Consider the following 57671-nt stretch of genomic DNA (forward strand, 5'->3'; position numbering starts at 1 on the left):
AAATCAGAGTTTCTGAAAAAAGCCTAATCACGCAACAGGCTGCAGCGAGCAGCCTATTGTTTTGCCCTTCAAAATAAAGTGCGGTCAGATTTTTCGTTATTTTTACAAAAATGTGATCTACCTCACAAAAATTCTCAAAGCCCTGCAAAACTAGGAAATTTTCCTAAATCCTTTAAGCACTCATCTCAAGGCAGAAGAGCAAAATCTCATTAAAATTTGACCGCACTTTCATTTTTTAATTGAGGAAATTATGTTCAAATTTTTACAACAGGTGCGTAAACCTGTGCTAAATCTTCCTGTGGAAGAAAGACGCAAAATGTGGTTTAAGCCCTTTATGCAATCTTATTTAGTGGTGTTTATCGGTTATATGGCGATGTATTTAATTCGTAAGAATTTTAACGTTGCGCAAAATGATATGATCGAAACCTATGGGCTCACCAAAACTCAGCTGGGAATGATTGGGCTTGGCTTTTCTGTGGCTTATGGGATTGGGAAAACCCTTGTTTCCTACTATGCCGATGGGAAAAACACCAAACAATTCGTGCCGTTTATGCTGATCCTTTCCGCCCTTTGTATGCTTGGTTTTAGTGCAAGTATGGGCGGTGGCAGCGTGGCATTATTCTTGATGATCGCGTTCTACTCGTTAAGTGGTTTCTTCCAAAGTACGGGCGGTTCATCAAGCTATTCCACCATTACTAAATGGACGCCTCGCAAAAAACGCGGTTCATTCCTTGGTTTCTGGAATTTATCCCACAATGTGGGCGGTGCAGCGGCAGCGGGCGTGGCGTTATTCGGTGCGAACGTGTTATTTGACGGACACGTTATCGGAATGTTCATCTTCCCTTCTATCATTGCGTTAATTGTGGGCTTTGTGGGCTTACGCTATGGTTCAGATTCCCCTGAGGCTTATGGGCTTGGCACAGCGGAAGAATTATTTGGTGAAGAAATCAGTGAAGAAGATCGTGATGCAGAAGAAAATCAGCTTACAAAATGGCAAATTTTCGTGCGTTATATTTTGAAAAATAAAGTGATTTGGTTACTTTGCTTTGCCAATATTTTCCTTTATATCGTACGAATTGGGATCGATCAGTGGTCGCCAGTTTATGCTTACCAAGAACTTGGCTTCTCAAAAGATGCCGCAATTTCTGGCTTTGCTCTATTTGAAGTAGGTGCATTAGTTGGTACATTCTTGTGGGGATTCTTATCCGATTTAGCCAACGGAAGACGTGGTTTAACCGCTTGTGTTGCGTTGGTTTTAATCGTATTCACCCTTGAGTTTTATCAATTTGCGACCAACGAATATATGTATTTAATTTCATTATTCGTGCTAGGTTTCTTGGTATTCGGGCCACAATTATTAATCGGTGTTGCGGCAGTTGGTTTCGTACCGAAAAAAGCCATTGCCGTTGCTGACGGTGTGAAAGGCACATTCGCTTACTTAATCGGTGATAGCTTTGCAAAATTAGGCTTAGGAATGATTGCAGATGGTACGCCAATTTTCGGCTTAACAGGCTGGGCGGGAACATTCGCAGCATTAAATACTTCTGCGATTGTGTGTATGGTGTTGCTTGCTTTCGTGGCGATTGCGGAAGAGAAGAAAATTCGCCGCCTAAAAAAAGCACAATAATTGCAAAAACGCAATAATTTTGCACCGCACTTAATTTTTTAATGTTCTTTACAATTATGCAGTGAGATTTTCACTGCATAATTTTTTTATTGGAGTACAATGCTCTCCCACTTTGCTTAACACCTTATGGCGAGGATAAAAATGATTAATATCGTGTTAGTTGATGATCATCTTGTGGTGCGTTCGGGCTTCTCTCAACTGCTGTCTTTAGAGCCAGATATGCGTATCGTAGGCGAATTTGGTTCGGCCAAAGAAACTCGTCAAAATTTACCGCGCCTAAAACCTGATGTTTGCATTATGGATATTTCTATGCCCGATGAAGGTGGTTTGGAATTATTACCAGATATTCCGCAAGGGATTCATTGCATAATGTTAAGCGTAAACGATTCTGAATTTATGGTGAAAAAAGCCCTTGAATTGGGCGCAAAAGGCTATTTAAGCAAACGTTGTAGCCCTGATGAATTAATTCAAGCAGTTAGAACGGTTTATGCTGGTGGTGTTTATCTTATGCCAGAACTCACCTTAAAACTCGTCAATACGCCGATTAAAAATACCCTCGCTCAACTCACAAAACGTGAACAAGAAGTCTGTGAATTACTCTCCAAAGGGCTAACAGTGAAAGAAATTGCGGCAGAATTATCATTGAGCATAAAAACTGTTCACGTTCACCGCGCCAATGCAATGAGTAAGTTAAATGTGAAGAATAACGTTGAACTGGCGAATTTATTCCATAGTAAAGGATAGAATGAACGCAATTTTCTTTTTTATTTATAGCTGGTTTTTTGTTGCGCCAGCCTATTTTTGTTTATGGATTATTTCTAATTATTTATTAGAAGATCCGCTACTTTCTTTTTTATTTTTTCCTTTTGCATTACGTATTGGCATTCTCATTCATACAAAAATAAAATATTGGTTTTCCATTTATCTTGCTGAGTATAGCATTTTACTATTACTCTATATCGCATTTCCTGAAAATAATACACTTTCTATCATTTTTCTTGGATTGCTAAATATTCCACTATTACTTATCTTTAAAAAATACTATTTTGGCAGTCAATTACGCTGCTTATTGTTACAAGGTCTATTAATTACATTACTCAGCTTAATTAATGCACTCTACTTTATTGGCGCTGAAAATTTTTATTTCACCTTTTTGGTTAGTTTCTCAAGTGCGGTGCTAACTATTCCAATTTGTTATTTAATTTATTATTTCCTTTTTGAAATAAAATGGCTGCCACTAACTTCTAGCCTGATTAGAAAACCTATTAGCTTAAGATCTAAGCCTATCATCATTTATCTTTTACTCTTTATCTTAAACATTTATATTCAGACAGATTTGCCCGAATCTTTTAATCGTTTTTCGTTGTTTTTCTTATCCATTCCCATTATCTTACTTGCTTTCCGTTATGGCTGGCAAGGCGCATTACTAGGGATTTTATTAAACAGTTTGGCATTGATTAGTACAACTCACCATTTTTCTAACATAGAATTAACGGATTTATTACTCACCCTTTCCGCACAGACCATTACGGGAATTTTCCTTGGTTTAGGCATTCAGCATCAACGAGATTTAAATCAGCATTTAAGCCAAGAATTAGCAAGAAACCAATATTTAACCCAACAATTAATTTATCGTGAAGAAGAAATTAGAAAAGAAATTTCAAGAGAATTACACGATGAAATTGGACAAAACATTACCGCAATTAGAACGCAAGCGAGCATTTTAAAACGGATTGGAAAAACACCAGAATATGAAAAGCTCTCACAAATTATTGAGCAATTATCTCTGAATATTTATGATAGTATTAAAGGCTTAATTAATAAAATCCGTCCGCGTATTTTAGATGATCTTAATTTGCAAGAAGCCCTACAAAATCTGTTTATTGAATTAGATTTTGCCAGCCAAAATACACAAATTTATTTACATTGTAATAACCCTAAAAATAGGACACTTTCCCATTTACTGGAAATCACCTTATATCGCTTATGCCAAGAGGCATTAAATAATATAAAGAAATATTCTGGAGCAACAGAAGTTAATATTTATTTGAATATTGATGAAAAAATCACATTGCATATTCAGGATAATGGCATTGGTTTTGATCTATCTAAAATCAATCATACTGGCTTAGGCATAAAAGGAATGAAAGAACGTGTTGTAATGTTAGGCGGAAAATTTGATATTCATTCTGTAAAATGGACAAAACAGCAACAAAGTGGCACAAGTATTTTTGTGGAATTACCTTGGATTAATTAATGAATACAGAAACTCAACAGCAAATCAATCAACGTTATCAATATTGGCGCATTCATTTAATGTTTGCGATGTATATTGGTTATGCAGGCTTTTATTTTACACGAAAAAGTTTTAACTATGCTGTCCCTACATTAATTACTGATTTAGGTATTGATAAAAATGATATTGGAATGATGACTACTGCCTTTTATATTACTTACGGCATTTCTAAATTTTTATCAGGGATATTTTCTGACCGTAGTAATCCACGCTATTTTATGGCGATTGGCTTATTTTTTAGTGGCGTAATTAATATTTTCTTTGGGTTATCAAGTTCATTATTGGTTTTTATGAGTTTGTGGATTCTCAATGCGTGGTTTCAAGGTTGGGGCTGGCCAGCTTGTTCTAAATTGCTCACCACTTGGTATTCACGCACAGAGCGGGGTGCTTGGTGGTCGGTGTGGAATACGGCTCACAATGTGGGCGGTGCATTAATTCCGTTAATTATCGGCTATGTAACTTTGCATTACAGTTGGCGTTATGGTTTTATTATTGCAGGAATTATCACTATTTTTATCGCCTTATTCCTTGCTCTACGTTTACGAGGCACGCCAGAATCTCTTGGTTTACCCAGCATTGGTCAATGGCGTAAAGATAAATTAGAGTTAATTCAAGAGCAAGAGGGAAAAGATCTTTCTTGGCAACAAATATTATATCGCTATGTTTTCCTAAATAAATATATTTGGCTTTTAGCACTAAGTTATACCCTTGTTTATATTGTAAGAACCGCAATTAATGACTGGGGAAATATTTATTTAACCGAAAAATATCATTACGATTTGGTATCTGCTAATAGTGCAATTTCTTTATTTGAAATTGGTGGTATTTTAGGCTCATTAGTTGCCGGTTGGGGATCAGATAAATTATTTTCCAGTAACCGTGGTCCAATGGCATTATTATTTGCCATTGGTATTTTCTTTTCCATTTTGGCGCTATGGTTAATGGTGCAAGAAATCTTTATTTTGCAAAGTGCGGTGTTTTTTTCTATTGGATTTTTTGTATTTGGCCCGCAAATGCTTATCGGAATGGCAGCAGCTGAATGTTCACATAAAAAATCTCCCGGTGCAGCCACAGGATTTATCGGTCTATTTGCTTATTTAGGTGCTGCACTATCAGGTTATCCGCTCGCGGTAGTAATGCAATATTTCCATTGGAATGGTTTTTTTGTGGTGATTTCTTGCTGCGCCTTTCTTATCGCATTATTACTATTGCCATTTTTGAAAGCACAAAATTAAAAAAGCCTTAGCATATAAAAATACTAAGGCTTCTTACTATAACTTCTTTCGGTTACTGCTTAAATTATAACAACTCATCAATCATCGCCAAGACCATTGCGGAGGATTGTTTGGCGGCGAGGGGGAGAAATTCTTCAAAGGACATACTGGCTTCACCATCTCCGCTATCAGAAATTGCGCGTACCACAACAAAAGGCACGTTGAAAGCGTGGCACACTTGGGCAATGGCGGCGGCTTCCATTTCGACTGCCAACACATCAGCAAAATCTTGTTTAATTTGTGCTAAGGGTTCGCCGCCGTGGATAAAGCTGTCGCCTGAGCAGATTAAGCCTTTATGCACTTTTTGCCCTTGGGCAGTCGCCACGTTTTGCGCAAGTGCGGTGAGATTTTCGTCAGAATTAAAACGCGCTGGGCAATTTGGTAGCTGACCTTTTTCATAGCCAAATGCAGTAACATCGGCATCGTGGTGAGCGGTTTGAGTTGAAATCACCACATCGCCCACTTTTAGCCCTTGCGCCACGCCACCAGCCGAGCCGGTGTTAATAATCACATCAGGTTTTGCGAGTTGTAATAGCGCCGTTGTCCCCATTGCGGCGGCTACTTTGCCAATGCCCGATTGCAATAAGGCAATGTCTTTGCCGTTAATCGAGCCTTGGTAAATGGTCGCGCTGCCAATTTGCGTGGTGGTTTTATTTTCCATTAGCTCAGATAAATAAGCCACTTCTTGTGCCATTGCACCTACAATTCCGATTTTCATTGTTTTTTCTCTTGTAATATTTTGTTAATTAAAAAATCTAGCACCGCAAAACTGTAATCATCGTTGTAAAGCGTGCTTGCAGTCAGCACATATTTTCCTTCCACAATTAAATAAGGATAGGTAAACACGCCATAATCTTCGGTCAGTTGAATGGCATCGCGCACCTGCAAACGCACGCCTGCTGAATGATATAATTTGCGAAATTGTTCTGTATCAATGTGTTGTTCTTGCAGCCATTTTAGCAAGTTAGAAAAGCGAGATAATTCGGTATAACGATGTTTTTCTGAGCTTTCAAATAACAATAAATCTGACACATTTTCCGCATTCATTGCTTGTAGGGCATAGAAAATATTTGCCGTTAAATTCGCTTTTGCCGTTGCCACGGGCGTTTCAATAAGCACAACGTTATCACGGTTAATTTGGCTATATAAATTAAGAATATCCTGCGCCACGGAACAAACTCGGCAATCGTAATCAAAGAAAAATTGCAACAGAATTTTATGATCTGCGCGCGTGGGAATGGCTAGCGGTTCTTCGTAGGAAAAATAATCCCGTCCATCTTCAAATTGATTAATTTGTAAGGTGGGCGGCGTTTCGCTTTCTGCTCTTGCGCTTTGCGCGAGCAAAAAACTAAGCCCAGTGATAAAGAAAATTAATCGCCACATCGGGTTGCACTACTCTGCCAAAGGTTCAATATAATCCACCAACAATTGAATATTGCGTTGTCCACGATATTCATTAACGTCCAATTTATACGCTAATTTCACCTTTTTTAACGAAAGATCAGGATAATAACGAGTATCCACGTTAAATGCGATGGCATCGAGTAATGGCCCGCCATTTTGCGGTTCAACCATCATTTTAAGATGACGCTCCCCCACTAAACGTTGTTGTAAGAGCTTAAACTCACCGTCAAACACGGGCTCAGGAAAGGCTTGTCCCCAAGGGCCTGCTTGTTTGAGCAATTCTGCGGTATCTAAATTCATAAATTGTGTATTCAGCTCACCGTCTGTCCAAACTACGCCTTGCAGATCTTTTTCATCTAAACATTCCGTCACCACTTCATTAAAGAGCCGTTGGAAATCGCTAAATTTTTCTTCTTGAATGCTCAGCCCTGCCGCCATTGCGTGGCCGCCAAATTTTAGAATCATTTCTGGGTGGCGAGAATGTAAGCGTTCCAACACATCACGAATATGCAAGCCTTCAATAGAACGCGCTGAACCTTTCAGGACGCCAGCTTGATCTTGCGCAAAAGCAATCACAGGGCGATGAAATTGATCTTTCAATCTTGACGCTAAAATTCCCAATACGCCTTGGTGCCAATCCGCTTGATAAAGCACAATACCTGTGGGTAATGGTGGGGTAAGTGCGGTCAATTTTCGGCAAATTTCTAGCGCTTCTAATTTCATTCCTTGCTCTATTTCTTTGCGTGTTTGGTTTAAGCCGTCTAGCTCTAAGGCCAAAGCGCGCGCGGTAGGCATATCTTCAGCCAATAACAATTCCACGCCCACCGACATATTATCCAAACGTCCTGCAGCATTTAAACGTGGCGCAATGGCAAAGCCTAAATCTGACGCACTGAAATGGCTCATATCGCGATTTGCCACTTCCGCCAAGGCCTGAATTCCATAGCGGCAATGCCCTGCACGGATACGCTGTAAACCTTGATAGGCTAAAATGCGGTTATTTTGATCAAGCGGAACCACATCAGCAATTGTGCCAAGCGCCACTAAATCAAGCAATTCGGTGAAATTAGGCTGAGTTTTGCTATCAAATAAGCCTTTTTCGCGTAATTTAGCACGCAACGCCAACATCACATAAAACGCCACGCCCACGCCAGCTAAGGATTTAGACGGGAAATCGCATTGTGCTAAATTTGGGTTCACAATAGCATCGGCTTCAGGCAGCATTTCGCCAGGTAAATGGTGATCCGTCACCACCACTTGCACGCCCTGTTGTTTCAAAAATGCCACGCCTTCAAAAGAAGAAATGCCGTTATCCACTGTGATTAGCACTTCCACATTTTTTTCTAGCGCCTGCTTTGCCACCTCAACACTTAAGCCATAACCTTGTTCAAAACGGTTTGGAACAAGATAATCCACCTGCTGGAAACCAAGCTGACGCAACGCCACTACGGTTAATGCCGTACTGGTTGCGCCATCGGCATCAAAATCCCCCACGATCACGATATTTTTTTGCGCTATACGCGCCTGCGCCAACAATTCCGCCGCCTTATCCATACCAAATAACGCGTGTGGCGAAAGCATCGCTTTCAAAGTGCGGTCTAATTGTTGCGGATTTTCGATTTGGCGCGCACGATAAAGGCGATCAAGCAAAGGGTGATCGCTAATCGGCTGTGCTGTGCTAATGGGGCGGCGTTGGATTGTTTTGATCACGAAATAAAATCCTTAAACACATTTTAGGTTTCGCCCTAAAAGGGCGACCTACTTTTCTTTGCTTGTGCAAAGCAAAGTAGGCAAAAGAAAGCACACCCTACAGTCTCGCTTTTCCTCATTCCAGTTAGATTTTCCAAGCGGCGAAAAAAGAGATTTTGTTTCGCTCCGCTACACAAAATTACAATTTTTTTCGCCTAAAAATCTAACTTCCATTCGGGCAAGACTGAAGGGAACCCACAAAAGATCATCTAGATTAAATGGGTATATAAGAAATTTTTCATAATTTGTATTATACCTATTCTTCTTGCAAGGCTTTGAGCAATTCTTTTGGCGGTAAATAGCCACCGATAAGCTCACCTTTCGGCGTAACAATGCTTGGCGTGCCGCGCACACCAAATTGCACACCAAGTTCATAGTGTTTCTTCACGATATCAGCATTTTTCAAAGTTTTCGGCAAGTTGCCTTTTTCCGCTTCATTTAAAGCTTGTGCAGGATCTTTCGCTTGCCAAATGGCTTCCATTTGTTTTGCTGTATTGTTATTTAAGCCACCGCGCGGAAATGCAAGGTAACGAACGGTGATACCTAAATCATTATATTGACTAAGTTGTTGATGTAATAAGTGGCAATAATGGCAGGTAATATCCATAAATACGGTTACCACATATTTTTCATTTTTTGCTGGATAAACAATCATTTCATTTTTATAACTATTTAATTTATCTAGCAAAAATTTTCCTGTTAAATCCACCGCACCTTTGTCAGTTAACTCATATAGCTGACCTTGCAGCACATATTTGCCGTCTTCGGAAGCGTAAAAAATGCCTTCGTTGCTGATAACTGTTTTTAAGCCATTGATCGGCGATGACTTAATTTCCATTTGTGATACGCCAAGTTTTTTTAATTGTGCTTCAATTTGTGCATCGCTCGCCACGGCATAGACCGATAACGCGGCTAACGAAAGTGCGGTAATGATTTTCTTCATTTTTCTTTCCTGATGTCTGTTCCTTGTGAAAGGCGGATTTTATCACAAGCCCAATCAACAAGCTAATAGGAAAAGGCTTTCAACATAATTGACCTACCAAATTGGGCTAAAATAGCATATAATTCGGCTCTTATATGCAAAATTAGATAGAACTGAATTTATGTTTGAAATTAATCCAATCAAAAATAAAATTGCCGATCTCGCTGAACGCACGGCAACCCTTAGGGGGTATCTTTGACTTTGATAGCAAAGTCGAACGGTTAGAAGAAGTCAACGCTGAGCTTGAACAGCCTGACGTATGGAATGAGCCAGAAAAAGCACAAGCGCTCGGCAAAGAGCGTGCCAGCCTAGAAGCGGTGGTGGATACCATTAAAAATTTAGAGCAAGGCTTGGACGATGTTGATGGCTTGTTAGAACTTGCCATTGACGCAGAAGATGAAGACACCTTCAACGAAGCCGTTGCAGAATTAGACGAATTAGAACAAAAATTAGCCGCACTTGAGTTTCGCCGTATGTTTAGCGGTGCAAATGATGCGGCGGATTGCTATGTGGATCTGCAAGCAGGCTCAGGCGGTACGGAAGCGCAAGACTGGACAGAAATGCTGTTACGAATGTACTTGCGTTGGGCAGAAAGCAAAGGCTTTAAAACGGAATTAATGGAAGTTTCAGACGGCGATGTAGCAGGCATAAAATCGGCCACTATTCGCATTTCTGGCGAATACGCATTTGGTTGGCTACGCACCGAAACAGGGATTCACCGCTTAGTGCGTAAAAGCCCTTTTGATTCTAACAATCGCCGTCACACCTCTTTCAGCGCTGCCTTTGTTTATCCTGAAATTGATGACAATATCGATATTGAAATCAATCCAGCAGATTTGCGTATTGACGTTTATCGTGCATCTGGCGCGGGCGGTCAGCACGTGAATAAAACCGAAAGTGCGGTGCGAATTACCCATATTCCAAGCGGTATTGTGGTGCAATGTCAAAACGATCGTTCACAGCATAAAAATAAAGATCAGGCGATGAAACAGCTCAAGGCCAAACTTTACGAATTAGAATTGCAAAAGCAAAATGCCGAGAAGCAAGCAATGGAAGACAACAAATCCGACATTGGCTGGGGCAGTCAAATTCGTTCTTATGTACTTGATGATTCACGCATTAAAGATCTACGTACTGGCGTAGAAAACCGCAACACCCAAGCCGTGCTAGACGGCGATTTGGACAGATTTATTGAGGCGAGTTTAAAGGCTGGGCTATAAACTCAAGGTAACAAAATGACAATAAATGACATCAACAAAATTCTCAAGGCTCTGCCCTTTATTAATGATGATTTGATTTATTTCTATAATTATCATTCGAATAAAATTGAGAATAATAGTCTGACTTTAGGGGAAACGGTTACCGTTTTAAAAGACGGTTTTGGCGTATCAAAACCCCTTAAAGATATTCGCGATGTGGAAAATCATCATCGTGCATTGCATTTTGTCTTTGAATTAGCAAAATCCCAAGAACCTTTATCTTTGCGTACCATTCGTGAAATTCAGGCATTGGTTGAACCAGAAAGAACAGGATTTAGAACGCAGCTTGTTGAAATTCTAAATACTGATGTGAAAACCGCTGAGCCTTTTGAAATCAGTTTACGTTTGGAACAAATTTTAGAAAATTATCACAGCAAAGATAAAGACGAACAAGATTTTTTCTATAAATTAGCAGAGTTTCACATCGCTTTTGAGCGTATCCATCCTTTTATTGATGGAAATGGGCGTACTGGGCGGCTTTTACTGAATTTAGAATTACTCAAAGCAGGTTATCCGCTGACTACAATAAAGTTTGAAGATCGCCCAATGTATTACGATGCTTTTTCTGATGTGGAAAAAATGAAAATATTGCTGGAAAAAAGCGTCCAAGATACTATTGAGATGATTGTGGAAAAAGCAAAATAAACATTAAGATCACAATTTGTGATCTCAAAATCAAACAAATTTTATTTTTTAATAAAGGTAAAACAAAATGACAGAACAAACCCAAGAATTAGATTTAAACGGTGAAATGCTGGTTCGCCGTGAAAAATTGGCGGCATTGCGTAAAAAAGGCAATGCGTTTCCAAATACCTTCCGCCGTGATGCCCTTGCGCAGGATTTACATCAACAATATGATGAGGTTGATGGCGAAGCTTTGAAAGAACAAGGTGTGGAAGTGAAAGTGGCAGGACGTATTATGACACGCCGTATTATGGGTAAAGCGACTTTCGTTACCTTGCAAGATATGAGCGGACGCATTCAGCTTTATATCGCCCGCGATAACCTGCCTGAGGGCATTTATGCTGATGATGTGGGCAACTGGGATTTAGGCGATATTGTGGGCGTGAAAGGCACATTGTTCAAAACCAAAACCAATGAACTCACCATACGTGCCAGTGAAGTTCAGCTTTTAACCAAAGCCTTACGCCCATTGCCAGACAAATTCCACGGTCTTGCGGATCAAGAAATGCGTTATCGCCAGCGTTATTTAGATCTCATTTCTAACGAAGAATCTCGCCGCACTTTTATTATCCGTTCAAAAGTGATTGCCGGAATGCGTGAATATTTCATCAGCAAAGGCTTTATCGAAGTGGAAACCCCAATGTTGCAAGTGATCCCCGGCGGTGCAGCAGCACGTCCGTTTGTTACTCATCACAATGCTTTAGATATTGATATGTATCTGCGTATTGCCCCTGAGCTTTACCTCAAACGTCTTGTGGTGGGAGGCTTTGAACGCGTGTTTGAACTCAACCGCAACTTCCGTAATGAAGGGGTTTCTGTACGTCATAACCCTGAATTTACGATGATCGAATATTATCAAGCCTATGCGGATTATCACGATTTAATGGATAACACCGAAGAGTTGTTACGCAAGTTGGCCTTGGATATTTTAGGCACCACTATCGTCCCTTATGGCGAATATGAATTTGATTTTGGCAAGCCATTTGAGCGTATCACAATGCACGATGCGATTTTGAAATACGGCGCAGATAAAGGCATTGTGAAAGAAGATCTGTATGATTTAGATCGCGCCAAAGCATTAGCTACCAAACTAGGCATTGAAGTACAAAAATCTTGGGGCTTAGGCTCGATCGTCAATGCAATTTTTGAAGAAGTGGCTGAACATCACTTAATCCAGCCGACATTCTTAATGGCTCACCCTGCGGAAATTTCACCATTAGCACGCCGTAATGATGAAAACCCAGAGGTTACCGACCGTTTTGAATTATTTATCGGTGGCCGCGAAATTGGTAACGGCTTCTCAGAGCTTAACGATGCAGAAGATCAGGCTGAACGCTTTGATGCACAAGTTGCAGCAAAAGAAGCTGGCGATGATGAAGCGATGTTCAAAGATGAGGATTTTGTTACCGCACTTGAACACGGCTTGCCACCAACGGCTGGCGAGGGATTAGGTATTGATCGCTTAGCAATGCTCTTTGCCAACGCCCCATCAATCCGTGATGTGATTTTATTCCCAGCGATGAAGCATAAAGGATAATTTTTAATCAAATAGGGAAAGGTTAGCGATGATCTTTCCCTTTATTATGAAATGGCAACAAAATGAATAATTTAGCCCTAGAACAACTTCTTAACGAAAAACTTAACGCAGCGGAGATTTCTGACTATGCTCCCAATGGTTTGCAAGTGGAAGGCAGAGAGCTGGTGAAAAAAATCATTACTGGTGTAACCGCAAGCCAAGCCTTGATTGATTATGCCATTGCGCAAAATGCAGATGCCATTTTGGTACACCATGGTTATTTTTGGAAAAGTGAAAATCCCTGTATTCGTGGAATGAAAGGCAAGCGCATCAAGGCATTATTGCAAAATAATATTAATCTTTATGCCTACCATTTACCCCTTGATGTTCACCCTGAACTAGGTAATAACGCACAGCTTGCAGCGTTGCTTGGTATTGAAGATCTGCAACCGTTGGAACAAGGAAAATTCAGCATTCCCGTTTATGGCAAGTTAAAAACACCGATCAGCGGTGAAGCATTGGCGCAACGCATTGAACAGCAATTACAGCGCAAACCACTATTTTGTGGCGAAAATGCACCACACTTAATCCATAGCGTGGGAATTTGCACTGGTGGCGGACAAGGATATATTGATCTTGCCGCGCAACAAGGACTTGATGCCTATATTACGGGCGAAGTTTCCGAGCAAACCATTCATTCTGCGCGTGAACAAGGCATTAATTTCTTCGCCGCAGGCCACCATTGCACCGAGCGTTACGGCGTGAAAGCCTTAGGCGAATGGCTCGCGGAAAATCACGGTTTTGACGTGGAATTTAAAGATATTTACAATCCTGCGTAAAAAAATAGGAAAGCAAAGTGCGGTGTAAATTTTGCGAATTTTCAGGTCAGCTTTGTATAAGCGCTACTTTTCCCTTATACTATGCACAATTTTTTCATCACAAATAGGAATAAAAAATGGGTTTCTTAACTGGTAAACGTATTTTAATCACAGGTTTAGCAAGCAATCGTTCTATTGCTTATGGGATTGCGGCTGCAATGAAACGTGAGGGCGCAGAATTAGCTTTCACTTATTTAAATGATAAATTAAAACCACGTGTAGAAGAATTTGCCAAAGAATTTGGTTCAGACATCATTCTTCCCCTTGATGTGGCGAGCGATGAAAATATCACTCACTGTTTTGCGGAATTAAGCAAACATTGGGAAAAATTTGATGGCTTCGTACACGCCATCGCGTTCGCACCAGGTGATCAGTTAGATGGCGATTATGTAAACGCCGCAACACGCGAAGGTTTCCGCATTGCTCACGACATCAGCGCATACAGCTTTGTCGCAATGGCACAAGCTGCACGCCCTATGCTTAATCCAAATTCAGGTTTGGTAACACTCACCTACTTAGGCGCTGAGCGTGCAATTCCAAACTATAACGTAATGTGTTTAGCAAAAGCCTCTCTTGAAGCCAGCACCCGTGTGATGGCGGCAGACTTAGGTAAAGATGGTATCCGTGTAAATGCGATTTCAGCTGGCCCAATCCGTACGCTCGCAGCATCTGGCATTAAAAACTTCAAGAAAATGTTAGCAACCTTTGAAAATACTGCACCATTACGCCGTACTGTAACCATTGAAGATGTGGGTAATTCAGCAGCGTTCTTATGCTCTGATTTAGCTTCAGGGGTAACAGGTGAAGTGTTGCACGTTGATGCAGGTTTCAGCATTACCGCAATGAGCGAATTAGGTGCGGAATAATTTTAACTTTTACAAAAATAAGGCAGACCAATGCGTCTGCCTTTTGTCGTTTATTAAGAAAAAATAATTATGTTTCAAAATAACCCCTTACTTTCCCAATTAAAACAGCAAATTCGTGATAGCAAACCTGTGGTTGAAGGCGTGGTGCGCGGTTCAGACAAGGCATTCGGCTTTTTAGAAACGGAGAAAAAAAGCTATTTCATTCCCCCTGCTGCAATGAAAAAAGTGATGCATGGTGATAAAATCAAAGCGCGCATTGAAACCATTGGCGATAAAGAACAAGCCGAACCAGAAGAATTGCTTGAGCCAATGCTAACCCGTTTTATCGCCAAAGTGCGGTTCAATAAAGACAAAAAATTGCAAGTGCTGGTGGATCACCCCCAAATCAATCAACCCATTGGCGCAAATAAAGCCAAAGCGGTAACGGAAGATCTGCAAGAAGGCGATTGGGTGGTGGCAGAATTAAAAACGCACCCACTGCGTGATGATCGCTTTTTGTTCGCTCAAATCACACAGTTCATTTGCCAAAAAGACGATGAATTTGCCCCTTGGTGGGTAACCCTCGCGCGCCATCAGCAATCGCGCTACCCTGTTCAAGGGCAAGAAAGTTACACAATGCTCGATCAACAAACTCGTGAAGATTTGACCGCACTTCATTTCGTGACTATCGACAGCGAAAGCACGCAAGATATGGACGATGCGCTTTATATCGAAACCTTGGAAGAAAATGGACAAGCAGTGGGCTGGAAATTAGTGGTGGCGATTGCCGATCCAACCGCTTACATTGACGAAAATTCACTGATTGAACAAGAAGCCAAGCAGCGTTGTTTTACCAATTATCTACCAGGTTTCAACATTCCAATGTTGCCGCGTGAGCTTTCTGATGAGCTTTGTTCTCTCATGGAAAATGAAGTGCGCCCCGCGTTGGTTTGCACCATTGAAATTGATCAACAAGGCAATATTCGTAACAAACCCGTTTTCCAATCCGCCAATGTACAATCTAAGGCGAAGTTGGCGTACAACAAGGTTTCAGATTATTTAGAACAACAAGAAAATGCGTGGCAGCCAGAAGATCCTGCCACGAAAAATCAAATTGATTTGCTACACCAATTCACCCTTGCGCGTATTCAATGGCGCAAAACCCACTCTTTATTATTTAAAGAAAAGCCAGATTACAGCTTTAAATTAGCGGAAAACGGCAAGGTGGCGGAGATCGTGGCAGAATATCGCCGCATTGCGAACCAAATCGTGGAAGAATCAATGATTTTAGCTAATATTTGTGCCGCACAATATCTCAATGAAACGGCACAATGTGGCATTTTCAACACGCACAGCGGCTTTGATCAAAAAAACCTTGCAGCTGCACAGCAATTTCTTCTTTCACAATTAGCCAATGAAGAAAATGAAGCAGAACTCAAAGATCGTTATTCTAGCGAAAACTTAGCCACCCTCGAAGGCTACTGCCGTATGCGCCACGATATTGAACCTATTGAAGGAGATTATCTTGAACTGCGCCTGCGCCGCTATCTCACTTTTGCTGAATTTAAAGCGGATCTTGCTCCGCACTTTGGTTTAGGGTTGCAAGGCTACGCCACTTGGACATCACCAATCCGTAAATATTCGGATATGATCAATCACCGTTTAATCAAAGCGAGCCTGACCACTCAGCAATATCACAGACCAGCAGACGATGTGTTGCAACGCTTACAAGAAGCACGCCGTCAAAACCGTTTAATTGAACGAGATATTGCCGACTGGCTATACTGCCGTTATTTAGCCGACAAAGTGGAAAACAACCTACAATTTGAAGCGGAAATCCAAGATGTTATGCGTGGCGGATTGCGTGTGTTATTGTTAGAAAACGGCGCATCAATGTTTATCCCCGCTTCCACTATTCACAATAACAAGGAAGAAATGCAGGTAAACCCAGACGAAATAGCCCTTTATATCAAAGGCGAAAAAGCCTATAAAATCGGCGATAAAATCCAAGTGCAGCTCACGGAAGTGAAAGAGGAAACACGAAGTATTATCGGACAGGTTTTGGTTTAGGCTATTTTACTACAATGAGCCACCATAATTAATTATGGTGGCTCGTTCTTATAATTGGTTTAAATCAAAGCATTAACATTAGAATAGGAAGCGTGCCCCCAATGCAACACGGTGATTTGCTTTTCCATCTTTGTTAAGCACTTTACCACCTTGTTTAACTTTACCTTTACCACCTTCAAGATATACAACAAAGTTTTTATTAAAGCGATGATCCGCACCAACCATCCAACCACGCATTTTAAGGGGCTCTAATGAAGCGTCTGCTTTTTTACCTTTTGCGAAATAATATTGACCATAAACAGCATTTTGTTTTGTGACATCAACTTTAACACCAAGCAAGAAGCGATCGATTCTATTGAGTTGTTCGTTATAGCCAGCAATTTTTTGGAAAACTAAATTACCACTTTCTTTATCTGATTTAGATACTTTTCCATGTGCCCAGTCAAAACCGACACGAACAATGTTATATTTCAATTCCAAACCAATACCTGAGCGTTTTAGTTTAAATTCGTTTGCTTTAGTACCATCTGAAGATTGTGTTACGGTTGTATAACCTGCTCCAAAACGTACACCAAAATCACCGAATGTATTGTCATAGAATAAACCTACCCCATAGCCTTGACCTTCGTTCCAGGCTGTCGTACCACTTGATTTATTATTGGCTTTATTTGCTTGTCCAAAGTAATAATCCGTCGCAAAACGAACACCTGCAAATTTTGCAGACATAAAGTGCGCAGCTTTTTTATGTCCATCAAATAAAATATTGCTACCCCATTCATAGGTATAGTTTGCTTTAGGAATATGATCCCCCAAATGTAATTGGCTACCAAAGGTTAATATACCTATATCTTTTTGGATAAGCCCTGCATATAAGCGATGGGTTCGTAAATTTGAGCCAATACTTCCCGCATCTCCATTATCATTTGAGAATCGTAATTCCACACCACCATAAGCTGAGAAACCAGCACCTAATTCCTGATAAGCTCTTACACGAACACGGGAACCAACATCACGTAAATCCGTGCGATTATTAGCATCATTACGCAATTCAAAGTGCATACGTCCATCTAAATCAATTTTTGTGCCTTCTTTTTCATAGATTACGGTGGCATTTGCGGTGGCTGAAATCATTGCTGTTACAGCTAATGCGATAAGTGTCTTTTTCATAATGAACTTCCTTTGTTTAAGGCCTTATTATGCTCGACAGAATAAAGCTTAAATTTCCATCAACCTGATATTAGTTAACCAAAATAATTTCGGTTGGAAATAATATAGGTAGGTTATTTTTTTCTGTCAAAAATAGGAAACTTTTTCTAATTTAAAGAAACACTATTAAAAACAATATGTTATAAAAGATAGAGTTTCTCCCTAATGAAGTAAAAATGTGATCTAAAAATAGATTTCAACTTGAATGCTCCAGAAAGGAAAGATAGTCAAACTCTATAACCATATGAAAAATAATGTTTTTTAATTACTTCAAATGAGAAACAAAAGAATAACTCCATAAAATAAAATTATTTGAATATTTTCTTCAAATATGAGAGAAGGATCACAATTTGAAAGAAAAACCACCGCACTTCAGTTTTTATCTGAAACTAAAGTGCGGTGGTTTTTCAAGCATTTTTTGAGTGTCTATGCGTTTTCTATATTAAATGAAATAACCTCACTGATATTTTCAGCGCCTAGTGCAATCATAATTAAACGATCCACGCCTAAGGCTACGCCTGCACAATTTGGCACCCCTGCTTTAAGTGCTGCAAGGAATCGTTCGTCAAGCTGACGCGTTGGTAAGCCTAGCTTTTCACGTTGGCGATTATCTTGTTCAAAGCGATGGCGTTGTTCATTTGCATCGGTGAGTTCATTAAAGCCGTTCGCTAGCTCAATGCCTTTATAGTAGAACTCAAAACGCTCCGCCACGCGGTGATCTTCCGAGCTAATTTGTGCTAATGCCGCTTGGGTTGCAGGAAAATGATAAATAGCAACAGGGCGTTCCTGCCCGATTTTCGGTTCAACCACGGTGCTGAATAAAAATTGCAGCAAGGTATCTCTGTCTTCATTTTCCGCTTGTTCCAGATGATGCTCTTTCGCTTTGGCAATTAACTCTTCGCGAGAAGCAGAAAGTGGATCAAGCCCTACATATTCTTGGAACGCAAATTGATAGCTCATACTTTCTGCAGGTTCGCAATCCAGAATTTGTTGTAGCAGATCATCAACTTCATTAATCAGGCGGTACATATCAAAATGTGGGCGATACCATTCCAGCATTGTAAACTCGGGATTATGTTTTCTGCCCGATTCTTCATTACGGAACACTTTGCAAAGCTGAAAAATCGCACCACTGCCAGCGGCAAGTAGGCGTTTCATTGGGTATTCTGGGCTAGTAGAAAGCCATAGGGTTTTCGATTGATGTTTAAAAGGAGAAGTAAATTCTGTGCTAAAGGTGGCAAGATGCACATCTGTTACCCCAAATTCACTTAAAATTGGGGTTTCTACTTCTAATAAACCGCGATCAGTAAAAAAGCGGCGAATTTCGGCCATAATTTTGGCGCGGGCTAATAAATTTTGAATACTGCCCGTTGGTCGCCATTGTTCATTTTCTGTCATAATCTATCTCAGCCATTTTATGAAAAAAGTGCGGTTATTTTACCTGAAATATTTCAACAAGATGAGTTATTTTTATGCAATGTCTTCATTCTAAAAGAGAAAAATTCTCATTAAGTGGGGGAATTCTATCTAACTTTTTTGAGTTAGATCACACTTTGAAACTTTGCTCCCGTTTTTTGATAAAAAAGTCTGATTTATTTTATAAAAGCGTGGCAAAATAAACTCACCCTAACAAATTTCAAACGATTTGAAATTTTCCTTAGACATTTCATCTACTTTATATTGGAGGAAATCGTGCAAACTGTTAATGTCGATATTGCAATTGTTGGCGCTGGTGGCGGTGGTTTACGAGCGGCAATTGCAGCAGCACAGGCAAATCCAAACCTTAAAATTGCCTTAGTTTCAAAAGTTTACCCTATGCGTAGCCATACTGTGGCTGCAGAAGGAGGCGCCGCTGCAGTAATCAAGGAAGAAGACTCTTATGATAAACATTTCCACGATACCGTAGCTGGGGGCGATTGGTTATGTGAACAAGACGTGGTGGAATACTTTGTAGAACATTCCCCTGTTGAGATGACGCAATTAGAACGCTGGGGCTGCCCTTGGAGCCGTAAACAAGACGGTGATGTGAACGTGCGCCGTTTCGGTGGTATGAAAATTGAACGTACTTGGTTCGCTGCCGATAAAACAGGTTTCCACTTGTTACATACCCTTTTCCAAACTTCAATGCAATTCCCGCAAATTCAACGCTTTGATGAGCATTTCGTGTTAGATATTCTTGTTGATGACGGCCACGCTCGTGGTATGGTGGCAATGAATATGATGGAAGGCACATTGGTGCAAATCAATGCCAATGCGGTGATTATCGCAACCGGTGGTGGTTGTCGTGCATTCCGCTTCAATACCAACGGCGGTATTGTAACAGGTGATGGTTTATCAATGGCGTATCGCCACGGTGTGCCATTGCGTGATATGGAATTCGTACAATATCACCCAACTGGTTTACCAAATACTGGGATTTTAATGACAGAGGGTTGTCGTGGTGAAGGTGGTATTTTGGTCAATAAAGACGGTTACCGCTATTTACAAGATTATGGTCTAGGCCCTGAAACGCCAATCGGTAAACCTGAAAATAAATATATGGAATTAGGCCCGCGTGATAAAGTGTCGCAAGCGTTCTGGCAAGAATGGCGTAAAGGCAACACCTTAAAAACCGCAAAAGGCGTGGACGTGGTTCACCTTGACTTACGTCATTTAGGTGAAAAATATTTGCACGAACGTTTACCATTTATTTGTGAACTTGCTAACGCTTATGAGGGTGTTGATCCTGCCAAAGCACCAATTCCTGTGCGCCCTGTTGTGCATTACACAATGGGTGGTATTGAAGTGGACTTCAACAGCGAAACTCGTATTAAAGGTTTATTTGCTGTGGGTGAATGTGCTTCATCAGGCTTGCACGGTGCGAACCGTTTAGGTTCTAACTCACTTGCTGAATTAGTGGTATTAGGCCGTGTTGCGGGTGAATATGCAGCAAAACGTGCTACTGAAGCCGCACCTGCCAACCAAACAGCGGTAGATGCACAAGCGCGCGATGTAATCCAACGTTTAGAAGATTTATATAACCAAGAGGGGACTGAATCTTGGTCACAAATCCGTGATGAAATGGGCGATTCAATGGAAGAAGGTTGTGGTATTTATCGTACCCAAGAAAGTATGCAACAAACCGTTGATAAAATTGCTGAACTAAAAGAACGTTATAAACGCATTCGCATTGCTGATCGCTCAAGCGTGTTCAACACCAATGTACTTTATACCGTGGAATTGGGTTACATTTTAGATGTAGCACAATCTATTGCGAATTCAGCCATTGAGCGTAAAGAATCTCGTGGTGCTCACCAACGCTTAGACTACACAGAACGTGATGATGTGAATTACTTAAAACACACTTTGGCTTTCTACAATGAAGATGGTATGCCACGTATTGAATACAGCCCAGTAAGAATCACAAAATCTCAACCTGCAAAACGTGTTTATGGTGCGGAAGCTGAAGCACAAGAAGCGGCAGCGAAAGCTAAGGAGCAAACAAATGGCTAATCAAGCAATGATGAATATTGAGGTTCTGCGTTATAACCCAGAAGTAGATAAAGAACCTTATTTAAGAACTTACCAAGTGCCTTATGATAGCCAAACCTCATTGTTAGATGCACTTGGTTATATTAAAGATAAACTTGAGCCTGAATTGTCTTACCGCTGGTCTTGTCGTATGGCAATTTGTGGTTCGTGTGGAATGATGGTAAACGATAAGCCTAAACTCGCTTGTAAAACTTTCTTGCGTGATTACAGCGGTCATATGCGTATTGAACCATTGGCTAACTTCCCAATTGAGCGTGATTTAGTGGTGGATCTCAGCCACTTTATCGAAAGTTTAGAAAGCATTAAGCCTTATATTATCGGTAATGAAGCGCCGCCATTAGATGGCAAACCGCACCCATCGGCGGAATTAGCGAAAAGCCGTACTAAGCAAACACCAGCACAATTAGAGAAATATCGTCAATTCTCAATGTGTATCAACTGTGGTTTATGCTATGCCGCTTGCCCACAATTCGGCTTAAATCCAGAATTTGTCGGCCCTGCTGCAATTACATTGGCACATCGCTATAACCTTGATAATCGCGATCATGGTAAAGCTGAACGAATGAAAATTCTTAACGGCGATAACGGGGTGTGGAGCTGTACATTCGTGGGTTACTGTTCTGAAGTGTGTCCAAAACACGTTAATCCAGCCTCCGCAGTGAACCAAGGCAAAATCGAAAGTGCGAAAGACTACGTTTTTGCAATGTTAAAACCGCAAAACTAAAGGAGAAGTAAAATGACAACAGTAACCGCAAGCAAACGCAAAAAATATGTGCGTGAAGTGAAACCAACTTGGTGGAAAAAGTTAGATTTTTACAAATTCTATGTATTGCGTGAAAGCACAGCCGTTCCAACCCTATGGTTTTGTTTAGAGCTATTTTACGGCTTAATTTGCCTAGGCAATGGCACATTCGCCACAAATTTTGTTCATTTCTTACAAAACCCAATCGTGGTGATTTTAAACATCATCACCCTTGGTGCAGTGCTATTAAATAGCTACACGTTCTTTAATATGGCACCACAAATGGCCAATATTATTGTGAAAAATGAACGCCTAGATGCCAAATTGATCTCTCGTGTATTCTGGGGGATTACCGCTTTCGTTAGCATTATTACCTTAATTCTCGTATAGGAAATAAGAATATGAATAAACAAAATCCAAAACGTTCGAATGAACCTGTTGTATGGTTATTATTTGGTGCGGGCGGTGCAATCAGTGCCGTATTCTTCCCTGTTCTTGTGCTGATTTTAGGCTTTTTACTTCCATTTGGATTGGTTTCACCAGACAATATCATCGCATTTGCAGGCACTTGGATAGGAAAATTAGCACTCCTTGCATTACTAATCTTCCCTGCTTGGTGTGGCATTCACCGTGTTCACCTAGGTTTGCACGATTTTAAAGTACATATTCCAGCCGCAGGCGTGATTTTCTACGGACTCGCTACGCTATTTTCAATCTTAACCATTTTTGCCGTATGGCATATTTAAGATAAACGAGAAAATAAAAAACCTTTTCGTAAGAAAAGGTTTTTTTATCTTTCAATCTAAGAATTGTTCAACTTTAAAGCACGGTGCAAAAATCCAAAATTTATTTGGCGAACGTTACTAACCAACAATTATGAATGTGTTTATTACGTTCAAAATCTAATGGCAAGGTTTTGGCGGAAATTTCTACCGCACTTAGACCGAGATTAGCGATGCCGTCAAAATCCATTTTGAATTTTTGTTTATTGTTGGAAAACACAATTGTGCCGTTGGGGCGTAAAATGCGTTTTAAGTGGGTGAATAATTGAATGTGATCGCGCTGCACGTCCCAGCTATTTTCCATTCGTTTAGAATTGGAGAACGTAGGGGGATCAACGAAAATCAAATCAAATTGGCGGTCGCATTTTTCTAGCCATTGTAGACAATCGCTTTGGATCAATTTGTGCTGTTTGCCTTTGATGTCATTTAAAATTAAATTTTGTTCTGCCCAGTTGAGATAAGTGTTAGACATATCCACCGTAGTGGTGGATTTTGCTCCACCTAGTGCGGCGTGAACGGTGGCAGAGCCGGTGTAAGCAAACAAATTTAGGAAATCTTTGCCTTGTGACATTTCACCCAACATTTTGCGGGTTAAGCGGTGATCCAAAAATAGCCCTGTGTCTAAATAATCGGTTAAATTCACCCAAAGTTTCGCGCCATATTCTTCCACATAGAAATAATCGCCTTTGTTGGCCAATTTTTCATATTGATTTGTGCCTTTTTGTTTTTGGCGAACTTTTAGCACCAATTTATTGGTTTCCACGCCTGTTACGGCAAGGGTGGCGGTTACCGCATCAAGCAAACGCTGACGGGCTTTGTTTTCATCAATATTTTTTGGCGCGGCGTATTCTTGCACCACAATATGATCTAAATAGCGATCCACCGCCACGTTATATTCAGGCAGATCAGCATCATAAAGGCGGTACGCATTAATGCCTTGCTGTTTCGCCCATTTTTCGATTTTCTTGCTATTTTTTTGTAAGCGGTTAGCAAAATCTTGCGCAACGGGCAGATTTTCTGCGGAAGAAATTTGCGAATTTTGTACCGCACTTTCTATTTGGTTTAACGGCTTTTCAGCAATCTGATAGTTTTTCTGCACACAATCTAGCGGGCCATTTTTCGCTTTAAATTGGCGATGAGAGCGTAATCGCAAGCAATCCAGCAAAGCAGGTTCAGCACTAAAAATAGACGCGTTCCAACCACCGAATTGCTGTTTTAAGCGTTGCCCAAACACGGAATACAGGGCAATAAGTGCTGGGGTTGTGCCTAAGCGTTCGCCATAAGGCGGATTACAAATTAGCGTACCTTTTTCTTCCGTTGGATTTTTCAGCGCTGCCACATCGCCTTGTTTCCACTGGATTAAATGAGCAACACCGGCATTTTTAGCGTTGCGTTGCGCTTTTTGTAACACGCGGTGATCTAAATCAAAGCCATAAAAATGGGCTTGAGCCTGCTGTGAGCCTTGCTCGGCAAGGGCGATGGCTTCATCTTTCACTTTTTGCCAAGCTTGCGGATTATGCCCTTTCCAGAAATCAAAGCCCCAATGCAAACGGTGCAACTGCGGTGCAATTTGAGCTTCCATTTGTGCCGCTTCAATTAACAACGTGCCTGAGCCGCACATTGGATCAACCAGCGGCGTGCCTTGTTGCCAGCCTGAACGCAGCACAATGGCCGCCGCCAAGGTTTCACGCAATGGCGCAGCGCCTGTGTCTTCACGATAGCCACGCAAATGCAAAGCATCGCCACTTAAATCAAGGGAAAGAATGAAATCATCACGGTTTAAATAGGCGTGAATGCGAATATCAGGATTGTCTTTATCCACGCTCGGGCGGGCTTTGCCTTGACGCTCAAAATAATCCACAATGCCGTCTTTTACACGCATTGCGCCAAATTGAGTATGACGAATTTCACGGTTTGTGCCGTTAAAATCCACCAAAAATTGGCAGCGTTCGTCAAAAATATCCAGCCAATTTTGCCCGATGACGGTAGAGTAAAGATCCAAATCGTTATAAATTTTGCTTTGTGCCAAAGGCAGTAAAATGCGCGAGCTGAGTCTTGACCACAACAGCGTGCGGTAAAGGGTTTCTTCATCGGCTAAATAATGTACGCCCCCTTGCGCAATTTGACATTCTTGTGCGCCAAGTTCGCTGAGTTCGGTTTTTAATAATTCTTCAAAGCCACGGGCGGTGGTGGCAAATAATTTTTTCATTGGCATCTCTTGTGCTTCATCAAAAAGAATGGCGGGATTATAACAGAGCCACAAAGTGCGGTCGATTTTAATTCTGTTTTTTATATAAAAGAAAAGAGCGAACAAGGTGTTCGCTCTGAGAAGAAAATAACGTTATTTCAAACAGTTATAATAGCTGTCGGCGGTAAATTGTAAGAAATTGGCATAAGAATTTTTGCCTAATTTAACGCTGTCGCCCATTGGATCTAAGCGCCCTACATTCACTCCTGTGGCGTTGTGTAGGCTGTCTATGACTTTTGGGGTGAATTGTGGCTCGGCAAATAAACAGCTGACTTTGTGTTCTTCAATTTCTTCTTTGATTTCAGCCAGTTTTTTTGCCCCCGGTGCAACCAATGGATTAATAGTAAACGCGCCCACTTGATTTAAATCATAAGCCTTATTGAAGTAGGTGTAGGCATCGTGGAACACATAGAAACCTTTTTGCTGAACAGGCGCAAGTTGTTGTTTTATTTTGCTATTTTGCTCGCTTAAAGTGCGGTTAAATTCTGCTAAGTTTTGTGCGATCAACGCTTTTTTATCAGGATATTGGTTGGTTAATTCCTTCGCTAGTTTTTCTGCCACAAGCTGGCTAATTTGTGGTGAATACCAAATATGCCAGTTTACTTCTAAATTTGCTTGACCGTCTTTGTGTTCATTGTGATGATGAGCGTGGTCGTGGTCGTGGTCGTGGTCGTGGTCGTGGTCGTGGTCGTGGTCGTGGTCGTGGTCGTGGTCGTGGTCGTGGTCGTGGTCGTGGTGATGATGCTCGCCTTTATAAAGCATATCAACAGGAATTTCACTCATTTTGGCGATGGTGATCACTTTGCTTGGATCCACATTTTTTTTCAACGAACCTGCTAAAAATTGATCCACATCTTCGCCGATCCATAGCACTAAATCAGCCGCTTTTAATTTCTGCACATCAGACGGTTTTAGATGATAATCGTGCGGTGAAGCGCCTGCTGGCACGAAAACTTGCGTATCGGTTACGCCGTCAGCAATGGAAGAAGAGATAAAGCCTAAGGGTTTGATGGAGGTTACCACGCTTGCATTGGCACTTGTCGCGCAAAAAGTCGCAAGGGCAACGGCGCTAAGTTGAGTTGGAAAACTTGAGATGAATTTACGCATTTTTTACCTCGTGAAATAAGATGTCAAAAAAGGGGATAAAAACTGTGCTTAGCTTATCCCCTTTTAGATAAAATTGCTATCTTTTTTTTTATTAAAAAATAAGTTATTTAATCGTTGTCAGCAGTTTGTCGATTACCCGAGAAACGGCAAAAAAGCCGAAAGTAGCGGTAATCATCGTTGCCGCGCCAAAGCCATTAGCGCAGTTCATTGTGGCGGAAACGGCACAATTTCCTTCTTGCTGTGGGAAAATTAATGGCTGGGTGGAAAATACACAATCCACGCCAAACTTGCGTTTAGGATTTTGGCTAAAATGATAATCTTTGCGTAAAATTGACCGCACTTTGGCAGCCAAGGGATCTTGAATGGTGCGACTTAAATCTGCAATTTGGATTTGGCTCGGATCTGTCTGACCACCTGCACCGCCCACGGTGATCACCTTGATTTTATTGCGTTTGCAATAGGCGATCAGCACGGCTTTGGTTTTGACGCTATCAATGGCATCAATCACATAATCATAGCCACGGCTGAGATAATCCGCCAAATTTTCCTGTGAGAGAAAATCATCAATAATATTCACCTTGCAATCAGGATTGATCAACGCAACACGTTCTGCCATCACTTCTGTTTTCAGCTTGCCCACATTACCTGAAATGGCGTGAATTTGGCGATTAATATTAGTAACGCAAATGTCGTCCATATCAATCATTGTGATCTCACCAATGCCAGAACGAGCAAGGGCTTCCACCGCCCAAGATCCCACGCCACCAATGCCGATCACGCAAATGTGCGCTTGGCGTAAACGTTGCAAGGCAGCAGGGCTGTAAAGTCGCCCAATGCCGCCAAAACGCTGTTCGTAATTATCAATGCGATCTGTCATTATTGTAATAACCACACACGTCCGTAATGTTTGGATAAGCCTGCGATATGGCCTGCTTCATCACCGATCCCGCGATATAAATCAAAGTGATGGCCTTTCACCGCACCGCCCACATCTAAGGCAATCATCAAATGTAATTTGTGTTCGCCAGTCCAGTTACCTTTGCGGTCAATTTGCGGCACTTCCACTAACACCACCGAGCCAGAAGGGATAAGTGAGCGATCGGAAGCAATCGATGCCATTGGCACGAGCGGCACGCCTGCCGAGCCTTTTACTTTGCCCGTTGGATCGTTTTTAAAATACACATAAGATGGATTGCGTTCTAACAAGGCTTGCAAGCGCGATGGGTTCGCCTTTGCCCAATCTTTAATGGCTTGGATAGACATTTTTTCTTTGGCAATTTCACCATCTTCCACCAATAAACGCCCAACCGCCACATAATCTAAGCCATTTTGCCCTGCGTAGGCGAAATAGTTCAAGTCGCCATTACCAAAATCCACATAGCCACTGCCTTGCACACCAAGTAGGAAATTGTCGATCATTGAATCGCTGTAAGCTAATTCTAAGCCTTTACCACGCAATGCACCGGCATAAATTTGCGCACGGCTCACGCGTTTTTGCGATGGGCTTGGCATTGCGTAAATGGGTTGATTATATTTGCCTTGTGGCGTACGGCGTGCGTGGATAACTGGGGAATAATAGCCTGTCATCAACACGTTTTGATAGCCATCTTGCCCTTTCATAATCATTGGCTGAATGCCAAAACTGGATAATTCATTGACGTTTGCCCCCGATAAAACCCAGTTAGTGATCTTGCCGTAGCTCACAGCAAATTTATTGGTTAAGCGTGAAGAATATTGATGCACATTAGAAAGCTGGGTTAAAAAATCCCCTTGATTTATCACCGCACTTTGATTTTCTACGCTGGAAACTGGCATTAAGAACTGTTGCTGATAGCTGCGTCCATCATATTTTGCGCCGAAGATTTTCGGATCTGCCAAGTTATTATTTGAATTTGGCATTCGGTTAGAATGATTAGAGCTTGAACAAGCGGAAAGCACCGCGATAGCTAAAAGTGCGGTGCAATTTTTGAGAATTTTTGCAGACATCGTTATTTGAAGTTCCTTAATAAAATCATTTGCAATCAAACGGCGTAAAATAACAAAAAACCGCTCAAAGTGATAGCAGTTTTTGCGTTCTTTTATTTTTCTAAAAAGAAAAGTGCGGTGGAAAATTTGATCTGCCCCCAAAAAGTTAGACTATATTCTAATTTAATTCAAGGACTGAGTTCTGTATTCCACAGGGCTTAGTCCTTTGAGCTTCACTTGAATACGCTCATTGTTGTAGTAATGAATGTACTCGTGAATCACTTTTTCAAGCTGTTCAAAGGTTTCAAACCGCTTGCCAAAGTAACATTCCGTCTTCAATCGCCCGAAAAAGCTTTCCATCGCACCATTATCAAGGCAATTGCCTTTTCTCGACATACTTTGCGTAATACCGTGTTTTTTCAATATCTCCCGATAAGCCATCATTTGATACTGCCATCCTTGGTCGGAATGCAGTATCGGTTTTTCCCCCGCTAATCGGTTCATCGCCTGGGTCAACATTCTGGTTATCTGCTCAAAATTCGGACTTCTCGCCACATCATAAGCAATAATTTCGTTATTAAACAAGTCTTTAATCGGTGATAAATACACTTTGCCTTCCGCACATTTGAACTCGGTGATATCCGTTACCCACTTCTCATTCGGCATCGTTGCCGTAAAATCCCGTTGCAACAGATTATCAGCAATTTGTCCCACTTTGCCTTGGTAAGAACGATATTTTTTCTGCTTACTTTTTCCTTTTAACCCCAAACGTTGCATTATCGCTTGCACCCTTTTGTGGTTGATAATCAAGTATTTCCTTAATTCCAAGGTAATTCGACGATAACCATAATTTTCGTCATTTTTGCGATAAATTTCCTCTATTTTCTGTGAAATCGCTACATTTTTATCCGACTTTGGCTTGAGATGATAAAAGAACGAACTGCGTGCCAATCCGATTAGCCTGAGTAACAATTCCAACGGGAAACGCGAGCGTAAGGCATTTACGATGACGGCTTTTTCTGCATTTTTTGTTGGTTGAGTTCCTGCAACTTTTTTAGCATTGCATTCTCCGCTTCTAATTCCAAAATTCGGTAACGCAAGCGTTCTTCTTCTGTTTTGGGCGTTGGTGGCATTTTAGGTGAGTTGAGTTTCATACTTGGACGACCTTTAGGTTTGAGTAATAACCCATCTATACCTTGTTTTTCAAAGCGTTGCAACCATTGACTAATTATCCCTGAACTGGGGATATCAAAGCGAAAGCAGGCGGCTTCAGCGGAGCACTGGCCTTTTTTGATAGCTTGAATAACCTTTAATTTAAACTCAACAGAATAATATCGTTTTTTACCTAACACAGCTAATCCATTGATTCCATTATGATTAAATTTCGCAATCCAACGTGCTAACGTTCTTTGGGGAAGCTGAAAATACTGGCGAGTAAGCGAACGGTTTTTTCCATTTTGATGATAAAAGTCGAGCACTTGTTGTTTGAAACGTTGAGTATATTTAGTCATAAAAAATCTGCACCTTAATCAATTGGTTGTTTAGTACAACTTTTGGGGTGCAGATCAATTTTGAGCATTTTGCCTTGAAACTCAGCAAATTGCCGATTTTTCTATCAGTTAAACCGTTTTTTTAGGATTAAGGCTTGCATTAAAAATAAAACAGCGTATAGTACGCCCCCACAGACGCGGGGTGGAGCAGCTTGGTAGCTCGTCGGGCTCATAACCCGAAGGTCGTTGGTTCAAATCCAGCCCCCGCAACCAGGTTTCTAACCGCTGATTTTATCAGCGTTTTTTTTATTTATCTTTTTCCTTATTTTTCTGCTCTAGATTATTTAGAAATATTTTCCATAAAAAAACACCGCACTTTCGTTGCGGTGTTTTAGTGAAAAGAATTAAGCTAAAACCATGACGTTTTCTGCTTTTTTTCCTCTTTTATCATCAATAATATCAAACTCCACGGCTTGACCTTCTTTTAAGGTGCGGAATCCTTTAGATTGAATTGCTGAGAAATGTACAAACACTTCTTCTCCACCTTCTGATTGTAAAAAACCAAACCCTTTTGTTTCATTGAACCATTTAACGGTTCCATTATTTTTAGACATTGTAAATCCTAAGTTAAATCTAATCTTAGATAACGCAATAATATTATGATGATAAAATAAAAAACTTTAAATATAGCCACAGATTATTGATTGTTATCTCTACTGCTTAAAAAGCAAAGCCATAGTAACAGCATATAGCTAAAATAGCACCTTTTATTTTCAATAAATCCCATTTATTTTTTAATTAGCTAATTTATCAAGTAATTTTTGATGAATACCACCAAAACTGCCATTTGACATCACTAAAATGTGGTCGCTTGGTTTGGCTTCTGCCACAATCATATCCACTAATTTATCTAAATTTGCTGTCCAGCTAGCTGGTTGAACACATTGGTTTGCAATTTCCACCACGTCCCACGGAATGTTGTCTGGCTGTAATAAAAAGATGTGATCAGCGCGTGCCAGTGCTGGCGCTAGCTCATCTTTATGAACGCCCATTTTCATTGTGTTGGAACGAGGTTCTAACACCGCAAGAATGCGTACACCGCCGCCCACTTTATCGCGAAGTGCGGTTAAAGTGGCGAGAATTTCTGCTGGGTGATGGGCAAAATCATCATACACACTAATGCCATTCACTTCGCCTTTTAGCTCTAAACGGCGTTTTGCATTAATGAAACTGCCTAAAGCGGCACAGGCATTTTCAATCGACACGCCTGCGTGATACGCCGCCGCAATCGCCATTAATGCGTTGTGCATATTATGTTGTCCAACAATATTCCATTTCACCTCTGCCACTTTTTCGCCAAAATGATACACAGAAAACTCGGTACAATCATTGGTGATGCGTTCAGCATACCATTCCTGCCCTTCTCCCAAGAATTGTTGTTCCGACCAACACCCCATTTCTAAGGTTTCTTTTACACTTTGTTCGTTAGCGAAAGATAAAATGCGTCCACTTGCCGGAATGGTGCGGATCATATGATGAAATTGGCGTTGGATCGCTTTGAGATCATCAAAAATATCCGCGTGATCAAAACCAATGTTATTGATAATCAAGGTTTTTGGATTGTAGTGAATAAATTTCGAGCGTTTATCAAAAAATGCGGTGTCATATTCATCGGCTTCAATGACAAAAAATGGGCTTTCACCTAAACGGGCTGATGTACCAAAATTGCCCGCAATGCCACCGATTAAAAAGCCGGGGTTTAGTCCATTTTTCTCTAAAATCCAGCTGAGCATACCTGTTGTGGTGGTTTTCCCGTGCGTGCCAGAAACCGCCAACACCCAACGATCACGCAATAAGTTATCGTGCAACCACTGCGGTCCTGATGTATAAGGTAACCTATTCTCAAGCACATATTCCACGCAAGGATTGCCACGCTTCATTGCATTGCCAATTAACACTAAATCTGGCGCAGGCATAAGCTGAGCAGGATCATAATTCGGGATAATTTCAATTTGATTTTCCTGTAAAAAAGTACTCATTGGCGGATACACATTAACATCCGATCCCGTTACTTTATATCCCATCTGTTTGGCAATAATCGCCACACCACCCATAAACGTGCCGCAAATTCCAAGAATATGAATATGTTTTTGTGTCATTTTTTTATCTCTTATACAAAAAACGAAAATAAAATGTGCCTGAGATCACAAACTCAGTAGGAGATTATTTCTCTTGTTCAAAGGCTAGCTATAATAAATCAACTCTTTCAAACTGTACAATGTATTGATTCAAAAATAAGGATAAATTATGAAAACGTTAGGGCAATTTATTGTTGAAAAGCAAGCGGAATATCCCAATGCAAAAGGCGAACTTTCGGGCATTCTTTCTTCTATTCGCTTAGTGGCGAAAGTGATCCATCGTGATATTAATAAAGCAGGGCTAACCAATAACATTATCGGTAACTCTGGTGTGGAGAATGTGCAAGGCGAAGTGCAAATGAAGTTAGATTTATTTGCTCACAACACAATGAAACAAGCCCTCATTGCACGCGAAGAAGTGGCAGGATTTGCTTCCGAAGAAGAAGAAAATTTTGTGGTCTTTGACACCGAACGCGGACGCAATGCAAAATATGTGATTTTAACCGATCCCTTAGACGGCTCATCAAATATTGATGTGAATGTTGCCGTTGGCACGATTTTTTCTATTTACCGCCGTGTTTCCCCTATCGGAACACCAGTAACCTTAGAAGATTTTTTGCAACCGGGGCATCGTCAAGTGGCAGCTGGTTATATTGTTTATGGTTCATCAACAATGTTGGTTTATACCACTGGTAATGGGGTGAATGGCTTTACTTACGATCCGTCCTTAGGAGTATTTTGCCTTTCACACGAAAATATTCAAATGCCAGCAACTGGCAAAATTTATTCCATTAACGAAGGGCAATATCTCAAATTCCCATTAGGGGTGAAAAAATACATTAAATATTGCCAAGAAGAAGACAAAGCCACTCAACGCCCTTATACATCACGCTATATTGGCTCTTTGGTGTCTGACTTCCACCGCAATTTATTGAAAGGTGGGATTTATATTTATCCAAGCGCCACAAACTATCCAAATGGCAAACTTCGCCTGCTTTATGAAGGCAACCCAATGGCATTTTTAGCCGAACAAGCAGGCGGCCTTGCCACTGATGGCTATCAACGCATTTTAGATATTCAACCAACGGAATTACACCAACGCTCACCGCTTTTTGTTGGCTCAAAAGAAATGGTGGAAAAAGCACAAGCGTTTATGCGTGAACTCAGCTAAGGAAAAATAAAGGCATAGTCTATGTTCTGCCCTCAAAAAATAACATACTAAGGGCAGATCATAGATTCCTTTTTTACGATAAAAATTCATAAAAATTGCACCGCACTTAAAAATATCGCAATTTCTTTTTCATTCTACGAAATAAATGTTCTCTTTTTGCGCAACTTCCGCTAAAATAAATCCGCTAATTAACCAACTAGGAGAATGATTATGAAATTAGCCTCATTGTTCAAATACTCAACACTCACATCACTTTTAGCCATTTCTTCTTTCAGCTATGCTTACCAAGCCAACCAAACTTATCATTTCACATTGCTTCACACGAACGATTTACACGGTCATTACTGGCAAAATAAAAATGGTGAATATGGTTTAGCAGCGCAAAAAACTTTGATTGATCGCATTCGTGCGGAAGTTGAACAGAAAGGTGGTTCAGTGATCTTGCTCAATGCAGGCGATTTCAACACGGGTGTGCCAGAATCTGATTTACAAAATGCCAAACCTGATATTGAAGCATTAAATTTGATGGGCTACGAGGCATTAACGCTAGGCAATCACGAATTTGATAATCCATTACAACTTCTTGAAATGCAAGAGAAATGGGCAAAATTCCCATTCCTTGCTGCGAATGTTTATAATCAAAAAACGGGGGATTTATTAGTCAATCCTTACACAATTTTAGATAAGCAAGGATTAAAAATTGCAGTGGTTGGACTAACCACAGAAGATACGGCGAAGCTAGGAAATCCTGAATTTATGTCCGCAGTGAGATTTGAACGCCCAGCGGAAAGTGCAAAAACCGTGCTCGCAGAATTAGCCAAAAATGAACAGCCCGATCTCAAAATCGCCCTTACGCATATGGGATTTTACCCTGATGCAAAATACGGTTCTAACGCACCGGGCGATGTTTCAATGGTACGCGAATTGCCTGCGGGAGCATTTGATATTGTTATCGGCGGACATACGCACGACACACTATGCATAAATGAAGATGGTTCATTTAACAGTAAATTTAAACCGAGCGATAGCTGTAAACCATTGTTTGAGAAAAACACTTGGATTATGCAAGCAGGGGAATGGGGCAAATATTTAGGGCGTGCAGATTTCACCTTTAAAGATGGCAAGCTCTCCTTAGAAAATTATCAATTAGTACCAATTAACTTGAAAAAGAAAGTGAAAAAAGAAGACGGCTCAAGTGAATATGTGTTGTATCAAGAAGAAATTCCAGCCGATCCAGCATTACTTGCGCATCTCAAAACCTATCAAGATCAAGGGGATAAATTGCTTGGTCAAGTCGTTGGGAAAGTTGATGATCGTTTAGTGGGCGATCGCGATATTGTACGTTTCCATCAAACAAACTTAGGACAACTAATTGCCCGTTCACAAGCAGAACGCGTGAAAGCCGACATCGGCATTATGAATTCCGGCGGTATCCGTGCTTCTATTGAAGGGGGAGATGTAACCTATAAAGATATTCTAACTGTACAACCTTTCGGTAATATCATCAGCTATTTTGAGATGAACGGAAAAGATTTGCTCAATTATCTTGATGTCGTGGCATTAAAAGAAGTGGATTCAGGGGCTTATCCACAGTTCTACGGCATTACAATGACCGTAGATCGCAAAGCGAAAAAAGTATCTGATGTGAAAATTCAAGGAAAACCAATCGATCTCAATAAAATGTATCGAGTTTCTTTACCAAGCTATTGTGCTGCTGGGGGAGATGGCTATCCTGTAGTTACAGATAATCCAACTTATGTTAATGCAGGCTTTGTTGATGCAGATAGCTTGAAAGAATATTTCCAAGAACACTCACCAATTAAAGCAGCCGATTTTGAGGCAAACAAAGGCATTATTTATAAAGAATAATGTTGTTATGGATATAAAAAAATAGCCAGAGCTTTTCTGGCTATTTTTTAATGGAATCACGAAAGAAAACAAGGCTTACAAAATATTTCCTTGTTTTTTATTCAAATGTATCTTTCTCCGTAAATCGCTCAATTTTCGCCCCTAAGGCACGCAATTTATCTTCGATATGCTCATAGCCACGATCAATATGATAAATGCGATCTACAATGGTTTCACCACTTGCGATACAACCTGCCAATACCAAGCTGATTGAAGCGCGTAAATCCGTTGCCATTACTTCCGCACCTGAAAGGCTTTCTACACCGTGGCAAATCGCGGTATTGCCTTCAATTTCGGCTTTTCCGCCCATACGGATTAATTCGGGAATGTGCATAAAGCGGTTTTCAAAAATGGTTTCGGTAATTTTGCTTGTGCCTTCCGCCACCATATTTAATAGGGTGAACTGCGCTTGCATATCTGTTGGAAAACCAGGGTGTGGCATTGTGCGAATATTCACGGCTTTCGGACGTTTGCCTTTCATATCTAGCGTGATGGTATCTTCGGTGATCTCAATTTCAGCCCCCGCTTCACGCAATTTATCAATCACCGCATCAAGAGTATCTGCTTTCGTGTTATGGCAGACAATGCGCCCGCCTGAAATCGCCCCGGCCACAAGGAATGTGCCAGTTTCAATACGATCGGCAACCACTGCGTGTTCGCAGCCAGTTAAACGCTCTACCCCTTCAATCGTGATAGTATCAGTACCTGCACCGCTAATTTTCGCGCCCATTTTATTTAAGAATACGGCGGTATCAACAATTTCAGGTTCGCGTGCGGCATTTTCAATAATGGTTTTTCCCTGTGCAAGCGTGGCTGCAGTCATAATAGAAAGGGTTGCGCCCACGCTCACTTTTTCAATCACAATGCGTGTGCCGATCAAACGCCCATTGGTATGCGCTTTGACATAACCATCTTCAAGCACAATTTCTGCGCCTAAACGTTCTAAACCGCTGATATGTAAATCCACAGGACGCGCACCAATGGCACAACCACCGGGGAGCGAAACCTGTCCTTGATGAAAACGCGCCACCAAAGGTGCTAATGCCCAAATTGAAGCACGCATTGTTTTCACCAGTTCATAAGGTGCAATGAAATGATTGATTTTTGAGCCGTCTAAATACACCACGCCACCGTCTTTTTGCTCTACTTGCATACCAAGCTGACGCAAAATTTTTAGTGTGGTTTCAATATCTTTTAACTCGGGTACATTGGTTAAGGTAACAGGTTCTTCGGCTAAGATTGCGGCAAATAAAATAGGCAAAGCGGCATTTTTTGCCCCTGAGATTTTAACATCACCGCTTAAACGAGATTGCCCATAAACACGAAATTTTTGCATATCAACGTCCTAAAAATTAATTAATGGGATTAAGTAAACGCTCGCGTTTCCACTTTTCTTGGGTAAAGGTTTTGATGGTTAAGGCGTGAATTTCGCCTGAAGAAAAATATTGCATTAACGGAGCATAAATGGTTTGTTGCTGTTTTAATCTTGAAAGCCCAGCAATTTCATCATCAATCACAATCACGCCAAAATGCGCATTTTCGCCTTGTACATAAACTTCTTCAAGCCCAAGTGCGTCTTTTAAAATTCGTTCAATTTCTTGCGTTTCCATTAATTCTTTCCACTATGTTGTAAAAACGGGTCAATCCATTTTGATAACCCAAAAAGATCAGCCAATGTGAGGAATTGCTCAGGTGCATTTTGAATGATTTGCGTCTGTGCCTGCTTTTGGCAATGATGAATAAAATCACACAATAAGGCAAAGCCTGCACTGTCAATTCGCGTTAAATCGGCAAGTTCCCAAATAAGTTGCTGGTGCGCAATTTTATCTGTTGATAAAAAAGAATAACGTTGTTCCCACAATGGCAACAACGTTTTTCTGGATAACGCTCCAGTCAAGCGGAGCGTTATCTTATCATCATTTTGTTCAAATGCCCAAGTTAAACTTGGCGCTAAACCTGATGTATTGTGCATTGATTATTTACCCAATGTAACAGGCACATTTGCCGCTTTTTGCACTTGTTGGGTCAGCGCTTCAATGCCGTCTTTGCGTAATGTTGCACTCCATTCTTGTTTTTTGGTGTTTACCATACTCACGCCTTCAGCCGCCATATCATACACTTGCCATTCACCCGTTCTGCTGTTTTTACGCCAGAAGAAGGTTAAATTAATTGGCTGCGCATTACCATTTTGCACCACTTTCACGCGAATGCTCATTTGGTTATCAGATACATTTTTTGGTTTTTCAATGTCAATTTTTTGGTTTTTATATAGGGTTAAAACTTGCGCATAAGATTGCTCAATAAATTGATCAAAGGCGGCGAAAAATTTTGTACGTTGCTCTGGTGTGGTGCTTTTGAAATACTGCCCTAACACCAAGGATCCCGCATAATTAACGTGTACATAAGGCATTAAATCTTTACGCACAATGGTTCTTAAATAATTTGGGTTTTGTTTAATTTGGCTTTGGCTGTTAGCAATATCGCTAAACAATTTGTCTGATGCCTTTTGCATTAAGCCATAAGGGCTGTCGTCCGCCATTGCTTGCACCGCAAAAAGTGCGGTGAAAATTACTAAAGTTTTGCTTAACCAGTTTGTCATTGTTTGTTTTAACATTGATTCCTCCATAAAACGAAAAAAGAAATTATTGTTGCGCTTCAGGTTTACTGTCATCAGATTTATTCTTATCCCCATAAAGGAATTGACCGACTAAATCCTCTAACACCATTGCAGATTTGGTATCCACAATTTTGCTGCCATCTTTGAGCATTTTGGTGGTTTCGCCATCATCAAAACCAATGCTCAACGCAATATATTGTTCACCTAATAAGCCTGAGGTTTTAATTGAAAGCGAGCTGTTATCAGGAATTTCGTTATATTCTTGATTGATCGCAATCTTGACCACCGGCAAATAGGTTTGTGGATCAAGCTCGATATCACTTACTCGCCCAATTACCACACCGCCAACTTTTAATGGCGCACGCACTTTTAGTCCACCAATATTGTCAAAAGTTGCACTCACTTGATAAGATTTTGCTTGGCTAAACCCTTGCACATTGGCTACATTTAACCCAAGAAAAACGAAAGCCCCAATGGCAAGCAATAAAAATAACCCTACCCAAAATTCATACTTTGCTGTTTGTCGCATAAAAATACCTTAAATTTACACCGCACTTTATTTTGTGCTGTTTTTTAATGAAATGAAACTTCTTAGTTAATCAGCCTGATTAACTCCCACCAAACATTATCGCGGTTAAAACGAAATCTAGCCCAAGCACCACAAGGGAAGCATTGACCACGGTTTTGGTGGTGGCTTTGCTGATGCCTTCGGAAGTTGGTACGCTGTCATAACCATTAAACAGAGCAATCCATACCACGGCAATGGCGAAAAATAGACTCTTAATTAAGCCATTGAGAATATCGGTTTTCCAACTCACTGAGTTTTGCATTACTGACCAAAAACTGCCTGCGTCCACGCCTTTCCAATCTACGCCCACCAATGAGCCGCCCCAAATGCCAATAGCGATAAAAATAATGGATAAAATTGGCATTGCAATCACGCCCGCCCAAAAACGTGGCGAAATCACACGACGCAACGGATCAACCGCCATCATTTCAAGGCTAGAAAGCTGTTCGGTAGCTTTCATCAAACCAATTTCTGCGGTTAGTGCAGAACCTGCTCGACCTGCAAATAATAATGCGGTAACCACAGGGCCTAGCTCGCGTAATAAGGAAAGGGCAACCAGTTGCCCAAGGCTGGTTTCTGCGGAAAAATCCACTAGCACCACATAGCCTTGTAGCCCAAGCACCATACCAATAAACAAGCCTGAAAGCATAATAATCAGTAAAGATTGCACGCCCAAGACATAAAGCTGTTTAATCAGCAACGGAAAATGTTTTCTAATTTGTGGTTGCCCGACTAATGCGCCCCACAGCATAAAACCTGAACGCCCAATGCCTTTGCAAAAATTGATGGCACTGAGTCCCAAGGCGGAAATCATATCACTTATCATCAAATAACTCCTGAACATAATCACCTGCGGGATAATGGAAACGCACAGGGCCATCTGCTTCGCCTTTGATAAACTGTTGTACTTGTGGATCTTGGCTGGCGAGCAATTCGGCAGGCGTTCCTTCGGCAATCACTTTTTTATCCGCAATAATGTAGGCATAATCGGCGATACTTAGCACTTCTTGCACATCGTGAGAAACCACGATAGAAGTGAGCTGTAAGGCTTGATTTAAGCGTTTAATCAGGCTCACAATCACACCCATACTAATCGGATCTTGCCCTGTAAAGGGTTCATCATACATAATTAATTCAGGGTCAAGGGCAATGGTTCGCGCCAAGGCTGCGCGTCTTGCCATACCGCCAGATAATTCAGAAGGCATTAAATCCGCTGCACCGCGTAACCCCACCGCTTGCAACTTCATCAATACCATTTCACGGATTAATTGTTCTGGCAAATTGGTATGTTCACGAATAGGGAACGCCACGTTATCAAAGGTGGACATATCGGTAAACAATGCGCCTGACTGAAAGAGCATTCCGATGCGCTGACGCAATTTATAAAGCTCCGTACGGGACATTTGACAAATATCCTTACCATCGACCAAAATTTCACCGCCATCAGGTGAAAGTTGCCCACCAATAAGACGCAACAAGGTGGTTTTTCCAATCCCTGACGGCCCCATTATGGCGGTAATTTTTCCCTGTTCAACGCGTAAATTCAGGCGATCATAAATGACACGCTCACCACGCTTAAAGGTGAGATTTTTTACTTCTACAAAAGAACGAGTCATAGCACGCTTATTCACCTGTGTTGTTCAAAATGTGGCAATGATATGCGATGCAAACAGAATGTCAAAGACTGTTTTCCTATTTTATTCATTGGTTTTTCGATACGTTAGGCTGAAAATACAATAAAAAGACGTAAACTCAGTGCTTTTTTCGTGGAATTTCGGCGAAAACAGGCTTTGTAAAAAATTGTAAAAATTTACACCGCACTTCTATTTACACGGAATTGTTCTTGCTTTTAGCAAAATTATGCTATCATTTCGCACTTAATTAATCTTGAAGAAATGAGCCATTCAAACTATGAATATTCGTTGGAATATTGTTTTGTCGGTGATTGTCCTTGCATTACTTGCTTGGTTTTATAGCCTTCAGCAGAGTGATTCTGAAAAGCTTGCCGGCTTGATCAAATCAGAAGATAGCCCTGAATATGTCGGGGAGAAAATGCAAACGACAGTCTATTCACCCACAGGGGAAAAACAATATTTTGCTATCGCAAATAAAGTGGAACACTATACGTCTAATGGAAACACAGATTTTCAGTATCCTGTGGTTTATCTTTATGATGTGCAAGATGAAACCTTAGGCACACAGAGTTGGAAAATCAGTGCTAAAAATGCCAAATTAACGAAAGATAATCTTTTATATTTAGAAGGCGATGTATTTGTGCAAAGCCTCTTGAGCGATTCCCGTTTGCAGCGCGTAAGCACAGAGCGTGCGACAATAAATCTAAAGACGCAAGATATTCGCTCTGATACAATGGCAACCATCACAGGCTTGAATTTTACCTCCAGTGGCTCGCAGCTCACAGGAAATTTACAGCAACAAATTGCAACCTTAAAGGAACAGGTGAAAACCCACTATGAAATTAACAAGTAAATCTCTTTTATTTTTTACCGCACTTATGACTTCAATGTCAGCGTTTGCTTTAAAAAACGATACCAATCAACCAATTAACATTGAATCCAACAATCAATCATTGGATATGGAAAATCAAACGGTAACCTTTACCGATAACGTGGTGATCACCCAAGGGTCTATTTTGATTAAAGCGGATAAAGTGGTAATTACGCGTCCACCTGAAAATTCCAACAAAAAAGAAACCGTAGATGCCTATGGCCGTCCTGTTACCTTTCATCAATTATTAGATGATGGCAAGCCTGTGGACGGCAAAGCGAATAAAGTGCATTACGATCTTGGTACAGAATTTTTAACCTTAACGGGCAATGCAGAATTAAAACAGCTAGACAGCAAAATCACTGGGCAATTAATTACTTATGATGTGAAAAAACAACAGCTAAAAGCCTCGGGTTCAAGCAAATCTCGTGTTAAAACCGTATTAATTCCTGCGCAATTAAACAGTAAAAAGAAATAGGATAGCCTTATGCCAACGCTTTATGCAGAACATTTAGCCAAAAGCTACAAGAGCCGCAAAGTGGTTTCTGATGTGAGTTTAAACGTGAGATCAAATGAAATTGTGGGCTTGCTTGGGCCTAATGGCGCGGGCAAAACCACTACGTTCTATATGGTTGTCGGCTTGGTGCAACAAGATGAAGGCAAAATTCGCATTGATGATGAAGATATTAGCTTGTTGCCAATGCACGATCGCGCCAGAAAAGGCGTGGGTTATTTGCCGCAAGAGGCGTCTATTTTCCGCCGTTTAAGCGTGTACGACAACCTGATGGCGGTGCTAGAAATTCGTAACGATCTCAATGCCCAACAACGCCGCGAAAGAGCGGAAGAATTAATTGAAGAATTTAACATTGGCCATATTCGCGATAACCTAGGGCAATCCCTTTCAGGTGGGGAACGCCGCCGTGTGGAAATTGCCCGTGCGTTAGCCGCGAATCCTAAATTTATTTTATTAGATGAACCTTTTGCTGGGGTCGATCCCATTTCTGTGATTGACATTAAAAAGATTATTATGGATCTGCGCGATCGTGGTTTAGGCGTGCTAATTACCGACCACAACGTGCGTGAAACCCTTGATGTGTGCGAGCGTGCTTACATTGTAAGCGCAGGGAAAATGATCGCCACAGGCACACCTGAAGAAGTGATGAATAACGAACAGGTGAAACGGGTTTATCTCGGTGAAGAATTTAAACTATAACTTATGACTAAATTTACCCAATTACTGAGTCCTGAAAATATTCGCCAAGGACTGGTTTGCTCAAGCAAAAAGCGTGTTTTTGAAACCATTAGCCGCATTGTGGCGGATCAAATCCACGGAGAAGACGATCCCGAACACAGCAGTTTTGACTGCTTATTTAACCGTGAAAAGTTGGGCAATTCAGGCCTAGGTAATGGCGTAGCAATGCCTAAAGGGCGTTTGCATACAGGCAATAAACCTGTTGCCGTGTTTTTGCAACTTGCCACGCCGATTGATTATGAAGCCGCCGATCACCGCGATGTGGATTTAATTTTTGCCTTGCTCATTCCTGCCGAAGCTTGTGGCGAATTTTCTCAATCCGTGTTACCTGAATTAGCGGAAAAATTGCTGGACAAATCCCTTTGCAAGCAGTTAAGAGCAGCACAAAGTGCGGAGGAAATTTGGCAGATTTTTGAGTATGCGGATAATCATTCTGATGACGAACAAGAAAGTGAGCAAGAAGCTGAACTAAAAGCCGAACAACAAAATACACAGAATGAGCAAGCGGTAGAAACAGAACAGTAACAATCATTCAGGGGAGATATCAGGTGGAAATCATCATTATTAGCGGACGTTCTGGTGCAGGCAAATCCGTTGCCTTGCGTGCCTTAGAAGACATTGGCTACTATTGTGTGGATAATCTTCCCGTCACCCTGCTGCCTGAACTGGCAACGATTCTGGCGAAAAAACAATCCTCTGTGGCCATTAGCATTGATATTCGCAATCTTCCTTCTTCAAACGCAGAGCTAGAACACAGCCTTGAGCAGCTGCAACAACATCATCAGGTAAAAATTATTTTCCTAGATAGTGAACGCAATGCGCTAATCAAGCGTTATAGCGATTCTCGTCGTCTGCACCCACTTTCCGTTGATTCTCTTTCTCTTGAAGCGGCCATTGATGCGGAACAACAATATCTCACCCCACTGATTGATGCCGCCAATTTAATTATTGACACCACCCATCTTTCCACGCACGAATTGGCAGAACGCCTGCGCGAATTTTTACTCGGGCATACACAAAAAGAATTAAAAATTATTGTTGAATCTTTTGGCTTTAAATATGGCATTCCGCTTGATGCAGACTATGTGTTTGATGTGCGTTTTCTGCCTAATCCCCACTGGAATCCCGAGCTACGCCCAATGACAGGGCTAGAACAGCCTGTAATGGATTTTCTCAACAAGCATAATGAAGTGAACCACTTTATTTATCTCACCCGCAATTACATTGAAACTTGGCTGCCAATGTTAAAACAAAATAACCGCAGCTATCTCACTATCGCCATTGGCTGCACCGGCGGCAAACACCGCTCCGTTTACATCGCCCAACAAATCGGTGAATATTTCCAAGCCAAAGGGGAGAATGTATTAATTCAGCATAAGTCATTGGAAAGTTTAAAGAAAATGTAATTCAATGATCTTAGTTTATCGAACATAGCAAAGGTAATTTTAGTTGAAACTAAAAAGGCGGAAAAATTTCCGCCTTATTTTTTATATTATTCAAACAAATTCAAATGCAATGCTCTGACTACATCATCAGCTTGTTCGCTTTGGACTAACATACAAATGTTGTTGGTGCTTGCGCCGTAGCTGATCATTCGTACGTTGTAGGCTTCTAGGGTATCGAAAATTTGTTTTGCGATACCTGCGGTGATGTGCAGATCGTTACCCACCAATGCCACTAAAGATAAGCCTGTATCCACTTTCACGCTAGACACTTCTCTTAATTCCGCAAGCAATTCTGGCGAGAGCATTTCCGCGCCTGATGAAGCAGAGCCTGTTTTGTCTAAGGTGAGTGCCACGCTTACTTCAGAAGTGGTGATGGTATCCACAGAAATTTTGTGTTTCGCTAAAATGTTGAACACATTGGCTAAGAAACCTTGTGCGTGTAGCATACTTAAGCTGGAAAGCGTTACCAAGGTTTGATCACGGCGTAAGGCAATAGCGCGGAAAGTTGGACGTGGTTGCGGATCTTTGGTTACCCAAGTACCGCCATCTTGTGGTGCTTTGCTTGAACCTACGAACACAGGAATATTGCTACGAACCGCTGGAAGCAGGGTTGCAGGGTGTAACACTTTCGCCCCGAATGTTGCCATTTCTGCCGCTTCCGCAAAGCTCATTGTGTCAATGCGTTGTGCTGCTGGCACAATGCGTGGATCGGTGGTGTAAATACCCGCTACGTCCGTCCAAATTAACACGTCTTTGGCGTTTAACACTTCTGCTAAAAGTGCCGCAGAATAATCACTACCGCCACGCCCTAAGGTGGTGGTTTTGCCTTGTGGATCGCGTCCAATAAAGCCCTGCGTGATAATCATTGTGTCGTTGTCTTGAGCAAGAATCGGTTTTAATAGCGCATCGCTATTTTTCTGCGTTTGCTCGTCATCTGGCGCGGCTTTACCGAAATGGCTGTTGGTTGCCACAATGGTACGCACGTCCACCCAAACGGCTTTTGCGCCAAGCTCTTTTAACACTTGAACGAAAAGCAAGGTGGACATCATTTCCCCTTGGCAGATCAATTCGTCTGTTAAAGCCGGTGAAGCAGCCACGCTTGCGGCATCAGCCAAGCTTTCGATATGCTTTAAAATTTCTTCAATTTTTGTCCGCACTTCGCTGTCGTCTTTAAGCTCAGCTAAAATCGCTTCTTCAATTTGACGCACTTCTGCGATGAGTTTCGCACGTTCTTCTGCGTCTTTACCATTAGCAAGCGCAACCAATAAATTGGTGATACCTGCCGAAGCAGAAAGTACCACCACACGCGTATTGGGATCAGCGGTTACAATATTTGCACAAGCGCTCATTGCGCTATGATTTGCAACGCTAGTTCCACCGAATTTTGCCACAGAGAGAGTTGACATAGTTTTACCTTCCTATAAAGAATCAATGATGTTGTATTAGAATGCCCTAGAAATAACGATTTCATTGAACATTGTCAAATATTATTTTATAAAATTAAATAAAAAACGCCATTTTTAAAATGACGTTTTGATATTATAAAATTTTAGCCCGAATAATCGAATAATTTTCAATTTATCACTAAAGGATTAAGGGCGCGCTAAATAATCGCCCACGCCCACCCATTTGTAAGAAGTGAGCGCTTCTAATCCCATTGGCCCACGGGAATGGAGTTTTTGTGTACTTACCGCCACTTCTGCCCCTAAGCCAAATTGTCCGCCATCGGTAAAGCGTGTGCTTGCATTGACATACACCGCCGCGCTGTCCACTTGATTGATAAATTGCTGCGCAAGAGGTTGCGAGCTAGTTAAGATCGCATCAGAATGTTGCGTACCATATTGATTAATAAAGGCCACCGCTTCATTAATATCTTTAACAATCACCACGTTGAGATCAGGCGAACCCCATTCTTGTTGTAAATCCTGCTCTTGCAATGGCACAACTTGCGCGCCTGCATCGCTTAAAATAGAAAGTGCGGTGGAATTTGCGTGAAATTTTATTTTCGATTGGCTAAATTCCGCCAACATTGGCAAAAATTGTGCGGCGATGCTTTCTTGCACTAACAAGGTTTCAAGGGTATTACAAGTGCTTGGGCGCTGCGTTTTGGCGTTGCTGATCACCGCTAATGCACGGTTTAAATCGGCACTTTCTTCCACGAAAATATGGCATACGCCCACGCCCCCAACGATCACAGGAATGGTGGAATTTTCTTTACAAAGCTGATGTAAGCCCGCGCCGCCCCTTGGAATAAGCATATCCACATAGCGATCCAGCTTCATTAATTGCATCACTAAATCACGGTTTGGATCAGTAATGGCTTGCACAGCATATTGCGGTAAATTGGCTTGTAATAAGGCTTGTTGCACCACTTCGACTAAAATTTTGTTGGAATGTTGGGTTTCCTTGCCACCGCGTAAAATCACCGCATTGCCTGTTTTTAAGCATAGGCTGGCCACATCAATGGTTACGTTTGGTCGCGCTTCATAAATAGTTGCCACCACCCCTAAAGGCACGCGCACGCGTTCGATTTTTAGCCCGCTGTCTAAGGTGCCACCGTCAATGATTTTACCCACAGGATCGGGCAGAGAAATAATATGACGAACATCTTGGGCAATGGCGTGTAGCCGTTCAGGCGTAAGCAATAGACGATCAATCAAGGCTTCCGACAAACCATTTTGTTGAGCGGCTTGAATGTCTTTTTCATTTTCCGCCAAAATGCGATCAGCTTGTTGTTCTAATTGATCGGCGATACATTGAAGCGCGTGATTTTTTTCTTTCTCACTACATTGCGCCAACACAAAAGCCGCTTGTTTGGCTTGTTTACCCATTTCTACTAAATTCGTCATTGTTTATCCTTATTTTAATTTTTATTTGATTTTTTTCGGCAGTTTGTCATCGGCTTGCTTTTCGGCGATTTCCTGTTCTTGATAATCGAACACTGGCAAATGCCACTCAAAACGAATGGCGAGCAAGCGAATGGTGAAACCGCAAGCGAGGGTTACCACGATTACGATATTGTGATTAATATTCAACTGAAGCAAGCCAATATAAATACTTGCCGCCAGCAATGCAACACTGGCATACAGCTCTTTTTGGAAGACAAGGGGAATGCGGTTGCACAGCAAATCCCGCAACACGCCACCAAATGCGCCGGTTATAATTGCCGCAATAATCGCAATAATAAAACTATGCCCCATATCTAATGCAATCTGCGTGCCGATAATGGAAAACACGATAAGCCCTAAGGCATCTAGCACTAAGAAAATGGTGCGAAAATAGCGCATAAAATGGCGAATGAACGGTGCAATCACCACCGTTAGCACCGCAGCGCTGGCAACAATAATAAAATAATGAGGATTTTTCACCCAGCCAAGGGGATAATGCCCAAGCAACACATCACGCACCGAGCCACCGCCAATGGCAGTCATTGAGGCGATGATGATCACGCCGAAAATATCCATTTTTTCACGACCAGCGGCTAATGCCCCCGTGATCGCTTCGGCGGTGATGCCCACAATATACAAAATGCTCAGTAGCATAAATCCCTTCATTAAAGTGCGGTGAAAATTTTTATTATTTTAGGGGGGAATATGTCCTATAACAAGGAGAAAAATTCATAGATTTTTGACCGCACTTTTAAATTTCTGCATAATGTGCCACCTATTTGGATAAAAAGGAAAAATTATGTCAGAAAGCCAATCTAAATCTTTCACCTTTATGTTAAGCGCCATTCCACTTTGTTTGTTAATTTTGGTGGATAGCTTTGCATTATATTTACAAGGGCAACCCAAAGCCATTTCTCATTTGAGCTTAGCGGTGCTTGCAGCGCAATTATTATGTGTACTGGTGTTTCATAAAGGACAAATTTGTAACGGGCAACGAGGGCGTTTAGTCAAAGTCAATGGCTATTTGTTCGTTTATTGGGGATTTTGGTTGCTGTTAAGTTTATTCTCAAATTATCATTATGCGCTGACGGATATGGTGAGCCTGTGCGGTATTGGGCTTTCACTGGCAATTTGGTTTCAACCGACAGATACGCAATTACGTCAATCTATTTTATTATTGGGTGCATTGTTAGGTGTGCTTGGCGTGGTCGTTTATTCCTTGATTTTTATGCAACTTCCTTGGCTTGCTTTACTGCCTTACAATTTCTTCGGGCAACTCTTTATGGGCGTGATTCTGGCAAATCTCTTTTTGGTGATTGCGAAAAACCGCTTGCAAGGTTTCATCGCCTTATTGCCACTTGTGATGATGATTTTTTTATTATTGAATGGCATTTTATCCACGGTATTAATTTACCTTGCACACCAAAGTGCGGTGGTTTTTTATAATAAATTTGCCTTGGGGCTTTATTTCTTCCTACATTTAGTGCTAGTGGCAATCATTGCATTGCCGATTTTGACGAAAACCAAATTGAGTTATCCAACGTTATCATTGCTCTTTTTCATCGCTTTGAGTTTGCCTATTTGGGCGAATTTTAGTTTGATTGCTAGATAAAGATAAAAAATAGGGCAGAAAATTCTGCCCTTATTGTTATGGTTTATAAATAATTTCTACGCCTTCATCATCTTCATCTGACCAATCGTCCCAATCGTCATCTTCATCATCAAATTGATGTTCAGCCAATTGTTCTTGGTGATAATCGTCCCACTTGAATTTCACTTCTTCTGGATTTTCAGGTTCTTTCTCATCTTCCCTTGGGTGGGCATCGAGATAGTCCATAATATCACGGCAAAGCGGTTCAACATTTTTACCCGTAGCGGCGGAAATTAAATAATAATCCCCCTCCCAGCCCACGCGCTCAACGATTTCTTTAGCACGTTCGTGCGCTTCTTCATCAGACATCGTGTCGATTTTGTTGAACACCAGCCATTGGGTTTTCTCGGCAAGTTTTTCGCTATATTGGAAAAGCTCGCTTTCAATAATGGCAATGTTATCCGCAGGATCGCTACCATCAATTGGGTTGATGTCCACAAGGTGAAGCAGCACTCGGCAACGCTCCAAGTGTTTTAAGAAGCGGATACCTAATCCTGCCCCTTCTGCTGCACCTTCAATCAACCCTGGAATATCAGCCACCACAAAGCTGCGATTTTCACCCACACGAGCTACCCCTAAACTTGGCACTAAGGTGGTGAAAGGGTAGTCAGCCACTTTTGGTTTTGCCGCAGAAACCGCACGGATAAAGGTGGATTTGCCGGCATTTGGTAAGCCTAACATTCCTACATCTGCGAGTAGCATTAATTCTAATAATAGATCGCGTTTTTCCCCTGGCGTGCCGTTGGTTTTTTGTCGTGGCGCACGGTTTACTGAAGATTTAAAACGGGTGTTGCCTAAACCGTGATAGCCCCCTTTGGCAATCAGCATTTTGGCACCGTGCTTGGTTAAATCTCCGAGGATTTCTTTGGTGTCGTTATCAATCGCACGCGTTCCTACTGGCACTCTTAGAGTGATGTCTTTACCACGGCGCCCTGTGCAGTCTGAGCTGCGGCCATTTTCACCACGTCCTGCGGCAAAACGTTTTTCAAAACGGTAGTCGATCAGGGTGTTAAGGTTTTCATCGGCAACAAGATACACATCACCGCCATCACCGCCATCACCGCCATCAGGCCCACCTTTCGGGATAAATTTTTCGCGGCGGAAACTCACACAGCCATTTCCGCCATCACCAGCCTCAACACGAATCAAGGCTTCATCAATAAACTTCATTTTTTCTCCTATTTCTTATTCTTTATAAATTTGTGTCCAATTGCTGAGAACATTGCACCAAGCACCACCACGAACGCGCCAATATAGCTTAGGTTGTTGAGATCTGGCGCAGAAAAATCTTGCGGATCGATCGCGTGGAGCAAATGGGAAAACGCAATGGTAAATAATGGCACCAGCGTTACAACCACGCTCACTTTTGCTACTTCCCAGCGGTTTAAGGCTTCGGCATAAGCACCGTAGCCGATCAATGTATTTAAACAACAGTAAATAAAACAAGCTAAGGTTAAACCACTTAGCCCCTGTACTTGTGAAACCTGTGCAAAGGGCGTAAAGACCATTGCACAACCAAAATAAAACATTAATAGCACTTGTTGTGCTGTGAATTGGCGTAGCATCAATTTTTGTGCCAACCCATAAGCGACCCAAATTAAGGCGGCGCAGACGCTTAATAATACCCCGATTAAATACCCATTTAGTTGGGTAAATTGGCTGAGCTTGTCATTAAAAAATAGCCCTAAACCAATAATTAAAATCACCAGTCCAATTTTTTGGTGCAAACCTAACCGTTCTTTGAAAATAATCACACCACAAATCAGCATCGCAAAGGAAGAAAGATGGATAAAAATCTGTGCTACCGAGGGTTCAATAAATTGCAATGAGGTATTAAATAAAGAGAAGTTGCCTGAAAGCCCGATAATGCCAAAAACTAGCAAGCCCACATAATAGCGGTTAAGCTGTGAGAGCTTAGGCAATTTTTTGCTTAATCCTAAAAATAGCAATAGGGCAGAACTAGCTACAATAAAGCGATACCAAACAATCGTTTGTGGTGTCATTACATTTAACACTTGCTTTAAAGCAATAGGCAGTGAACCCCAAGCCATTGCGGTGATTAAGGCAAATGTAAATCCTAATAGGGGTTGTTGTTTCATTACATTTCCTCCTTAATCTGGGCGATGTTCTCTTTTTATCTTTTACGCGGTTGAAATTGCTATATGGAGACTGCTTTGGCAATTTCTATATTAGCACGCAAAATTTTTTGAAATGATGTGGATTATATAGGCTAATAACAAAAAAGCCCCACAAAACTGTGAGGCATTTTATTCTGTTTATTTGTAAAATTATTCAGCTACGATACTAACGTATTTACGATTTTTCTCGCCTTTAACTTCAAATTTTACTTTACCATCAGCAGTTGCGAATAAAGTGTGATCTCTACCCATACCTACGTTAGCACCTGCGTGGAATTTAGTACCACGTTGACGAACGATGATACTACCTGCTAATACAGATTCGCCACCGAAGCGTTTAACACCAAGGCGTTTAGCTTCAGAATCGCGACCGTTACGAGTTGAACCACCAGCTTTTTTAGTTGCCATCTACTTGATCTCCTCTGAAATTATGCTTGAATCCCAGTGATTTTCACTTCTGTGAACCACTGACGATGACCTTGTTGTTTACGACTGTGTTTACGACGACGGAATTTAACGATTTTAACTTTATCGCCACGACCGTGTGAAACCACTTCAGCCACTACTTTTGCACCAGCAACAACTGGCGCACCAATTTTAACATCTTCACCATTAACGACCATTAACACTGAGTCGAATTCAACGCTTTCGCCAGTTGAAACTTCAAGTTTCTCTAAACGAACAACTTGACCTTCGCTTACTCGGTGTTGTTTACCGCCACTTTGGAAAACTGCGTACATAAATACTCCGCTATACATTGTGCTTTAATGTTTAATTCATTTAGCACATCAAAATTCATATAAATAGGTCGCAAATTCTACGGAAAAACAAAGCCGATAGCAAGAATTTATTTGCAATAAAATAAAAAAAGTTAGATTTACGCTGGTTTGATTTCAGAAAGCCAAGAAAATCAGGTAAAATCAACCGCACTTTAGGCAATGATAAACAACATTCACGATGATAGATAAACGCAATCTTATGGATATAAATGCAATCCAAATGCTCATCAATGAGGATATGCAGAAAGTTAATGCCAAAATTTTGGCGCAGCTTAATTCGGACGTACCGCTGATTAATCAGCTGGGCTATTACTTAATTCAAAGTGGTGGCAAACGCATTCGCCCAATGCTTGCCGTGTTGGCTGCTAATGCACTTGGTTATCAAGGGGAAGAGCATATTAATTGTGCCACTTTCATTGAGTTTACTCATACCGCAACCTTGTTGCACGATGACGTGGTGGACGAATCGGAAATGCGCCGCGGCAAACCCACGGCTAATAGCGAATTCGGCAATGCGGCCAGCGTGCTGGTGGGCGATTACATTTACACTCGTTCTTTTCAGCTAATGACGGATACTAATTCGCTGAAAATTCTAAAAATAATGTCTGATGCCACCAATGTGATTGCAGAAGGGGAAGTTCAACAATTAATGAATATGAACGATCCTGATACCACAGAAGAAAGTTATATGCGTGTTATTTATAGCAAAACCGCGCGTTTATTTGAGGCCGCAACGCAGTGTTCCGCCATTGTAGCAGGAGCGAGCGAAGCGCAAGAGCTTGCGTTACAACAATACGGACGCTATCTCGGCACCGCATTCCAACTTATTGATGATGTGTTGGATTATCAAGCAGACGCGCAAACCTTAGGCAAAAATATTGGTGATGATCTTGCTGAAGGCAAACCGACTTTACCATTATTACACGCAATGCACAGCGGTGATGAAAGCCAACGCCAGCTTATTCGCAATGCCATTGAACAAGGTGGGCAACGTGAAATTTTAAATGACGTGCTTGCCATAATGGCGCAATATGGCTCCATTGAATACACCATCGACAGCGCACGTCAAGAAGCACAAAAAGCCATTGATGCCATTGCCATTTTGCCTGAAAGTGAGTATAAACAAGCACTGATTTCTTTGGCTTATTTATCAGTGGATAGAACAACCTAATTTTATTTTTAGCTATTATTGATTATGGAACAACAAACCAATCACGAAACAAACAAAAGTGCGGTGGAATTTTCACAAAAATCGCACCGCACTTCGCGTAAAGCGAAAAAAGATCCGAACGCGCCTTTTGTGCGTGAAAAATTAACCTTGCCAAATGGACACCAAAAATTGCTGCTCCATTCTTGCTGCGCCCCTTGCTCGGGTGAAGTGATGGAAGCCATTTTGGCCTCTGGCATTGAATTTACCATTTATTTCTACAACCCGAATATTCACCCGTTAAAAGAATATTTAATCCGTAAAGAAGAAAATATCCGCTTTGCAGAAAAATTTGGTATTCCTTTTATTGACGCCGATTACGATCGGCAAAACTGGTTCGATCGTGCGAAAGGAATGGAAAACGAGCCAGAGCGTGGCATTCGCTGCACAATGTGCTTTGATATGCGTTTTGAAAAAGCCGCACAATATGCGCACGAAAATGGTTTCCCCGTGTTCACGAGCTGTTTAGGTATTTCTCGCTGGAAAGATATGAACCAAATTAACGGCTGCGGACATCGCGCGGCATCAAAATATGATGATGTGGAATATTGGGATTACAACTGGCGTAAAGGCGGTGGCTCACAACGAATGATCGAAATCAGCAAACGCGAACGTTTCTACCAACAAGAATATTGCGGCTGCGTTTATTCCTTACGTGATACCAACAAATGGCGCGAAGCCAACGGCAGACAAAAAATCGAAATTGGTAAATTGTATTACACCAATGAGTAATTGAACACATAAGTAAAAAGGGAATGATTTATCATTCCCTTTTTGTTCAATATGGTTATTTTTTCGCACGTTGTTCAGCGTGCGCTTTTTTCTGCTCTTTCATTTTTGCGCTGATTTCACGGCGTTGGGTGGCGAGTTCCGCGTTGCGGATACGGTATTCGTCCACGCGCGTACCATAGTCATCACGCATATTTTCGATAATTACGCGAATGTCTTCCACGCTCATATCATCGCGGATATATTGGTTTAAATTGTCTAATAAAAGTACACGTTTTTGGTTGTCACGGATTTTGCGGTTATTGTCATCAATATCACGCAATAGTTTGTTTTTTAAACGATACATACGCACATACTCCAAGACATCTTGGAAAGATTGTTTATTCACAGTTTCCATAATTTAACTCTCTAGTGGGATTAATATAAATTCAGTGGGCGAAAACGCCATTGCGTGGGTTAATGTAGTCTTTTTTGCTTTTTTCGTCAAAGTATTCCGCCATTTTTTGTGGGGAAAATCAAAAATTTTTCTGAATTAAATAAAAGCGGTTGATCCGCCTCCCTTGAGGTGATAAAACTAACAAATTCTTTTTACACAACCATCATAATTAGGAACGAAAAATGACACAGGTATTTAATTTTAGCGCAGGCCCTGCAATGATGCCGCGCGAAGTGTTAGAACAAGCGCAAGAGGAATTATTAAACTGGCAAGGTCAGCACACTTCAGTTATGGAAGTGAGCCACCGCGGTAAGCTGTTTATGGAACTGATTACCCAAGCAGAAAAAGATTTCCGCACGCTTTATCATATTCCTGATAATTACAAAATTCTCTTTTTACAAGGTGGAGCGCGCGGACAATTTGCCGCAGTGCCGATGAATTTAATTGGCGAAAAAGGCAAGGCGTTATATTTAACCAGTGGTCATTGGTCGGCGACAGCAGCCAAAGAAGCCCGTTTATTCTGTGAAGTCGATGAGATCAATATTTTATCCGAAGGTGCCGAATTAAAAGTGGATCGCCTTGATTTCAGCGATATTGCCGATCAGTATGATTATGTGCATTATTGCCCGAATGAAACCATTAGTGGCGTGGAAATTTTTGATGTGCCAAAGGTGGGCAATGCAGTATTAGTGGCGGATATGTCTTCCAATATTCTTTCGCGCGAAGTGGATATTAACCAGTTTGGCATTATTTATGCAGGCGCGCAGAAAAATCTTGGCCCAGCGGGCATCACCATTGTGATCGTGCGCGAAGATTTAATCGGCAAAGCACGCAAAGCCACGCCATCTATTTGGAATTATGAAGTGCAAGCCAATAGCGATTCTATGATCAACACGCCACCAACTTTTGCGTGGTATTTGTGTTCTTTGGTGTTCAAATATTTGCTCGAACGCGGTGGCGTAAAAGCGGCGGAAAAACGCAATCAAGAAAAAGCACAGCTGCTTTACGATTATTTAGATCAAAGCGATTTCTATCATAATTTTGTGGCGAAAAACAACCGCTCTTTAATGAACGTTACTTTTACCACGGGCAACGATGAACTGAATATGAAGTTTGTTAGCCAAGCCACTGAAGCAGGCTTGCAAGCCTTAAAAGGCCATAAGGTGATTGGCGGAATGCGTGCGTCTATTTATAACGCAATGCCGATTGAAGGAGTAAAAGCCTTAATTGCGTTTATGGAAAAATTTGCTGCCGAAAATCGCTGATCTTTTTTATAACACGTTTGATTATGAATGTAATCGCAAGCAAATAAACTGAAATATCAACACAAGGAATTACAATGCAATTTATTGATGTTGCAAATGAGGGCGTGAAATCCCTCTCCCCTTATCAAGCGGGAAAACCCATTGAAGAATTAGAACGTGAGTTGGGCATTCAAAATATTGTAAAACTCGCTTCAAATGAAAACCCTTTTGGCTTTCCGCAAAGTGCCATTGAAGCGATCCAAGCACAGTTGCTCCATTTAACCCGTTACCCCGATGCCAACGGTTTTGAGTTAAAAGCCGTAATCGCCGAGAAATTTGGTGTGCAACCAGAGCAAATCACCCTTGGCAATGGCTCAAATGATCTTTTGGAATTGTTTGCTCACACCTTTGCAAGTGAAAAAGATGAAATTATTTATTCGCAATACGCCTTTATTGTGTACCCGCTGGTTACCAAAGCCATTAATGCGGTGGCAAGAGAAATCCCTGCCAAAAATTGGGGACACGATTTAGACGGCTTTTTGCAAGCGATCAATGACAAAACCAAGCTCATTTTCATTGCGAACCCGAATAATCCAACAGGAAATTTCCTTTCCCAGCAAGAAATTGAACAATTTTTAGCACAAGTGCCAGCCCATATCATTGTGGTGCTTGATGAAGCCTATACAGAATTTACTCGCCCAGAAGAACGCATTGATTCCTTTGCCCTTGCGAAAAAATATCCAAATCTAATTATTTCTCGTTCCCTTTCCAAAGCTTACGGATTGGCAGGATTACGCATTGGCTATGCGGTGTCTAACCCTGAAATTGCGGATTTATTAAACCGTGTGCGTCAGCCGTTTAACTGCAACGTACTGGCACTTTCCGCAGCTGTGGCAGTGCTGAAAGACTATGCTTTCGTCGAAAAAGTGGCAGAAAACAACCGCACTGAAATGCAACGCTATGAACAATTTTGCCAGCAACATCAGCTGGAATATATTCCGTCCAAAGGCAATTTCATCACCATTGATTTTAAACGTCCAGCACAACCTATTTATGAACAATTATTGCGCGAGGGCGTGATTGTGCGTCCCATCGCAGGTTATGGAATGCCGAATCATTTACGCGTAAGCATTGGGCTGCCAGAAGAAAATGACAAATTTTTCACCGCACTTTTGAATCTATTAAATAAGGGCTAAAGGGAATATGGAAAAATTAACGCTACAACCTATTTCGTTTGTGGAAGGGGAAATTAATCTCCCCGGTTCAAAGAGTTTATCCAACCGCGCCTTGTTATTAGCCGCGCTTGCCAAAGGCACAACACAGGTGCGAAATTTGCTCGACAGCGATGACATTCGCCATATGCTCAACGCTTTACAAGCCTTAGGCGTAAAGTATCAGCTTTCACAAGATAAGCGTGAATGCAAAATTGAAGGCGTGGGCGGGGCATTTCAATGGCAAGGTGGTTTATCCCTTTATCTTGGCAACGCGGGAACGGCGATGCGACCTTTGAGTGCCGCATTATGCTTAAAAGGGGAAGTGCCTGCGGAAATCATTTTAACGGGTGAACCGCGAATGAAAGAGCGTCCAATTAAGCATTTGGTGGACGCATTATGTCAAGTTGGCGCGAATATTAGCTATTTAGAAAATGAAGGCTACCCGCCCATTGCCATTCAAAATAGCGGTTTAAAAGGCGGAAAAGTGCAAATTGACGGCTCAATTTCTTCGCAATTTTTGACCGCACTTTTAATGGCCGCGCCACTTGCAGAAGGGGATATGGAAATTGAAATCATCGGTGATCTGGTTTCCAAACCTTACATTGACATCACCCTTGCAATGATGAAAGATTTCGGCGTCACCGTGCGTAATGATGGCTACCGCACGTTCTTTGTACAAGGCAACCAAAGTTACATTTCACCAAAACGCTATTTAGTGGAGGGCGATGCCTCTTCCGCTTCTTATTTCCTTGCTGCAGGCGCCATTAAAGGAAAAGTGAAAGTTACCGGAATCGGCAAAAATTCCATTCAAGGGGATCGCTTATTTGCCGATGTGTTAGATAAAATGGGTGCGAAAATCACTTGGGGAGAAGATTTCATTCAAGCGGAAAAAGGCAATCTCAAAGGCATTGATATGGATATGAACCATATCCCCGATGCCGCAATGACCATTGCCACCACCGCGCTTTTTGCCGATGGGGAAACCGTGATCCGCAATATTTATAACTGGCGCGTAAAAGAAACCGACCGCCTTAGCGCAATGGCCACCGAGCTACGCAAAATCGGTGCAGAAGTGGAAGAAGGCGAAGATTACATTCGTATTCAACCGCTACCGTTAGATCAATTCCAACCAGCGGAAATCGAAACCTATAACGATCACCGAATGGCAATGTGCTTCGCCCTTGTAGCACTTTCCAACACCCCGGTAACCATTCTCGATCCTAAATGCACCGCTAAAACGTTCCCAACGTTTTTTGCGGAGTTTGGGAAAATTGCCAAATGATGTTTTTATATCCTAGATAAAAAAAGCCCCAAGGTATTTGCCTTGGGGTTTATTTTTCGTATGAAATTAAAAGTGCGGTGGTTTTTTCGCACATTTTTTATTTCAGATTTTCCATTTTTTTATGGCTAGCTTTTGCAAGAATTCCCTTTCTTCATCACTTTGCCGAAATCATTTTGGCTATCTGGCTTGCTTTGGTTATTGGGAGCACCTTTTTGTACAGGGTATTTGCTGTCCATTTGCCATGCATTCCAACCGCCGTCATAAATTGCCGTATCTTGCCAGCCTGCCAGTTGGGTGATAAACCAAGAAACGCCTGCACGCCAGCCCGTGCCGCAATAAAACGCCAATTTATCCCCTTTGTGAATGCCTTGTGTTTGCCATAAGGCAAAGATCTCATTTGGATTGCGTAAGGTGTTATCGGGATCGTAATAATCCGCTAAGTTGGAAGAATCCGTACCAGCAAATCCCCAAATTGCGCCCTGCGGTTCGCCTTTGCCGGGGATATAATCATAGCCGCTGATCTTGCCTGTGTATTCGTCCCACGCTCGGTTACTGATCAGCTTTAAGCCTTGTTTTTGTGCATCGATAACCTGCTGTGGCGTGGCAATATCAATGTGTGGATTGGCAGGAATTTTTGTGCCAAATTGGCGTTCAGGCTGCGGAATATTGACCTGTGTTTCCGTTGGTAAACCTGCGTCCACCCAGGTGCCAAGATTGCCGTTTAGCACGCGAACATCTTCCACGCCAGCCCATTTCAACGCCCAGAAAATGCGGTAGGCGGCGAGCTGGTTGTCAGAATATAAAATCACTGTTTTGTCTTTTGTGATGCCATTTTTTAGCAAGT

The 57671-nt window shown here is 41.5% G+C and carries 57 protein-coding genes and 1 tRNA gene (2 of these 58 only partly in view); 29 read left to right on the forward strand and 29 right to left on the reverse strand.

Annotated elements, in window-relative coordinates; genetic code table 11:
• The 5 genes from ELZ61_RS08965 to uhpC all read left to right on the forward strand — a co-directional run.
• Positions 1-27 carry the end of a zinc ribbon domain-containing protein YjdM gene (locus ELZ61_RS08965; protein ID WP_126373060.1) on the forward strand. Its footprint begins 303 nt before the window's first position, so 27 of the gene's 330 nt are visible here — the last part of the coding sequence; its start codon lies beyond the left edge, outside the window; the stop codon is at positions 25-27.
• Positions 28-250: 223 nt separating this feature from the next.
• Positions 251-1627 (forward strand): hexose-6-phosphate:phosphate antiporter, encoded by a 1377-nt coding sequence (gene uhpT, locus ELZ61_RS08970; protein WP_046098405.1) that lies wholly within the window; start codon positions 251-253, stop codon positions 1625-1627.
• A gap of 141 nt (positions 1628-1768) precedes the next feature.
• A complete protein-coding gene (locus ELZ61_RS08975) occupies positions 1769-2371 on the forward strand; it encodes a response regulator (protein ID WP_126373062.1) in 603 nt (200 codons plus the stop codon).
• 1 nt (position 2372) lies between these two features.
• Positions 2373-3884: a signal transduction histidine-protein kinase/phosphatase UhpB gene (gene uhpB / locus ELZ61_RS08980; RefSeq protein ID WP_126373064.1), complete on the forward strand. Its 1512-nt coding sequence runs from the start codon at positions 2373-2375 to the stop codon at positions 3882-3884.
• Complete coding sequence (gene uhpC / locus ELZ61_RS08985) at positions 3884-5158, forward strand: MFS transporter family glucose-6-phosphate receptor UhpC (protein ID WP_126373066.1); 1275 nt, start codon at positions 3884-3886, stop codon at positions 5156-5158. Before uhpB ends, uhpC begins: the two co-directional genes overlap by 1 nt.
• Positions 5159-5222: 64 nt before the next feature.
• Here uhpC and ELZ61_RS08990 read toward each other — a convergent pair whose 3' ends face one another.
• The 4 genes from ELZ61_RS08990 to dsbC all read right to left on the reverse strand — a co-directional run bounded on the left by ELZ61_RS08990 (position 5223) and on the right by dsbC (position 9293).
• Positions 5223-5915 carry a 5'-methylthioadenosine/adenosylhomocysteine nucleosidase gene (locus ELZ61_RS08990; protein WP_126373068.1) on the reverse strand — a complete coding sequence of 231 codons (693 nt, stop codon included), beginning with the start codon at positions 5913-5915 and terminating at the stop codon, positions 5223-5225.
• Positions 5912-6580 carry a thiol:disulfide interchange protein DsbA/DsbL gene (locus ELZ61_RS08995; protein ID WP_103853239.1) on the reverse strand — a complete coding sequence of 223 codons (669 nt, stop codon included), beginning with the start codon at positions 6578-6580 and terminating at the stop codon, positions 5912-5914. The genes ELZ61_RS08990 and ELZ61_RS08995 overlap by 4 nt, the downstream gene beginning before the upstream one ends.
• A 9-nt stretch (positions 6581-6589) precedes the next feature.
• Complete coding sequence (gene recJ, locus ELZ61_RS09000) at positions 6590-8311, reverse strand: single-stranded-DNA-specific exonuclease RecJ (RefSeq protein ID WP_126373070.1); 1722 nt, start codon at positions 8309-8311, stop codon at positions 6590-6592.
• 295 nt (positions 8312-8606) lie between these two features.
• Positions 8607-9293, reverse strand: a complete 687-nt coding sequence (gene dsbC, locus ELZ61_RS09005) for a bifunctional protein-disulfide isomerase/oxidoreductase DsbC (protein ID WP_103855780.1) — start codon at positions 9291-9293, stop codon at positions 8607-8609.
• Positions 9294-9453: 160 nt separating this feature from the next.
• On the opposite strand from dsbC, the gene prfB reads away from it, so the two are divergent.
• From prfB to rnb, 6 genes are all read left to right on the forward strand, one after another.
• Positions 9454-10552, forward strand: a protein-coding gene (gene prfB, locus ELZ61_RS09010) for a peptide chain release factor 2 (RefSeq protein ID WP_126373071.1) whose coding sequence is annotated in 2 segments (ribosomal slippage) — positions 9454-9528 and positions 9530-10552 — 1098 coding nt in all. Because the reading frame shifts where the segments join, the coding sequence is not laid out codon by codon here.
• 15 nt (positions 10553-10567) lie between these two features.
• Positions 10568-11236 carry a Fic family protein gene (locus tag ELZ61_RS09015; protein ID WP_126373073.1) on the forward strand — a complete coding sequence of 223 codons (669 nt, stop codon included), beginning with the start codon at positions 10568-10570 and terminating at the stop codon, positions 11234-11236.
• Positions 11237-11303: 67 nt separating this feature from the next.
• Complete coding sequence (gene lysS, locus ELZ61_RS09020; RefSeq protein WP_126373075.1) at positions 11304-12812, forward strand: lysine--tRNA ligase; 1509 nt, start codon at positions 11304-11306, stop codon at positions 12810-12812.
• A 62-nt stretch (positions 12813-12874) separates the two neighbouring features.
• On the forward strand, positions 12875-13630 hold the full coding sequence (locus ELZ61_RS09025; RefSeq protein WP_126373078.1) for a Nif3-like dinuclear metal center hexameric protein: 756 nt from the start codon (positions 12875-12877) through the stop codon (positions 13628-13630).
• A gap of 116 nt (positions 13631-13746) precedes the next feature.
• Positions 13747-14535, forward strand: coding sequence for an SDR family oxidoreductase (locus ELZ61_RS09030; protein ID WP_035685113.1), 789 nt, complete (start codon positions 13747-13749; stop codon positions 14533-14535).
• 69 nt (positions 14536-14604) lie between these two features.
• Complete coding sequence (gene rnb, locus ELZ61_RS09035) at positions 14605-16584, forward strand: exoribonuclease II (RefSeq protein WP_126373080.1); 1980 nt, start codon at positions 14605-14607, stop codon at positions 16582-16584.
• Positions 16585-16662: 78 nt separating this feature from the next.
• Here the strand turns inward: rnb and ELZ61_RS09040 are convergent, their stop codons facing one another.
• Positions 16663-17751, reverse strand: a complete 1089-nt coding sequence (locus ELZ61_RS09040; RefSeq protein WP_126373082.1) for a porin — start codon at positions 17749-17751, stop codon at positions 16663-16665.
• A gap of 465 nt (positions 17752-18216) precedes the next feature.
• On the reverse strand, positions 18217-19188 hold the full coding sequence (epmA, locus tag ELZ61_RS09045; RefSeq protein ID WP_126373084.1) for an elongation factor P--(R)-beta-lysine ligase: 972 nt from the start codon (positions 19186-19188) through the stop codon (positions 18217-18219).
• Between the two features lie 294 nt (positions 19189-19482).
• On the opposite strand from epmA, the gene frdA reads away from it, so the two are divergent.
• The 4 genes from frdA to frdD are packed head-to-tail and all read left to right on the forward strand — an operon-like array spanning position 19483 to position 22809.
• Complete coding sequence (gene frdA / locus ELZ61_RS09050) at positions 19483-21282, forward strand: fumarate reductase (quinol) flavoprotein subunit (RefSeq protein WP_126373086.1); 1800 nt, start codon at positions 19483-19485, stop codon at positions 21280-21282.
• Complete coding sequence (locus ELZ61_RS09055; protein ID WP_103853250.1) at positions 21275-22045, forward strand: succinate dehydrogenase/fumarate reductase iron-sulfur subunit; 771 nt, start codon at positions 21275-21277, stop codon at positions 22043-22045. Before frdA ends, ELZ61_RS09055 begins: the two co-directional genes overlap by 8 nt.
• Positions 22046-22057: 12 nt before the next feature.
• Positions 22058-22453, forward strand: coding sequence for a fumarate reductase subunit FrdC (gene frdC, locus ELZ61_RS09060; RefSeq protein ID WP_103855772.1), 396 nt, complete (start codon positions 22058-22060; stop codon positions 22451-22453).
• An 11-nt stretch (positions 22454-22464) separates the two neighbouring features.
• A complete protein-coding gene (gene frdD, locus ELZ61_RS09065; protein WP_103853252.1) occupies positions 22465-22809 on the forward strand; it encodes a fumarate reductase subunit FrdD in 345 nt (114 codons plus the stop codon).
• Between the two features lie 100 nt (positions 22810-22909).
• Here frdD and rlmKL read toward each other — a convergent pair whose 3' ends face one another.
• From rlmKL to ELZ61_RS09090, 5 genes are all read right to left on the reverse strand, one after another.
• The gene (gene rlmKL / locus ELZ61_RS09070; protein WP_126373088.1) at positions 22910-25054 is read right to left on the reverse strand and encodes a bifunctional 23S rRNA (guanine(2069)-N(7))-methyltransferase RlmK/23S rRNA (guanine(2445)-N(2))-methyltransferase RlmL; all 2145 of its coding nucleotides are present in this window, start codon (positions 25052-25054) and stop codon (positions 22910-22912) included.
• A gap of 132 nt (positions 25055-25186) precedes the next feature.
• Positions 25187-26200 carry a zinc ABC transporter substrate-binding protein ZnuA gene (gene znuA / locus ELZ61_RS09075; protein ID WP_126373090.1) on the reverse strand — a complete coding sequence of 338 codons (1014 nt, stop codon included), beginning with the start codon at positions 26198-26200 and terminating at the stop codon, positions 25187-25189.
• 103 nt (positions 26201-26303) lie between these two features.
• Positions 26304-27077 (reverse strand): tRNA cyclic N6-threonylcarbamoyladenosine(37) synthase TcdA, encoded by a 774-nt coding sequence (gene tcdA / locus ELZ61_RS09080; protein WP_164550734.1) that lies wholly within the window; start codon positions 27075-27077, stop codon positions 26304-26306.
• Positions 27077-28186 carry a murein transglycosylase A gene (gene mltA, locus ELZ61_RS09085; protein ID WP_126373094.1) on the reverse strand — a complete coding sequence of 370 codons (1110 nt, stop codon included), beginning with the start codon at positions 28184-28186 and terminating at the stop codon, positions 27077-27079. Before mltA ends, tcdA begins: the two co-directional genes overlap by 1 nt.
• A 162-nt stretch (positions 28187-28348) precedes the next feature.
• A protein-coding gene (locus ELZ61_RS09090; RefSeq protein ID WP_126373096.1) for an IS3 family transposase occupies positions 28349-29676 on the reverse strand; the annotation gives its coding sequence in 2 pieces (ribosomal slippage) (positions 28349-29226 and positions 29226-29676; 1329 coding nt in all).
• Positions 29677-29851: 175 nt separating this feature from the next.
• Between ELZ61_RS09090 and ELZ61_RS09095 the strand changes: the two genes are divergently transcribed.
• Positions 29852-29928, forward strand: a tRNA-Met gene (locus ELZ61_RS09095).
• 131 nt (positions 29929-30059) lie between these two features.
• Here ELZ61_RS09095 and ELZ61_RS09100 read toward each other — a convergent pair.
• Together ELZ61_RS09100 and mpl are read right to left on the reverse strand one after the other, a co-directional pair.
• Positions 30060-30269: a cold-shock protein gene (locus ELZ61_RS09100; RefSeq protein WP_115249300.1), complete on the reverse strand. Its 210-nt coding sequence runs from the start codon at positions 30267-30269 to the stop codon at positions 30060-30062.
• Positions 30270-30449: 180 nt separating this feature from the next.
• Positions 30450-31814 carry a UDP-N-acetylmuramate:L-alanyl-gamma-D-glutamyl-meso-diaminopimelate ligase gene (gene mpl, locus ELZ61_RS09105; RefSeq protein ID WP_126373098.1) on the reverse strand — a complete coding sequence of 455 codons (1365 nt, stop codon included), beginning with the start codon at positions 31812-31814 and terminating at the stop codon, positions 30450-30452.
• A gap of 148 nt (positions 31815-31962) precedes the next feature.
• Between mpl and fbp the strand changes: the two genes are divergently transcribed.
• Entirely contained in the window at positions 31963-32964 is a 1002-nt protein-coding gene (gene fbp, locus ELZ61_RS09110; RefSeq protein WP_126373100.1) for a class 1 fructose-bisphosphatase, read from the forward strand.
• 210 nt (positions 32965-33174) lie between these two features.
• Positions 33175-34833: a bifunctional UDP-sugar hydrolase/5'-nucleotidase UshA gene (gene ushA, locus ELZ61_RS09115; protein ID WP_126373102.1), complete on the forward strand. Its 1659-nt coding sequence runs from the start codon at positions 33175-33177 to the stop codon at positions 34831-34833.
• 97 nt (positions 34834-34930) lie between these two features.
• On the opposite strand, the gene murA is transcribed toward ushA, so the two are convergent.
• The 7 genes from murA to mlaF all read right to left on the reverse strand — a co-directional run bounded on the left by murA (position 34931) and on the right by mlaF (position 39673).
• On the reverse strand, positions 34931-36208 hold the full coding sequence (gene murA / locus ELZ61_RS09120; protein WP_126373103.1) for a UDP-N-acetylglucosamine 1-carboxyvinyltransferase: 1278 nt from the start codon (positions 36206-36208) through the stop codon (positions 34931-34933).
• A gap of 16 nt (positions 36209-36224) precedes the next feature.
• Positions 36225-36482, reverse strand: coding sequence for a BolA family protein (locus tag ELZ61_RS09125; RefSeq protein WP_103853262.1), 258 nt, complete (start codon positions 36480-36482; stop codon positions 36225-36227).
• The gene (locus ELZ61_RS09130; RefSeq protein WP_103853263.1) at positions 36482-36844 is read right to left on the reverse strand and encodes an STAS domain-containing protein; all 363 of its coding nucleotides are present in this window, start codon (positions 36842-36844) and stop codon (positions 36482-36484) included. Before ELZ61_RS09130 ends, ELZ61_RS09125 begins: the two co-directional genes overlap by 1 nt.
• Before the next feature lie 3 nt (positions 36845-36847).
• Positions 36848-37486 carry a phospholipid-binding protein MlaC gene (gene mlaC / locus ELZ61_RS09135; protein ID WP_126373105.1) on the reverse strand — a complete coding sequence of 213 codons (639 nt, stop codon included), beginning with the start codon at positions 37484-37486 and terminating at the stop codon, positions 36848-36850.
• Positions 37487-37514: 28 nt separating this feature from the next.
• Complete coding sequence (gene mlaD, locus ELZ61_RS09140; protein ID WP_126373107.1) at positions 37515-38018, reverse strand: outer membrane lipid asymmetry maintenance protein MlaD; 504 nt, start codon at positions 38016-38018, stop codon at positions 37515-37517.
• A 79-nt stretch (positions 38019-38097) separates the two neighbouring features.
• A complete protein-coding gene (gene mlaE / locus ELZ61_RS09145) occupies positions 38098-38883 on the reverse strand; it encodes a lipid asymmetry maintenance ABC transporter permease subunit MlaE (RefSeq protein ID WP_126373664.1) in 786 nt (261 codons plus the stop codon).
• Complete coding sequence (gene mlaF, locus ELZ61_RS09150; protein ID WP_126373109.1) at positions 38873-39673, reverse strand: phospholipid ABC transporter ATP-binding protein MlaF; 801 nt, start codon at positions 39671-39673, stop codon at positions 38873-38875. The genes mlaE and mlaF overlap by 11 nt, the downstream gene beginning before the upstream one ends.
• A 295-nt stretch (positions 39674-39968) precedes the next feature.
• Here mlaF and lptC point away from each other — a divergent pair, with 295 nt between their 5' ends.
• From lptC to rapZ, 5 genes are read left to right on the forward strand one after another with little or no spacing between them, the layout of a single operon-like run.
• Positions 39969-40544 carry an LPS export ABC transporter periplasmic protein LptC gene (gene lptC / locus ELZ61_RS09155; RefSeq protein ID WP_126373111.1) on the forward strand — a complete coding sequence of 192 codons (576 nt, stop codon included), beginning with the start codon at positions 39969-39971 and terminating at the stop codon, positions 40542-40544.
• Positions 40528-41040 (forward strand): lipopolysaccharide transport periplasmic protein LptA, encoded by a 513-nt coding sequence (gene lptA, locus ELZ61_RS09160; protein ID WP_126373113.1) that lies wholly within the window; start codon positions 40528-40530, stop codon positions 41038-41040. The genes lptC and lptA overlap by 17 nt, the downstream gene beginning before the upstream one ends.
• Before the next feature lie 9 nt (positions 41041-41049).
• The gene (lptB, locus tag ELZ61_RS09165; protein WP_115249034.1) at positions 41050-41775 is read left to right on the forward strand and encodes an LPS export ABC transporter ATP-binding protein; all 726 of its coding nucleotides are present in this window, start codon (positions 41050-41052) and stop codon (positions 41773-41775) included.
• 3 nt (positions 41776-41778) lie between these two features.
• Positions 41779-42339 carry a PTS IIA-like nitrogen regulatory protein PtsN gene (ptsN, locus tag ELZ61_RS09170; RefSeq protein ID WP_126373115.1) on the forward strand — a complete coding sequence of 187 codons (561 nt, stop codon included), beginning with the start codon at positions 41779-41781 and terminating at the stop codon, positions 42337-42339.
• Between the two features lie 23 nt (positions 42340-42362).
• Positions 42363-43220 (forward strand): RNase adapter RapZ, encoded by an 858-nt coding sequence (gene rapZ / locus ELZ61_RS09175; RefSeq protein ID WP_103855852.1) that lies wholly within the window; start codon positions 42363-42365, stop codon positions 43218-43220.
• 86 nt (positions 43221-43306) lie between these two features.
• Here the strand turns inward: rapZ and lysC are convergent, their stop codons facing one another.
• From lysC to ELZ61_RS09190, 3 genes are all read right to left on the reverse strand, one after another.
• Complete coding sequence (gene lysC, locus ELZ61_RS09180) at positions 43307-44665, reverse strand: lysine-sensitive aspartokinase 3 (protein ID WP_126373116.1); 1359 nt, start codon at positions 44663-44665, stop codon at positions 43307-43309.
• 186 nt (positions 44666-44851) lie between these two features.
• Positions 44852-46108: a glutamate-5-semialdehyde dehydrogenase gene (gene proA, locus ELZ61_RS09185; protein ID WP_126373118.1), complete on the reverse strand. Its 1257-nt coding sequence runs from the start codon at positions 46106-46108 to the stop codon at positions 44852-44854.
• 21 nt (positions 46109-46129) lie between these two features.
• Positions 46130-46801 carry a trimeric intracellular cation channel family protein gene (locus tag ELZ61_RS09190; RefSeq protein ID WP_126373121.1) on the reverse strand — a complete coding sequence of 224 codons (672 nt, stop codon included), beginning with the start codon at positions 46799-46801 and terminating at the stop codon, positions 46130-46132.
• 145 nt (positions 46802-46946) lie between these two features.
• Here ELZ61_RS09190 and ELZ61_RS09195 point away from each other — a divergent pair, with 145 nt between their 5' ends.
• Entirely contained in the window at positions 46947-47759 is an 813-nt protein-coding gene (locus tag ELZ61_RS09195; protein WP_126373123.1) for a hypothetical protein, read from the forward strand.
• A gap of 36 nt (positions 47760-47795) precedes the next feature.
• On the opposite strand, the gene cgtA is transcribed toward ELZ61_RS09195, so the two are convergent.
• From cgtA to rplU, 4 genes are all read right to left on the reverse strand, one after another.
• Entirely contained in the window at positions 47796-48968 is a 1173-nt protein-coding gene (gene cgtA / locus ELZ61_RS09200; protein ID WP_126373125.1) for an Obg family GTPase CgtA, read from the reverse strand.
• A gap of 8 nt (positions 48969-48976) precedes the next feature.
• Positions 48977-49897, reverse strand: coding sequence for a DMT family transporter (locus ELZ61_RS09205; protein WP_126373127.1), 921 nt, complete (start codon positions 49895-49897; stop codon positions 48977-48979).
• A gap of 189 nt (positions 49898-50086) precedes the next feature.
• Positions 50087-50344, reverse strand: coding sequence for a 50S ribosomal protein L27 (rpmA, locus tag ELZ61_RS09210; RefSeq protein ID WP_103853279.1), 258 nt, complete (start codon positions 50342-50344; stop codon positions 50087-50089).
• A 20-nt stretch (positions 50345-50364) separates the two neighbouring features.
• Complete coding sequence (gene rplU, locus ELZ61_RS09215) at positions 50365-50676, reverse strand: 50S ribosomal protein L21 (protein ID WP_103853280.1); 312 nt, start codon at positions 50674-50676, stop codon at positions 50365-50367.
• A 238-nt stretch (positions 50677-50914) separates the two neighbouring features.
• On the opposite strand from rplU, the gene ispB reads away from it, so the two are divergent.
• A complete protein-coding gene (ispB, locus tag ELZ61_RS09220; RefSeq protein WP_126373129.1) occupies positions 50915-51886 on the forward strand; it encodes an octaprenyl diphosphate synthase in 972 nt (323 codons plus the stop codon).
• A gap of 24 nt (positions 51887-51910) precedes the next feature.
• A complete protein-coding gene (locus ELZ61_RS09225) occupies positions 51911-52654 on the forward strand; it encodes an epoxyqueuosine reductase QueH (RefSeq protein WP_241969689.1) in 744 nt (247 codons plus the stop codon).
• 55 nt (positions 52655-52709) lie between these two features.
• Here the strand turns inward: ELZ61_RS09225 and ELZ61_RS09230 are convergent, their stop codons facing one another.
• Positions 52710-53048 (reverse strand): DUF496 family protein, encoded by a 339-nt coding sequence (locus ELZ61_RS09230; RefSeq protein ID WP_126373131.1) that lies wholly within the window; start codon positions 53046-53048, stop codon positions 52710-52712.
• A 221-nt stretch (positions 53049-53269) separates the two neighbouring features.
• Here ELZ61_RS09230 and serC point away from each other — a divergent pair, with 221 nt between their 5' ends.
• The 3 genes from serC to aroA all read left to right on the forward strand — a co-directional run bounded on the left by serC (position 53270) and on the right by aroA (position 56827).
• Positions 53270-54352 (forward strand): 3-phosphoserine/phosphohydroxythreonine transaminase, encoded by a 1083-nt coding sequence (gene serC / locus ELZ61_RS09235; RefSeq protein WP_126373133.1) that lies wholly within the window; start codon positions 53270-53272, stop codon positions 54350-54352.
• Positions 54353-54426: 74 nt separating this feature from the next.
• Entirely contained in the window at positions 54427-55527 is a 1101-nt protein-coding gene (gene hisC / locus ELZ61_RS09240) for a histidinol-phosphate transaminase (protein ID WP_126373135.1), read from the forward strand.
• Positions 55528-55534: 7 nt separating this feature from the next.
• Entirely contained in the window at positions 55535-56827 is a 1293-nt protein-coding gene (gene aroA / locus ELZ61_RS09245; protein WP_126373137.1) for a 3-phosphoshikimate 1-carboxyvinyltransferase, read from the forward strand.
• A gap of 125 nt (positions 56828-56952) precedes the next feature.
• Here the strand turns inward: aroA and ELZ61_RS09250 are convergent, their stop codons facing one another.
• Positions 56953-57671: the 3' portion of a rhodanese-like domain-containing protein gene (locus ELZ61_RS09250; protein WP_197717456.1), read on the reverse strand. It continues 658 nt past the right edge of the window; only the last 719 of its 1377 coding nucleotides appear in the window; its start codon lies off the right edge, out of view; it ends in the stop codon at positions 56953-56955.

This window comes from Avibacterium volantium, from assembly GCF_900635775.1.
GTDB lineage: Bacteria > Pseudomonadota > Gammaproteobacteria > Enterobacterales > Pasteurellaceae > Avibacterium > Avibacterium volantium.

Bases quoted from the DNA above. Each gene is read 5' to 3' on its own strand.
- uhpT (WP_046098405.1), top strand. From the start codon at position 251: ATGTTCAAATTTTTACAACAGGTGCGTAAACCTGTGCTAAATCTTCCT.
- ELZ61_RS08975 (WP_126373062.1), top strand. From the start codon at position 1,769: ATGATTAATATCGTGTTAGTTGATGATCATCTTGTGGTGCGTTCGGGC.
- uhpB (WP_126373064.1), top strand. From the start codon at position 2,373: ATGAACGCAATTTTCTTTTTTATTTATAGCTGGTTTTTTGTTGCGCCA.
- uhpC (WP_126373066.1), top strand. From the start codon at position 3,884: ATGAATACAGAAACTCAACAGCAAATCAATCAACGTTATCAATATTGG.
- ELZ61_RS08990 (WP_126373068.1), bottom strand. From the start codon at position 5,915: ATGAAAATCGGAATTGTAGGTGCAATGGCACAAGAAGTGGCTTATTTA.
- ELZ61_RS08995 (WP_103853239.1), bottom strand. From the start codon at position 6,580: ATGTGGCGATTAATTTTCTTTATCACTGGGCTTAGTTTTTTGCTCGCG.
- dsbC (WP_103855780.1), bottom strand. From the start codon at position 9,293: ATGAAGAAAATCATTACCGCACTTTCGTTAGCCGCGTTATCGGTCTAT.
- ELZ61_RS09015 (WP_126373073.1), top strand. From the start codon at position 10,568: ATGACAATAAATGACATCAACAAAATTCTCAAGGCTCTGCCCTTTATT.
- lysS (WP_126373075.1), top strand. From the start codon at position 11,304: ATGACAGAACAAACCCAAGAATTAGATTTAAACGGTGAAATGCTGGTT.
- ELZ61_RS09025 (WP_126373078.1), top strand. From the start codon at position 12,875: ATGAATAATTTAGCCCTAGAACAACTTCTTAACGAAAAACTTAACGCA.
- ELZ61_RS09030 (WP_035685113.1), top strand. From the start codon at position 13,747: ATGGGTTTCTTAACTGGTAAACGTATTTTAATCACAGGTTTAGCAAGC.
- rnb (WP_126373080.1), top strand. From the start codon at position 14,605: ATGTTTCAAAATAACCCCTTACTTTCCCAATTAAAACAGCAAATTCGT.
- ELZ61_RS09040 (WP_126373082.1), bottom strand. From the start codon at position 17,751: ATGAAAAAGACACTTATCGCATTAGCTGTAACAGCAATGATTTCAGCC.
- epmA (WP_126373084.1), bottom strand. From the start codon at position 19,188: ATGACAGAAAATGAACAATGGCGACCAACGGGCAGTATTCAAAATTTA.
- ELZ61_RS09055 (WP_103853250.1), top strand. From the start codon at position 21,275: ATGGCTAATCAAGCAATGATGAATATTGAGGTTCTGCGTTATAACCCA.
- frdC (WP_103855772.1), top strand. From the start codon at position 22,058: ATGACAACAGTAACCGCAAGCAAACGCAAAAAATATGTGCGTGAAGTG.
- frdD (WP_103853252.1), top strand. From the start codon at position 22,465: ATGAATAAACAAAATCCAAAACGTTCGAATGAACCTGTTGTATGGTTA.
- rlmKL (WP_126373088.1), bottom strand. From the start codon at position 25,054: ATGAAAAAATTATTTGCCACCACCGCCCGTGGCTTTGAAGAATTATTA.
- znuA (WP_126373090.1), bottom strand. From the start codon at position 26,200: ATGCGTAAATTCATCTCAAGTTTTCCAACTCAACTTAGCGCCGTTGCC.
- tcdA (WP_164550734.1), bottom strand. From the start codon at position 27,077: ATGACAGATCGCATTGATAATTACGAACAGCGTTTTGGCGGCATTGGG.
- mltA (WP_126373094.1), bottom strand. From the start codon at position 28,186: ATGTCTGCAAAAATTCTCAAAAATTGCACCGCACTTTTAGCTATCGCG.
- ELZ61_RS09100 (WP_115249300.1), bottom strand. From the start codon at position 30,269: ATGTCTAAAAATAATGGAACCGTTAAATGGTTCAATGAAACAAAAGGG.
- mpl (WP_126373098.1), bottom strand. From the start codon at position 31,814: ATGACACAAAAACATATTCATATTCTTGGAATTTGCGGCACGTTTATG.
- fbp (WP_126373100.1), top strand. From the start codon at position 31,963: ATGAAAACGTTAGGGCAATTTATTGTTGAAAAGCAAGCGGAATATCCC.
- ushA (WP_126373102.1), top strand. From the start codon at position 33,175: ATGAAATTAGCCTCATTGTTCAAATACTCAACACTCACATCACTTTTA.
- murA (WP_126373103.1), bottom strand. From the start codon at position 36,208: ATGCAAAAATTTCGTGTTTATGGGCAATCTCGTTTAAGCGGTGATGTT.
- ELZ61_RS09125 (WP_103853262.1), bottom strand. From the start codon at position 36,482: ATGGAAACGCAAGAAATTGAACGAATTTTAAAAGACGCACTTGGGCTT.
- ELZ61_RS09130 (WP_103853263.1), bottom strand. From the start codon at position 36,844: ATGCACAATACATCAGGTTTAGCGCCAAGTTTAACTTGGGCATTTGAA.
- mlaC (WP_126373105.1), bottom strand. From the start codon at position 37,486: ATGTTAAAACAAACAATGACAAACTGGTTAAGCAAAACTTTAGTAATT.
- mlaD (WP_126373107.1), bottom strand. From the start codon at position 38,018: ATGCGACAAACAGCAAAGTATGAATTTTGGGTAGGGTTATTTTTATTG.
- mlaE (WP_126373664.1), bottom strand. From the start codon at position 38,883: ATGATAAGTGATATGATTTCCGCCTTGGGACTCAGTGCCATCAATTTT.
- mlaF (WP_126373109.1), bottom strand. From the start codon at position 39,673: ATGACTCGTTCTTTTGTAGAAGTAAAAAATCTCACCTTTAAGCGTGGT.
- lptC (WP_126373111.1), top strand. From the start codon at position 39,969: ATGAATATTCGTTGGAATATTGTTTTGTCGGTGATTGTCCTTGCATTA.
- lptA (WP_126373113.1), top strand. From the start codon at position 40,528: ATGAAATTAACAAGTAAATCTCTTTTATTTTTTACCGCACTTATGACT.
- lptB (WP_115249034.1), top strand. From the start codon at position 41,050: ATGCCAACGCTTTATGCAGAACATTTAGCCAAAAGCTACAAGAGCCGC.
- ptsN (WP_126373115.1), top strand. From the start codon at position 41,779: ATGACTAAATTTACCCAATTACTGAGTCCTGAAAATATTCGCCAAGGA.
- lysC (WP_126373116.1), bottom strand. From the start codon at position 44,665: ATGTCAACTCTCTCTGTGGCAAAATTCGGTGGAACTAGCGTTGCAAAT.
- proA (WP_126373118.1), bottom strand. From the start codon at position 46,108: ATGACGAATTTAGTAGAAATGGGTAAACAAGCCAAACAAGCGGCTTTT.
- ELZ61_RS09190 (WP_126373121.1), bottom strand. From the start codon at position 46,801: ATGCTACTGAGCATTTTGTATATTGTGGGCATCACCGCCGAAGCGATC.
- ELZ61_RS09195 (WP_126373123.1), top strand. From the start codon at position 46,947: ATGTCAGAAAGCCAATCTAAATCTTTCACCTTTATGTTAAGCGCCATT.
- cgtA (WP_126373125.1), bottom strand. From the start codon at position 48,968: ATGAAGTTTATTGATGAAGCCTTGATTCGTGTTGAGGCTGGTGATGGC.
- ELZ61_RS09205 (WP_126373127.1), bottom strand. From the start codon at position 49,897: ATGAAACAACAACCCCTATTAGGATTTACATTTGCCTTAATCACCGCA.
- rpmA (WP_103853279.1), bottom strand. From the start codon at position 50,344: ATGGCAACTAAAAAAGCTGGTGGTTCAACTCGTAACGGTCGCGATTCT.
- rplU (WP_103853280.1), bottom strand. From the start codon at position 50,676: ATGTACGCAGTTTTCCAAAGTGGCGGTAAACAACACCGAGTAAGCGAA.
- ispB (WP_126373129.1), top strand. From the start codon at position 50,915: ATGGATATAAATGCAATCCAAATGCTCATCAATGAGGATATGCAGAAA.
- ELZ61_RS09225 (WP_241969689.1), top strand. From the start codon at position 51,911: ATGGAACAACAAACCAATCACGAAACAAACAAAAGTGCGGTGGAATTT.
- ELZ61_RS09230 (WP_126373131.1), bottom strand. From the start codon at position 53,048: ATGGAAACTGTGAATAAACAATCTTTCCAAGATGTCTTGGAGTATGTG.
- serC (WP_126373133.1), top strand. From the start codon at position 53,270: ATGACACAGGTATTTAATTTTAGCGCAGGCCCTGCAATGATGCCGCGC.
- hisC (WP_126373135.1), top strand. From the start codon at position 54,427: ATGCAATTTATTGATGTTGCAAATGAGGGCGTGAAATCCCTCTCCCCT.
- aroA (WP_126373137.1), top strand. From the start codon at position 55,535: ATGGAAAAATTAACGCTACAACCTATTTCGTTTGTGGAAGGGGAAATT.